The 57,671-nt window shown below is 58.8% G+C and carries 47 protein-coding genes (2 of these 47 only partly in view); 23 read left to right on the top strand and 24 right to left on the bottom strand.

All coding sequences use genetic code 11. The annotated features are described in order from the left end of the window. Positions 1-1,614 carry the 3' portion of a metallopeptidase TldD-related protein gene (locus tag IEW09_RS01075; protein ID WP_188552319.1) on the top strand. It extends 69 nt beyond the left edge of the window, so the window shows 1,614 of its 1,683 coding nt (coding positions 70-1,683); the start codon falls outside the window, past its left edge; its stop codon occupies positions 1,612-1,614. 111 nt (positions 1,615-1,725) lie between these two features. Here the strand turns inward: IEW09_RS01075 and IEW09_RS01070 are convergent, their stop codons facing one another. The 3 genes from IEW09_RS01070 to IEW09_RS01060 all read right to left on the bottom strand — a co-directional run bounded on the left by IEW09_RS01070 (position 1,726) and on the right by IEW09_RS01060 (position 3,928). Then, positions 1,726-2,847 carry a glycoside hydrolase family 76 protein gene (locus IEW09_RS01070; RefSeq protein ID WP_229738994.1) on the bottom strand — a complete coding sequence of 374 codons (1,122 nt, stop codon included), beginning with the start codon at positions 2,845-2,847 and terminating at the stop codon, positions 1,726-1,728. Between the two features lie 80 nt (positions 2,848-2,927). After that, positions 2,928-3,689 (bottom strand): septal ring lytic transglycosylase RlpA family protein, encoded by a 762-nt coding sequence (locus IEW09_RS01065; RefSeq protein ID WP_229738993.1) that lies wholly within the window; start codon positions 3,687-3,689, stop codon positions 2,928-2,930. Beyond that, complete coding sequence (locus IEW09_RS01060; protein ID WP_188552318.1) at positions 3,686-3,928, bottom strand: hypothetical protein; 243 nt, start codon at positions 3,926-3,928, stop codon at positions 3,686-3,688. The genes IEW09_RS01065 and IEW09_RS01060 overlap by 4 nt, the downstream gene beginning before the upstream one ends. 341 nt (positions 3,929-4,269) lie before the next feature. On the opposite strand from IEW09_RS01060, the gene IEW09_RS01055 reads away from it, so the two are divergent. Continuing rightward, positions 4,270-5,040 (top strand): hypothetical protein, encoded by a 771-nt coding sequence (locus tag IEW09_RS01055; protein ID WP_188552317.1) that lies wholly within the window; start codon positions 4,270-4,272, stop codon positions 5,038-5,040. A 45-nt stretch (positions 5,041-5,085) separates the two neighbouring features. After that, positions 5,086-5,967: a hypothetical protein gene (locus tag IEW09_RS01050; protein WP_188552316.1), complete on the top strand. Its 882-nt coding sequence runs from the start codon at positions 5,086-5,088 to the stop codon at positions 5,965-5,967. Positions 5,968-5,972: 5 nt separating this feature from the next. On the opposite strand, the gene IEW09_RS01045 is transcribed toward IEW09_RS01050, so the two are convergent. Further along, positions 5,973-7,298, bottom strand: a complete 1,326-nt coding sequence (locus tag IEW09_RS01045) for an MFS transporter (protein ID WP_188552315.1) — start codon at positions 7,296-7,298, stop codon at positions 5,973-5,975. A 318-nt stretch (positions 7,299-7,616) separates the two neighbouring features. Between IEW09_RS01045 and IEW09_RS01040 the strand changes: the two genes are divergently transcribed. Beyond that, positions 7,617-9,716, top strand: a complete 2,100-nt coding sequence (locus IEW09_RS01040) for a radical SAM protein (protein ID WP_188552314.1) — start codon at positions 7,617-7,619, stop codon at positions 9,714-9,716. Positions 9,717-9,925: 209 nt separating this feature from the next. Here IEW09_RS01040 and IEW09_RS01035 read toward each other — a convergent pair whose 3' ends face one another. Then, entirely contained in the window at positions 9,926-10,555 is a 630-nt protein-coding gene (locus IEW09_RS01035) for a YcbK family protein (RefSeq protein ID WP_188552313.1), read from the bottom strand. Positions 10,556-10,773: 218 nt separating this feature from the next. Between IEW09_RS01035 and IEW09_RS01030 the strand changes: the two genes are divergently transcribed. From IEW09_RS01030 to IEW09_RS01020, 3 genes are all read left to right on the top strand, one after another. Beyond that, positions 10,774-11,499, top strand: a complete 726-nt coding sequence (locus IEW09_RS01030) for a YceH family protein (RefSeq protein ID WP_188552312.1) — start codon at positions 10,774-10,776, stop codon at positions 11,497-11,499. 24 nt (positions 11,500-11,523) lie between these two features. Continuing rightward, positions 11,524-14,163, top strand: coding sequence for a PAS domain S-box protein (locus tag IEW09_RS01025; RefSeq protein ID WP_188552311.1), 2,640 nt, complete (start codon positions 11,524-11,526; stop codon positions 14,161-14,163). Positions 14,164-14,292: 129 nt separating this feature from the next. After that, the gene (locus tag IEW09_RS01020; RefSeq protein ID WP_188552310.1) at positions 14,293-16,155 is read left to right on the top strand and encodes a glycoside hydrolase family 2 protein; all 1,863 of its coding nucleotides are present in this window, start codon (positions 14,293-14,295) and stop codon (positions 16,153-16,155) included. A gap of 123 nt (positions 16,156-16,278) precedes the next feature. Here the strand turns inward: IEW09_RS01020 and IEW09_RS01015 are convergent, their stop codons facing one another. The 4 genes from IEW09_RS01015 to IEW09_RS01000 form a co-directional block, all read right to left on the bottom strand. Then, positions 16,279-17,544, bottom strand: coding sequence for a hypothetical protein (locus IEW09_RS01015; protein WP_188552309.1), 1,266 nt, complete (start codon positions 17,542-17,544; stop codon positions 16,279-16,281). An 81-nt stretch (positions 17,545-17,625) separates the two neighbouring features. Next, positions 17,626-18,306: a Fe2+-dependent dioxygenase gene (locus IEW09_RS01010; protein WP_188552308.1), complete on the bottom strand. Its 681-nt coding sequence runs from the start codon at positions 18,304-18,306 to the stop codon at positions 17,626-17,628. A gap of 96 nt (positions 18,307-18,402) precedes the next feature. Continuing rightward, positions 18,403-21,060, bottom strand: coding sequence for a TonB-dependent receptor (locus IEW09_RS01005; RefSeq protein ID WP_188552307.1), 2,658 nt, complete (start codon positions 21,058-21,060; stop codon positions 18,403-18,405). A 572-nt stretch (positions 21,061-21,632) separates the two neighbouring features. Then, positions 21,633-25,247 carry a TonB-dependent receptor gene (locus IEW09_RS01000; RefSeq protein WP_188552306.1) on the bottom strand — a complete coding sequence of 1,205 codons (3,615 nt, stop codon included), beginning with the start codon at positions 25,245-25,247 and terminating at the stop codon, positions 21,633-21,635. A 508-nt stretch (positions 25,248-25,755) separates the two neighbouring features. On the opposite strand from IEW09_RS01000, the gene gyrA reads away from it, so the two are divergent. Then, complete coding sequence (gyrA, locus tag IEW09_RS00995; RefSeq protein ID WP_188552305.1) at positions 25,756-28,473, top strand: DNA gyrase subunit A; 2,718 nt, start codon at positions 25,756-25,758, stop codon at positions 28,471-28,473. A gap of 196 nt (positions 28,474-28,669) precedes the next feature. On the opposite strand, the gene IEW09_RS00990 is transcribed toward gyrA, so the two are convergent. The 3 genes from IEW09_RS00990 to IEW09_RS00980 all read right to left on the bottom strand — a co-directional run bounded on the left by IEW09_RS00990 (position 28,670) and on the right by IEW09_RS00980 (position 29,882). Then, entirely contained in the window at positions 28,670-28,978 is a 309-nt protein-coding gene (locus tag IEW09_RS00990) for a BrnA antitoxin family protein (RefSeq protein ID WP_188552304.1), read from the bottom strand. After that, positions 28,956-29,249 carry a BrnT family toxin gene (locus IEW09_RS00985; RefSeq protein ID WP_188552303.1) on the bottom strand — a complete coding sequence of 98 codons (294 nt, stop codon included), beginning with the start codon at positions 29,247-29,249 and terminating at the stop codon, positions 28,956-28,958. Before IEW09_RS00985 ends, IEW09_RS00990 begins: the two co-directional genes overlap by 23 nt. Before the next feature lie 87 nt (positions 29,250-29,336). Next, positions 29,337-29,882: a hypothetical protein gene (locus IEW09_RS00980; protein WP_229738991.1), complete on the bottom strand. Its 546-nt coding sequence runs from the start codon at positions 29,880-29,882 to the stop codon at positions 29,337-29,339. 458 nt (positions 29,883-30,340) lie between these two features. Between IEW09_RS00980 and IEW09_RS00975 the strand changes: the two genes are divergently transcribed. Together IEW09_RS00975 and IEW09_RS00970 are read left to right on the top strand one after the other, a co-directional pair. Then, positions 30,341-30,676, top strand: coding sequence for a glycine zipper 2TM domain-containing protein (locus IEW09_RS00975; protein WP_188552302.1), 336 nt, complete (start codon positions 30,341-30,343; stop codon positions 30,674-30,676). 33 nt (positions 30,677-30,709) lie between these two features. Continuing rightward, on the top strand, positions 30,710-31,219 hold the full coding sequence (locus tag IEW09_RS00970; protein ID WP_188552301.1) for a hypothetical protein: 510 nt from the start codon (positions 30,710-30,712) through the stop codon (positions 31,217-31,219). 65 nt (positions 31,220-31,284) lie between these two features. Here IEW09_RS00970 and IEW09_RS00965 read toward each other — a convergent pair whose 3' ends face one another. Both IEW09_RS00965 and IEW09_RS00960 read right to left on the bottom strand, forming a co-directional pair. Further along, complete coding sequence (locus tag IEW09_RS00965) at positions 31,285-31,620, bottom strand: YegP family protein (protein WP_188552300.1); 336 nt, start codon at positions 31,618-31,620, stop codon at positions 31,285-31,287. 81 nt (positions 31,621-31,701) lie between these two features. After that, positions 31,702-33,033 (bottom strand): NRAMP family divalent metal transporter, encoded by a 1,332-nt coding sequence (locus IEW09_RS00960; protein WP_188552299.1) that lies wholly within the window; start codon positions 33,031-33,033, stop codon positions 31,702-31,704. A gap of 140 nt (positions 33,034-33,173) precedes the next feature. Between IEW09_RS00960 and IEW09_RS00955 the strand changes: the two genes are divergently transcribed. Continuing rightward, positions 33,174-33,965: a CHAD domain-containing protein gene (locus tag IEW09_RS00955; RefSeq protein ID WP_188552298.1), complete on the top strand. Its 792-nt coding sequence runs from the start codon at positions 33,174-33,176 to the stop codon at positions 33,963-33,965. A 28-nt stretch (positions 33,966-33,993) separates the two neighbouring features. On the opposite strand, the gene IEW09_RS00950 is transcribed toward IEW09_RS00955, so the two are convergent. After that, positions 33,994-34,410, bottom strand: coding sequence for a c-type cytochrome domain-containing protein (locus tag IEW09_RS00950; protein ID WP_188552297.1), 417 nt, complete (start codon positions 34,408-34,410; stop codon positions 33,994-33,996). A gap of 108 nt (positions 34,411-34,518) precedes the next feature. On the opposite strand from IEW09_RS00950, the gene IEW09_RS00945 reads away from it, so the two are divergent. Continuing rightward, on the top strand, positions 34,519-35,688 hold the full coding sequence (locus IEW09_RS00945) for a DUF5715 family protein (protein WP_188552296.1): 1,170 nt from the start codon (positions 34,519-34,521) through the stop codon (positions 35,686-35,688). A gap of 11 nt (positions 35,689-35,699) precedes the next feature. Here IEW09_RS00945 and IEW09_RS00940 read toward each other — a convergent pair whose 3' ends face one another. The 5 genes from IEW09_RS00940 to IEW09_RS00920 form a co-directional block, all read right to left on the bottom strand. Next, positions 35,700-36,701, bottom strand: coding sequence for a Gfo/Idh/MocA family protein (locus tag IEW09_RS00940; protein ID WP_188552295.1), 1,002 nt, complete (start codon positions 36,699-36,701; stop codon positions 35,700-35,702). A gap of 135 nt (positions 36,702-36,836) precedes the next feature. Continuing rightward, the gene (locus tag IEW09_RS00935) at positions 36,837-38,126 is read right to left on the bottom strand and encodes a glycoside hydrolase family 28 protein (protein ID WP_188552294.1); all 1,290 of its coding nucleotides are present in this window, start codon (positions 38,124-38,126) and stop codon (positions 36,837-36,839) included. 205 nt (positions 38,127-38,331) lie between these two features. Next, the gene (locus tag IEW09_RS00930; protein ID WP_229738990.1) at positions 38,332-39,429 is read right to left on the bottom strand and encodes a SurA N-terminal domain-containing protein; all 1,098 of its coding nucleotides are present in this window, start codon (positions 39,427-39,429) and stop codon (positions 38,332-38,334) included. 24 nt (positions 39,430-39,453) lie between these two features. Then, positions 39,454-40,422, bottom strand: coding sequence for a DsbA family protein (locus IEW09_RS00925; RefSeq protein ID WP_229738989.1), 969 nt, complete (start codon positions 40,420-40,422; stop codon positions 39,454-39,456). 117 nt (positions 40,423-40,539) lie between these two features. Then, on the bottom strand, positions 40,540-43,050 hold the full coding sequence (locus IEW09_RS00920) for an LPS-assembly protein LptD (protein WP_188552292.1): 2,511 nt from the start codon (positions 43,048-43,050) through the stop codon (positions 40,540-40,542). Between the two features lie 153 nt (positions 43,051-43,203). On the opposite strand from IEW09_RS00920, the gene IEW09_RS00915 reads away from it, so the two are divergent. The 5 genes from IEW09_RS00915 (at position 43,204) to IEW09_RS00895 (ending at position 46,487) form a co-directional block, all read left to right on the top strand. Beyond that, positions 43,204-44,604, top strand: a complete 1,401-nt coding sequence (locus IEW09_RS00915; RefSeq protein ID WP_188552291.1) for an RDD family protein — start codon at positions 43,204-43,206, stop codon at positions 44,602-44,604. Positions 44,605-44,962: 358 nt separating this feature from the next. Then, a complete protein-coding gene (gene rplU / locus IEW09_RS00910; RefSeq protein ID WP_188552290.1) occupies positions 44,963-45,283 on the top strand; it encodes a 50S ribosomal protein L21 in 321 nt (106 codons plus the stop codon). 81 nt (positions 45,284-45,364) lie between these two features. Next, positions 45,365-45,625 carry a 50S ribosomal protein L27 gene (gene rpmA / locus IEW09_RS00905; RefSeq protein ID WP_188552289.1) on the top strand — a complete coding sequence of 87 codons (261 nt, stop codon included), beginning with the start codon at positions 45,365-45,367 and terminating at the stop codon, positions 45,623-45,625. A 219-nt stretch (positions 45,626-45,844) separates the two neighbouring features. Beyond that, positions 45,845-46,153, top strand: coding sequence for a nucleotidyltransferase family protein (locus IEW09_RS00900; protein ID WP_188552288.1), 309 nt, complete (start codon positions 45,845-45,847; stop codon positions 46,151-46,153). After that, positions 46,119-46,487, top strand: coding sequence for a HepT-like ribonuclease domain-containing protein (locus IEW09_RS00895; RefSeq protein WP_188552287.1), 369 nt, complete (start codon positions 46,119-46,121; stop codon positions 46,485-46,487). Before IEW09_RS00900 ends, IEW09_RS00895 begins: the two co-directional genes overlap by 35 nt. Positions 46,488-46,500: 13 nt before the next feature. Here IEW09_RS00895 and IEW09_RS00890 read toward each other — a convergent pair whose 3' ends face one another. The 3 genes from IEW09_RS00890 to rpsU all read right to left on the bottom strand — a co-directional run bounded on the left by IEW09_RS00890 (position 46,501) and on the right by rpsU (position 48,290). Beyond that, positions 46,501-47,373, bottom strand: a complete 873-nt coding sequence (locus IEW09_RS00890) for an MBL fold metallo-hydrolase (protein WP_188552286.1) — start codon at positions 47,371-47,373, stop codon at positions 46,501-46,503. Between the two features lie 45 nt (positions 47,374-47,418). After that, on the bottom strand, positions 47,419-47,808 hold the full coding sequence (locus IEW09_RS00885; RefSeq protein ID WP_188552285.1) for a zinc-ribbon domain containing protein: 390 nt from the start codon (positions 47,806-47,808) through the stop codon (positions 47,419-47,421). 284 nt (positions 47,809-48,092) lie between these two features. Continuing rightward, positions 48,093-48,290: a 30S ribosomal protein S21 gene (gene rpsU, locus IEW09_RS00880; RefSeq protein ID WP_014267628.1), complete on the bottom strand. Its 198-nt coding sequence runs from the start codon at positions 48,288-48,290 to the stop codon at positions 48,093-48,095. 171 nt (positions 48,291-48,461) lie between these two features. Between rpsU and iscX the strand changes: the two genes are divergently transcribed. From iscX to IEW09_RS00855, 5 genes are all read left to right on the top strand, one after another. Then, on the top strand, positions 48,462-48,677 hold the full coding sequence (iscX, locus tag IEW09_RS00875; RefSeq protein WP_188552284.1) for a Fe-S cluster assembly protein IscX: 216 nt from the start codon (positions 48,462-48,464) through the stop codon (positions 48,675-48,677). 92 nt (positions 48,678-48,769) lie between these two features. After that, on the top strand, positions 48,770-49,690 hold the full coding sequence (gene lipA, locus IEW09_RS00870; protein WP_188553136.1) for a lipoyl synthase: 921 nt from the start codon (positions 48,770-48,772) through the stop codon (positions 49,688-49,690). A 153-nt stretch (positions 49,691-49,843) separates the two neighbouring features. After that, the gene (locus tag IEW09_RS00865) at positions 49,844-51,838 is read left to right on the top strand and encodes a DUF3857 domain-containing transglutaminase family protein (protein ID WP_188552283.1); all 1,995 of its coding nucleotides are present in this window, start codon (positions 49,844-49,846) and stop codon (positions 51,836-51,838) included. 51 nt (positions 51,839-51,889) lie between these two features. Further along, positions 51,890-53,929, top strand: coding sequence for a DUF3858 domain-containing protein (locus IEW09_RS00860; protein ID WP_188552282.1), 2,040 nt, complete (start codon positions 51,890-51,892; stop codon positions 53,927-53,929). 112 nt (positions 53,930-54,041) lie between these two features. Then, a complete protein-coding gene (locus IEW09_RS00855) occupies positions 54,042-54,656 on the top strand; it encodes a flavin reductase family protein (protein ID WP_188552281.1) in 615 nt (204 codons plus the stop codon). Positions 54,657-54,683: 27 nt separating this feature from the next. Here the strand turns inward: IEW09_RS00855 and IEW09_RS00850 are convergent, their stop codons facing one another. After that, positions 54,684-56,894: a glycosyl hydrolase gene (locus IEW09_RS00850; RefSeq protein ID WP_229738988.1), complete on the bottom strand. Its 2,211-nt coding sequence runs from the start codon at positions 56,892-56,894 to the stop codon at positions 54,684-54,686. A gap of 239 nt (positions 56,895-57,133) precedes the next feature. On the opposite strand from IEW09_RS00850, the gene IEW09_RS00845 reads away from it, so the two are divergent. Continuing rightward, positions 57,134-57,671: the 5' portion of a DUF4339 domain-containing protein gene (locus IEW09_RS00845; RefSeq protein WP_188552280.1), read on the top strand. It continues 164 nt past the right edge of the window; only the first 538 of its 702 coding nucleotides appear in the window; the start codon lies at positions 57,134-57,136; its stop codon lies beyond the right edge, outside the window.

Below are 57,671 nucleotides of genomic sequence, written 5' to 3'. Positions count from 1 at the left end.
TGCGTTGCCTCTGCAATGCCCAGCTTCGCGCAGCAGAGCAACGATCCCATGCTGAAGGCCATGCAGACAGAACTTGCCCGTGAAAAGGCGAATCTTGTATTGCCCGGAATGCAGCGCCCTTACTTCATCGAGTATCAGCTCGACGATCTGAACAGCTACGAGGCCGTTGCCAACTACGGCGCACTCACCCGCGAGGAGTCGAATCATCAGCGCGTGGTGCGTGTCACCGTTCGGGTTGGCGATTATGCTGCCGACAGCAGCACCAGCAGGGGAGACGGCGCCATCGCGCTTGCGCCCAGCGACAACAATCCCGAGGCGTTGCGCTACGCTCTTTGGACTGCGACCGACACAGCATACAAAAATGCTCTCCAGGCTTATGCCGCCAAGCAAGCCGCTTTGAAGCAGTTCCAGACACCGCAGATGGAGCACGACTTTGCAGAAGCGAAACCGGTGGTGCACATAGCTCCGCTGGTCGGCATCGATCTCGATCGCAAGGCATGGAAGCAGAGGATCATTGACGCCAGCGGGCTGTTCGAGACTGCGCCCGAGGTTCGCGCGTCGGCCGAGTATGTGCAGTACTCGACCGCGAACGTGCGCGCCGTCGCCGTCAACCGATACCTGGTCAACACCGAAGGCACAGCGGTCCGGCAGGGATACTCCGGATATTCCGCGGGCATCAGCGTCGGCGGTCAGGCGCCTGACGGAATGCGCCTGAGTCGCGATAACGGGCCCACCACAGCCGATGCGAAGGAGCTGGAGAGCTGGCCGATATTTCGCCAGCGTGTGATCGACGATCTCAAAAGCCTTGAAGCTCTGCGAGCGGCTCCAGTCGTTCCGGCCGAGGACTACCACGGCCCCATCCTCTTCAGCGGTGATGCCGCGTCCGACGTGATGACGCGCCTCTTCGTTCCCAACGTCGAGGCGGACCGTCCCGCGATGGGCACGACGGCCAGGACGACCGGCGTCTATGCCTCGAGCTACAAGTCGCGCGTGTTGCCGGCGATGTTGGATGTCACCGACGATCCGCTGATGACGAAGTTCGCAGGCAAGACCCTGCTGGGTGCCTACGCGGTCGACGACGAAGGTGTGCCCGCGCAGTCCGTCGATGTGGTGGCCAAAGGCATGTTGCAGAGCTACCTCATCGGGCGAGAGCCGGTAAGAGACTTTCCAGCTTCGAACGGTCATGGCCGGTCCGCACCGGGACAGGTGGCTCACTCGCGCTCCGGCGTCATGATCGTTAAATCGAGCGAGGCCGTCCCCGTCAGCGAGTTGAATAAGAAGCTGCTCGCCATGGCGAAGGAGCAGGGCCGCGACGTCTATGCTGTCGAGACGCTGGCCGGCGCGCTTGAGCCGCGCCTTCTCTACCGTGTCCACGCCGACGGCAGCAGAGAGCTGGTGCGCGGAGCAGTCTTTGACGAGCTGGACAACCGCAGCCTGCGCTCGGATATCGTGGCGGTGGGCAATGACGACTACGTCGACAATTCACTTGGTCCGGTGCCGCAGACCATGATCGCGCCGAGCATGTTGTTTGACGATGTGGGCGTCAAGCGTGCCGTTGAAGAACAGCAGAAGCTGCCCTACTATCCTCCTCCGCCCTTACCAGAGAAAAAGTAAAACCAAAAACCACGTCATCTCTACCGCGGCTATCGATCCCAACCACACGTCATCTCGACCGAAGCGAAGCGCAGTGGAGAGACCCCTGTATTTGTTCTTGCTTTTGTTGCATCAACGATGCTTCGCACGGCCCACAACAGCCGCAGCCGTCAGAGCATCGAGCGCAGAGCTCTGACGTGCCGCATCGGCCAGGTCGAACGGCCCTGCCCACCAGAAGCCCAGATGATTGGCCGCATCCCGATCTTTGGCCCAGATGCTCTCCGCGTTGGCTCGGGCAAATGCCTGGTAACGATCATCGGGAAACGCATTATTGAGCAGCATCAGATTGCGGCTGAAGATACCTTTGAACTGCGGCACGTCTCCGCCAGTATGCGCGCCGTTAGGCTCATGCAACACGCCCTGGCCGTCGACAAGATGCTCGATCGCCGCATGTGCGATGGCCGAGGCCGTCTCTGTCAGCGCCGGGTCTGGCGCGGCTTTATTCAGTTCTACCAGCGCACCAAGAATCACGCCCTGGTTATAGCTCCAGGTCGCCTTGCCATTGTTCGTACAGTGCGCCGGGTTCGAGATGTTGAGCCCATCGTTGACCAGGTGCTCCCCGTTGATCATGCCCGAGTCACGAAACCAGACCCACTCCTTCTGCGCCCAGCTTAGATATCTCTGGCGATCTTCAGGCATCTTTGCGCGGTTTGCCAGCGAAGCAGCAACTGCGAGAAACAGCTCATTCTCAATCGCATTTTTATCCTTGCTCTTTTTGCTCCACCACACGCCTCCGCCGCAGGTCTCGGTCTCCCATCCCTTTTGCATGTTGTCGAAGATGGAGCCTGCAGCCTGAAGATACTCAGTCTTTCCGGTCAGATCATAGACATCGATCCAGGCCAGCGCCCACCAGCCTTCGTCGTCATAGTAGTCGTTGATGAATCCCGGGAATCCATCATGTCCAGTCTGCGCGGCGTGCAGCGTGTTCGCAAAGATGGGCAGATATTTTTTCGTGTGGCTCATGCGGCTGTAGTTCGCAAGCGCGGTGATCGCGTTGGCGGAATTCCACCATCCTGTTGTGCGATACAGCCCGCTCTGCGGCGTGTACCACTGCTGCAATACGTTCACCGCCTCATGTGCGTGCTTCCGCGCGGCATTGTCTGCTGATGGTGCAGCAAATGCTTGCGCTGCCATGCAGGCTGAGAGGAAGGCGGGAAGGATACGGGCGATAGAGTTTGTTCTGAAGAGTGTCATCGAAAATAAACAGGCCCTTGGTTAAAGAATTCTCTACATAGTTCTCATGTAGAAATGGTCCGCAACAACTATAGAAGACATTAGTTGGTTCGGACGATGTAAGGCAGCGCATCGGGGTCAGCGGAGTGAATGCTCTCGGCGACCTCGTTGGCGTGAGTACGGTCGGGCTGCAATGGATTGATGCGAACCCAATGGCCAGTAGGCCCGGCAAACTCAATCACCTTGGCGGTGGTGTAGCGGCGGCTCAGTTGGTCCTTCAGCTTCACAGCATCCTTCTCGCGCGAGAAGGCACCGACCTGGACGCACCATCGTCCGGCGACCTGCGGCGTAGCAGAGGCAAACGCCTCGACCCGTACCCTGGCGACGCCGACGCGATAGACGCCGATCGCCTTGGCAGCCGCAAGCGAGAGGTCGATGATGCGGCCGCGAACAAAGGGCCCGCGGTCGGTAATGCGCACGACGGCAGATTGGTTGGTGGTCAGGTTCGTCACGCGCACCAGCGTTCCCAGCGGCAGCGTCAGGTGGGCCGCTGTCATCGCATTCTGGTCGTAGACAGTACCGTCTGCACCCTTGCGTCCGGCGTAGGGCGGCCCATACCAGCTCGCCAGTCCAACCTCGCTCGAAACCGGCCTGCCTTCCGTATAAGGCTGCGGCGGAGTCTCTTCCATGTCACGATCACGATTGCGGCTTGGGGCATTGCTCGCGCGGTTAGAGGTGTCCGCACTCGGCAGCGCCGGCGGCGGAGGCTGGCGATAGGCGCGAGGCGTCTCTCGGTGACACCCGCTCGCCAGCAGCATCAGCGCTGACAGGGTAACCGCGTAAGCGAGGCGCGAGCGGCTCAAAATTTTGGCTCATCCTGCGGCGGAGTCTTGCGCGCTGTGTCATCCATCCGCTGGGCCAGCCGGTTCAACTCTGCCGCCGCTGAACGAAGCGCTGCGGAACCGTTGCGGCGCACATCAGGCACAATCTCTTCGTTGAAGTAGGTCACAAAGCGGCGAAGGTCTTCCTCGACACGGGTTCCGGCCTCGTGCAGACGCTGTTCCCAGGGGCGCTTTGGGGCTGTGGAATCTTCAAAAGCCATGCGCTACCTCCCTAGCCTTGAATCATGCGTGCCTCGCTACTCTTTAATTATGAAGATGGATAAAATGCACGGTCAACCGCGATTGCCGCATATTCGCCGTGCAGTGCCGACGTGGTAACGGTGCCATATCGCAGGCCCATGCCGGCTTTGCGGGTACAACCTGAGGCCTCAAAATCGCGTCTTTTTAAAGGTATAGATACGCTGAATCTGCGCGTATATAGTCTGCTTGTTCTCTTTTTTCCCGAAAGACTTCGAGGTTATTTCTTTTGAATGGAAAGCGTATTTCAAAGTCTTTCACGGCACGACAATCCATACTGCTTCTCGCGCTCAGTGTGGCGGTAATGCCTGTTGCACTCGCGCAATCCGCATTGCAGCCGGAGGCTACGCCGCATGCCGAAGTGGCTGCGCTCCCCGACGCGCCCGGGGAAGCATTCAGGTCAATCGGCAACAACAGCGTTGAAGTAGTCGACAGCTCTTCCACCTCAGCCGAGGCTTCCTCCGATGCCATGCCGACAGCGCAACGTGCGCCGCAAAGGGCGACAGCTTCGCGCTGGTCCAAATTAGTTCTTCCCGGCCAGCAGGCCCCTGTTCTTACCGATAAAGACAAATTTTTGCTGGGTGCAAAAGATTCGGTCTCCTTGTACTCGATGACGGGCTGGGTTTTTTCTGCGGGATTTTCCCAGCTTTTAAATAAAACTCCGAACTATGGTACCGACAAAGGAGCCTACGGGCAGCGGCTGGGAGCAGCATCCATCCGCAATATCAGTGAAGATATCTTCGGCACCTCGGTCATGGCTCCTATCTTGCGAGAAGATCCTCGCTACTACAGGATGGGCCGGGGCCACAGCGTTACTCGGAGGGCCGTGTACGCAGCGACTCGCCTCTTCATCACAAGGACAGATAGCGGTCGTGCGACACCCAATCTGGCTCTGTTCACAGGAAATCTGGAAGCCGCGGCGCTGACCAATGCCTATTATCCTGCACGAAATCGCGGTGCCAGCCAGACCATGCTGACATTCGGCGCTTCCCTTGGAGGCTCTATGATCGGCTTCGGCGTCAGCGAATTTCTCGGTGACGCGCTCGAGCTTGCACATATTAAAAAGAGCGAGTGACTCATACCTCGCCGGGGTTATAGAACATAGCGGATGGGCTATACGGTGATTCGATCTCTCCTGGTTTTGACGGTTGCTTGGACTGCTGCAGCGACCTGCGCCCAAACCAGTACTCTGCAAGCCTCCTTGCCCGATGCTCCCAGCGCTCTTCTCTCGCAGCAGCAGGACGTTGTCACCGTTGCCGAGAACTCGCTCAGGACCGACGGCAGCGGTGTCGCACCCTGCACTCTGCGCCACGCCATGCTCCCCATCCCTTCGCACTCGCGAACCATCGTGCCGGTTCACGTTCCTTGCAACGAGCTCATCAATCCCTCCCAGCGCTTTCTCGATACCAACCTCATCATTCCGCTGACGGCGAAACAGAAGGGCTACCTCGCGATCCATAACCTTACCGACCCGGCCAATCTGCTCACCATCGTCGCCCTCTCCGGCTTTACCATCGCCGTCGACCCCGATAGCCCCTACGGCCCAGGCCTCAAAGGCTTCGGCAAAAATACCGGTGTCAGCCTTCTGCAGGATGCGACAGGTGAGTTCTTCGGCGCCTTTCTCATCCCTTCGATCGCGCATCAGGACCCGCGCTACTTCCGCATGCCCAAAGCAAGCATCCCACGGCGGCTCGGGCACGCCGTCTCTCATACCTTCGTTGCCAACCACGACGACGGCAGCCTGATGCCCAACTACGCCAACCTTCTCGGTTATCCCATCAACGCGGAGCTGAGCAACCTGTATGTCCCCGGCATCCATGCCGATCCAGCATCCACTATTCAGCGCATCGCCACCGGGCTTGCAACCGATCCTGCCAACAACCTCGTCACCGAATTTCTGCCCGACGTGGCCAAGCACATCAGCATCCGCATCATCTTCGTGCAGCGCATCCTCAACCAGGTCGCCAGCCAACAGCAGGCAGGGGTTAACCCAACGTTCTAGTGTCGCTAGCTGATTGCCGCATCGGCTGCCGCATCAGGTGCCACAGCATCTGTTACATCGTCAATAGACGGTCTACGCAGATAACGTCGCACCAGGAACAGCAACGGTATCGCCGCCGCAAGGCTCATCAGCCCATCGGTCAGCAGCAGCCCACGCACGCCAAAGTGCCGATACCCAAGCCCATCCATCGCCGTCATAAACACAATCGCTCCGTTGGTCGAGGCCGAGAACAGGCCAAGCTGCGTGCTCGCCACCGGACTGCTGTGCCCCACCAGTTGCAGGCAAAGCGAGGTAAACGCCGCATAGCTGCATCCCGCCACGCCGTTATAAGCCAGCGCCAGCCATACAAAGTTAGCCGGCACATGAGGCAAAAACGCGACGATCAATCCAAAACTCGCTCCAAGAATCCCCGACAAGAGATAGACATAGCCGCGGTTGAACCGGTGTGACGCCCATCCTCCCAACAGCGACCCTATCGAAGCGGTGATGGCGCATCCCGCACCCGTCACCAGAATCACTACATGATCGCTGGCATGGAAGTCTTTTCCAATGCCTGAGAACAGATTGATGGCGGCAAGCGAACTGGCCGGAGCAAGAAACAGGGCAAACCCCACCAGGCACTGCTTTTGTTTGGTGGCCTGCCACGTAGCCTTCATCGCGTCCACAAAGATCTGCTTCAGACCAAACTTCGACTGATGCGGCGACGGAAACCACAGCGCAGGCACCAGCCCCACAAGGATTGCACCCATCAGTCCAAGGCCAATCCAGCGAGCATCCACCCGCGAGGCCAACGACATGATGGCCAGCGACCCCAGCGCGCCTCCGCCAAGGTTAGCGACGTTCGTCCATCCGCCCACCATGCCGCGCATCCGTTCTGGCACAAACTCCGTCTGCCATCCAAAGAGCGCCGAGCTGAACAGCACGATGGACAGCTCTCCCAGCAGCAACAGGATCGTCGCCGCCCCCAGCCGCGCAGGTGAGAGCACCCACAGCCCCGAAGCCATGCAGGCAGCCGCCACCAGCGCCGTCAGCCAGCAGTACGCTCTGCGCGTCAGCCCAACATCGAGGATCGGGTTCAGCAGAAACGCCCAGAACGTCGGTGTCATCACCGTCGCGCTCATGGCAGCGGCGCGGTCCAGGCTGACGCCCATCCTCGTCACCAGAAACGGCAGCGCCGTAATGGTGAACCCCACCACAATGCCAAAGGGAAGCCACGCCAGCCCCGTCACCCATGCGGGTGGAACCCGCGGCAGCAATTCCTGAGGCTCGACAAGATTTGGCAGATTCAACCCCGATCCCGAATCAGACTCTCCTGGTGCGATAACCGGCACCCATCCGATCACATTTTTAGACGAAAGTGAAACCCAACGGCTTTGCCGGGCAGTCACTTTCGCTGCCGGAATTCGCCATTCAATGTAAATTCTCGCCAATCGGCGTTCAGTTGTTCAAAGTCTGGCGACAAAATCGTACTCTTGAAAGCGTCGTAAGCTGTTGTGCCTGCTAGGAAAAGGGACACAAAATGGGCACCTGGATGTGCACTTCCGCATCCAAGCAATAGCTAGGTAGGCTGGAAGATAAATAGTTAGATTGGCTGGAAGAAGCGACGTGTATATCTTCCGCTTCAGGCCACTGTCAGGAGACAGAAATCAATGTCACAAGCAAAGCCATCGAAGTTCTTCGAGAAATCTCTCACGCAGGTAGCCAAGGCCGGTTGGGTTGTCTTCAATAAGCTGAACTCGATCAGCCCCAACGAGAGCTTTACCCCCAAGTGGAGCGACAAACCTCTGCTCAAGAGCTACCAGAAGGAGAAGCCGCCCCTCGGCTGGCCGCGTACCACCGACTCCCTCTGCCCCAAGTGCATCCCTGAGATCCGCCAGCAGATCGTCGACGGCAAGCTGCCCCACGAGATCCTTCTCAACGAGAAGGTCGGTGAGATCAAGGCGCAGATCATCGAGCGCGATAACCAGATCCTGATGGTGAAGGACTGCCCCATCCACGGCCACTTCGAGGACGTCATGTCCATCGACCCGCCGATGATGAAGCACCTCGAAGACGTCTTCCCCGGCCGCGACATCCGTGCCCACAACGACGAGAAGCTGCACAACCACGGCACCTCGACCGTGACCCACGGCCGCGGATCGGTCCTGACCATCGACCTGACCAACCGTTGCAACATGATGTGCGACCCCTGCTTCATGGACGCCAACCAGGTCGGCTTCGTCCACGAGCTTACGTGGGACGAGATCAAGACCATGCTCGACAACGCCATCACCATCAAGCCGCGTCGTCAGATGAGCGTGCAGTTCTCGGGTGGCGAGCCCACGCTGTCGCCGTACTTCCTCGACGCTGTCGCCTACGCCCGCAAGGTTGGCTACAACTCGGTGCAGGCCGCAACCAACGGCATCGAGTTCGCCAAGTCCAAGGAGTTCGCCAAGGCTGCCGCCGATGCCGGTCTCCGCTACGCCTACCTCCAGTTCGACGGTATCGGCAACGCGGCCAACTCGCACCGCAAGGTCGGTAACGCATTCGACGTCAAGCTCCAGGCCATCCATAACCTGCACGAGGCCGGCGTGGACATCGTTCCCGTCACCACCATCGTCAACGGCATCAACAACGAGCAGGTTGGCCGCATCATCGAGTTCGCGCTCGACAACCCGAAGAAGATCAACTTCCTCAGCTTCCAGCCGGTCAGCTTCACTGGCCGCGACGAGGATATCTCCGATGAGCGCCGCGCCGCTCAGCGCTACACGCTGTCGCACCTGGCGCACGACATCCGCAACCAGACCGGCCTCGGCGAGAGCACCCGCGACTGGTTCCCCATCTCCTTTATGAGCACCTTCAGCGACTGGGCCGACCTCGTTCACGGGCCGAACCACGACTGGGGCCAGCTCTCCTGCGGTTGCCACCCGAACTGCGGTATCGGCATGGCGCTGATGATCGACAAGGAGACCAAGGAAGCTGTTCCGGTCACAGCATTCCTCAACGCCACCCAGCTCGCCCGCGACGTCGCTCGCGTCAACGATGCTGCTCGCGGCAAGTTCCTCTCCATCGTCGGCGTCTCGCTGGCGCTGCTGCGCAACTACGATCCCACCAAGGCTCCGACGCACTTCAAGATCGTGGACCTGCTGCAGAAGTTCGACAAGTGCTTCGGCGCCACTGGCCGCGACTACGGCAAAGTGACCGGCGACCGCACCATGGCCGACATCGAGAAGCGCCGCGCTGACCGCTGGAACTTCCTCTTCATCGCCGGCATGTGGTTCCAGGACCTCTTCAACTACGACTTCCGCCGCACCGAGCAGTGCATCATCCCCTATGCCACACAAGAGGGTGAGATCAGCTTCTGCGCGTACAACACCGGCGTAGGCTGGCGCAATATCATCGAGAAGATGCACATGACCTCCACCCTCACCAAGTGGTACGAGGAGCATGGCCGTCACGAGATCTTCGCCGGTGGTAAGAAGGTCGGTCTGGAGAAGGAGTCCAAGTACGACCTCGTGCTCAACGAAGCCCACGTCAACTCAGCGGCCAACGATACCTTCGACAAGTCCGGTATCGCCAAGAACGCCCGCGAAGAGAAGATCCGGGCCCGCGACGCGAAGATCAAGCAGGACGCCGAGAACGCCAAGATGGCCAAGCTCTACCGCAAGGAAGTGCTGGGCGAGAAGGAAGTTCCGGGCTTCATCTCCCTGGGCGAAATCAAGCCCGCCGCTCCCAAGGTCGAAACCGAAGAGACCGTAGCCGGCGACTAGCATTGCATGCAGCAGCCGCGCTTCGCGCAAAACCAACAACAAAGAAGGCCGCCAGCAATGGCGGCCTTTTATTTACCCGAAGCTCCTCACTCTAAACGTCATCTCGACCGAAGCGCAGCGCAGTGGAGAGATCCCTGTATTTTGCCTCTGCCTTTGCCTGTTCTTCCTGCCAACTCCACCACCGCAGCGGCAGTTAGTAAAAGCTAGCCTTACTCCCCAATCGCCCTTACCCGAGCCCGCGAGCGACGATGCCGCGTCCGCACCCCATACGACCACTCCCGCACCGGCCCCACATCCACGTGCACGAACTTCGATACCGGATAATACCCCACGCCGCCTTCATGCAGGCTCAGCGCCGCATTCCGCAGCCTGGCCGTCGAGACGCCCGGCACGCGAATATCAATCGCCTTCGCCTGCATATGCTGGCTATGTTCGGCGACGCCGGTGTTGGCCGAGCGCGTTCGCAAAAAGTTATTGGTCTCCGGAGTTCTGTAGCCGCAGACGATATCGATCACCCCATTGGGCCGTCGCAGCTTTGTCATCAGCGCGTGCAGCACATCGAACTCTTTCGGATCGTATGTCTTGACCGTGTCGGTACGGTAGTCGCGCAAAAAGTGGTTCAGCTTATCGAGTGCCTCCGGAATATACGTGTCACCCACCCGGTACACCACGTCAATGCTCTCGCGCGTATGCAATTGGTAGAGGTGCAGCGAATACTGTTTGCCCTGCGGGACTTGCAATGTCTCTGTCGGCTCCTCCGCGTTCGCCGATCCACTCAGCGCCAATACCATCGCCGCAACGGCAACCATCGCCGCCCACCTGTTAAAACGAAGCTTCATCCACACTACCCCAGGGTCTGATTTCATCAAATGGTCACACTTAAATGGCTTTCGCCAAATGCCATTCGCTAATCCGATTTTATCTTCCGCAAACACAGCTTAGGCTCCAAAATGCCCCCGCCAAATGTAACTTTTCGGTCACAGTTCCATCTCAGTTACTTCGGCGCTCTGACAAGAGTCATCAGTCTGCCTACGATCCATTGTGTAATCATTAAGTTATGACGCTCGACCCCATCCAGCTTCGCGTGCTCGGTTCATTGATCGAAAAAGAGATTGCCACGCCGGAAAATTATCCGCTCTCGCTCAACGCTCTGGTCAACGCCTGCAATCAGCGATCGAGCCGCGATCCCGTGCTCAATCTGACCGAGGATGAGGTGCGTCAGGCGATCCACTCGCTCGAAGACCTCAAGCTTACCTCGTCCGTCCACGATAGCCGGGTGCCCAAGTACGAGCACCGCATCCGCACCGTGCTGAACCTTCGCCGCGACGAGACCGCCGTTCTCTGCCTGCTGATGCTGCGCGGCCCGCAGACTCCCGGCGAGCTGCGCAGCCGCGCCGACCGCCTCTACACCTTCGACGACATCGGAGCCGTCACCAGCACGCTCGAGCGCCTCGCCTCCCGTCCCGAACCATCCGACGCCACGCAGACTCCCGACGCCACCGGCCCGCTCGTCGTCATGCTGTCGCGTCAACCCGGTGCACGCGAGTCCCGTTACATGCATCTGCTCGGCGGACCCATCGCAGTAACTGCACCCCGGGCCTCGTGGTCGCAGCCTCTTCCCGATACCAGCCACGGCGCAAGCTCTTCGCGGGAGCTGCTCGCCGCCCTCGAACAAGAGGTCGTGGCCCTGCGCGCCACGGTCGCCGCGCTCGAGTCGCGTATCGAGCAGCTCGAGTCCCGCCATCTCTCGCAGCCTCTTCCCAGTACCGAGGCCATAGAATAGTCTCAGTACACTGAGACATCCGCTATGCCACAAACGCCTTTCGTGAATACGGCGTCACCTGCATCTTCTCCGCAAGCGGGCTCTTCTGCGGCATCGGGTCTGGACTTCGCCGCGCTTCTCGACGCCGCGCCCGACGCCATCATCACCTACGACCGCGACTTCCGTATCCTCTACGCGAACCCTCAGGCCATTCGTATCAGCCAGTTGGACGCGGACGGTTCCATCGGAAAAACCTACTGGGACATACGTCCGGAATCGCGCGGCACCATCCTCGAAGAAAACTTTCTGGCTGCCATGCGCCATCGCGTCTCGCGCCAGTTCGAGTTTTATTGTGCTCCCATCGGCGTCTGGATGGATGTTCTTGTAATGCCCTTTGCGGACGGCGTCGCCGTCTTCTATAAGGACATCTCTGTCGCGAAACTGGCCAGAGACACTCGCGACATCGCAACCAAGCGTCTCCAGCAGATGTTCGATGCGATGCCGGATTCGATCGTCTGCCTCGATCGCGCCTGGAACTTCACCTTCGCCAACTGGCGCGCGGTCGATATGTTTGCCTCGGGCCCATTAACTGGTGAAAATTTTTGGTACTCCCTGCATCGCGGCGTATTGGAGCCCTTCCGCTCCAACTATCGCAAAGCCATGGAGCAGCGCGTCCCAACCGAGTTCGAGGCCTACTATCCCGAGCCGGTCAACCTCTGGCTCAACATCCAGTCGGTCCCCACCGACGACGGCATCATCGTCTTCTTCCGCAATATCACCGAGCGCCGCCGCGGAGAAGAAGCCCTTCGCGAAAGCGAGGCCCGCTATCGCCTGCTCACCGAGCTCAACCCCCAGATGATCTGGATGGCTTCGGACGGCACCGGCGTCAGCTACACCAACCAGCGTCTGCTCGACTACGCCGGCCTCTCTCCCAACGACAACTCCAACCGGGACTGGCTCGCCATCATTCATCCGGAGGACCAGCCGCTGCTGCTCGCCGCCTGGCAGCGCGTTCATGCCAGCGGCGAGATGCTGGACGTTCAGCTTCGCCTCCGGCAGAAGTCTACGGGAGAGTACCGCTGGTTTCTCTGCCGTGCGCTTCCCGTTCCCGACGACTTCACCACTGGCCGCCGCTGGCTGGGCGTCTGCATCGACATCCACGACTACCGGCTCACCGTCGAAGCGTTGGGCACCAGCGAGGCCCGCTACCGCGCATTGATCGAGCTCAACCCGCAGGCCCTTTGGATGAGCGACGCCCATGGCAAGATCACTTACGCCAACCGTGGGTTCAGCGACTATCTCGGCTTTACCACCGCAGACCTCGATCACTGGATCACCGCCTTCCATCGCGACGACCGCGCCCGCATCCTCGAAACATGGAGCCAATGTGTCGCTGCCGGCTCCGAGTACGACAACGAAGCCCGCCTCATCCGCGCCCGCGATGGCCAGTCGCGTTGGTGGTGGATCCGCGCACGGCCCATCCGCGATGCATCCGGCGCCGTCCTCCACTGGCTCGGCGTCGCCATCGACATCGACGACCGCAAGACCTTCGCCGAGATGCTGCTGCAAAAGCAGGCCGAGACCGAGCGCCAGCGCGCCGAGCTTGAGACCATCTACGACACCGCTCCCGTCGGCCTTGCGCTCTTCGATCCGGTCGAGTTCCGCTACCTGCGCGTCAACGACCATCAGGCCGCGGTCATTGGCCTGCCCAAAGATAAGATTCTCGGTCGCTCCATCCTCGAGATCGCGCCGCTGGAAGGGCTGAAGGAGCTGTTTCAACAGGTCGCCGCAGGCAATACCGTCAGAAATAACATCCTCGAAGGCGAACTGCCCACCCGTCCCGGCCAGCATCGCTTCTGGAGCGTTAACTACTCTCCCATTTACAGTGCCGATGGAAAGATCGAGGCCATCGCCGCCGTCGTCGTCGAGATCACTCATCAAAAGAAGGCGGAGAACGCCCTCATTCAAAGCGAGAAGCTCGCCGCTGTCGGTCGCCTCGCCAGCTCCATCTCGCACGAGATCAATAACCCGCTCGAAGCCATCACCAATCTGCTCTACCTGATCGCACTCACCGACGATCTATCGCCATCCGCGCGGGCCTACGTGCAGACGGCGCAGAGCGAGCTCTCCCGCGTCTGCCAGATCGCCACGCAGACACTCCGCTTCCATCGTCAGGCTGTCCGCGCCACCAATGTTACGGCAGCCGAGCTTGTCAACGCCGTGCTCAATCTCTATCAGGGCCGTCTCGCCAACTCGAGCATCAAGGTCGAAGCCTGCTACGCCACCACGACGCGCATCCTCTGCTTCGAAAACGACATCCGCCAGGTGCTCAACAACCTGATCGCTAACGCCATCGACGCCATGCGTCAGGGCGGCCGTCTCATCGTTCGCGCCCACGATGCCACCGACGAGTCACGCGGCAAGAGCCGTCATGGCATCCGCATCACCATCGCCGACACCGGTCACGGCATGTCGCCCGAGGTGCGTGCGCGCCTCTTCGAACCCTTCTACACCACCAAAGACCTCAACGGCACCGGCCTCGGCCTCTGGATCTCCGCCGGAATCGTGCGTCGCCACCAGGGCCGTCTCAGCTTTCGCAGCACGCAGCATCCGATCCATCACGGCACCATCTTCTCGCTCTTCCTGCCCTGGGCAGAAGAACCATCCCCGCCAGTCTCTCAGTAAGAATTTGCTTTAGCTAACCCCGAATGCACGTCATCTCGACCGAAGCGCAGCGTAGTGGAGAGACCCCTGTATTTTGCTTTGTTTCGTAGCAATAGCCACTCATTGGTACGACCTCGTATGATGATCGTCATGTTCACTGAAGCCTGCTGCCGCCTCCGCAAAATCCTCCTCCCCACTTTAAGCATCGCCCTCCTGTTCTCCTCCTTCGCCGTCGTCGCCCATGCACAAACTTCCGACACCACGCTACTCGTCGACATCGACCATCGTGCCGCCACCTCGCTCGACGGCGACTGGCACACCATCGTCGATCCCTACTCCACCGGCCTCTACAACTTTCACCACGAGATCAAGGCCGACGGCTACTTCATGAACGGCACCAAGGCCTACAACGGCGAGCCGCTCGAGTACAACTTCGCCCTCTCCCCCACGCTCAAGGTCCCCGGCGATTGGAACACCCAGCGCCGCGACCTCTTCTACTACGAAGGCGTGATGTGGTACGAGAAGGACTTCAAGTACAGCCCCAAACCCAACACCCACACCTTCATCCACTTCGGCGCAGCCAACTATCGCAGCCACGTCTGGGTCAACACCAAAGCCGTCTGCGAGCACGAGGGCGGCTTCACTCCCTTCGACTGCGACGTCACCGGCGTCGTCAAAGATGGCGATAACTTCGTCGTCGTCGCCGTCGACAACACCCGCTCCGCCGACGGCGTTCCCACTCTCCAGACCGACTGGTGGAACTACGGCGGCCTCACCCGCGACGTCTCACTCGTCGACGTGCCTCAGCAGTTCATCGATGACTACGACCTCCATCTCAGCCGCGCCAACCACGACCTCATCGAAGGCTACGTCCACGTAGAAGGTGCGAACCCCGGCACAGACGTCACTGTCTCCATCCCCGAGCTGCACGCCACCACGCACGCCACCGTCGGCACCGACGACCGCGCCGACATTAAGCTTCCAGTCAAATCCCTCAGCCTCTGGTCGCCCGACAATCCCAAACTCTACAAGGTCAACCTCGCCTCCGGCTCCGACCACCTCGAAGACGAGATGGGCTTCCGCACCATCGAAACTCGCGGCACAGAGATTCTGCTCAATGGCAAACCCATCTTTCTTCGCGGAGTCTCCGTCCACGCCGAAGCTCCCTACCGCACCGGCCGCGCCTACAGCGAAAAGGACGTCGATACACTCCTCGGATGGGCCAAAGAGATGGGTTGCAACTACGTCCGCCTCGCCCACTATCCACACGACCAGCGCATGACCCGCGCCAGCGACCGCCTTGGCATCCTCGTCTGGTCGGAGATTCCCGACTACTGGGCGCTCCAGTTCGACAACCCCGCCGTCCTCGCCAAGTCTAAGCAACAGCTCGGCGAGATGATCCGCCGCGACCGCGACAAGGCCTCCATCATCCTCTGGTCCGTCGCCAACGAAACCCCTGACACCGAGGCGCGCACCAAGTACCTCACCACTATGGCGAACCTTACCCGCCAGCTCGACCCCACCCGCCTCGTCACCGCCGCTCTGCTCGTCAAAACGCAGAAGACCGCGACCGGCTCCAACAAAATCGTCGATGACCCGCTCGGTCAGGCGCTCGACGTCATCGGCACCAACGAGTACATCGGCTGGTACGAGCAGAAGCCCGCCGGTGCCGATACGACGACATGGGACATCCACTACCAGAAGCCCGTCATTATGTCCGAGTTCGGAGCCGCTGCTCGCGCCGGTCACCACGGCCCCGCCACCGAGCGCTGGACCGAGGAGTATCAGGCCGACGTCTACAAGCACCAGATCCCCATGCTCAACCGCATCCCGCAGCTTCGCGGTACCAGCGCGTGGGTGCTCATGGACTTCCGCTCTCCCATGCGCACGCTGCCCGGCCTGCAGGACAACTTCAACCGCAAGGGCCTCATCTCCGACCAGGGCGAAAAGAAGCAAGCCTTCTTCGTCCTGCAAAAAGCCTACAAAGACAAGACTCTAGGCAAAGCCGAATGACCCGTCGTTTTGCTTAAGGGCACGGCTTCAGCCGTGCCGCAAGTTTAATAAAAATGAAAGGGGCTTTAGCCCCCGAGGTACGTCTTTGGAAGTGCCTCGGGGCGTCCCCACGATGACTTCGCTCTATTCCTCTTTCTTCTGCTTGCTCTCCTCCGGATGCCGTCGCTTCCACCACCATACGATCAGCCCCGCCGCAACCGTAAACCCTGCCCCTCCCGGCAACACATACTTGATCGCCGCAGACGGATTGTTCCAGAACTCTTCCCGCGCCGACTCCCAAAATCCCGGCACGCTTACATTGACGGTTGCGACATAACTTGGGAGCAACTCTTGAGGATTATCCCCATTCTCGGAGTAGACAAGGAAAGCTTCAATCGTCAGTGTCTGACTTTTAGCAGGCTGTTTCGGTACGACGTTCCACGTCCATTTCGCCGAACTGTCAATCGGCACAGGCAAGACGGCCCCGACCTTCGGATCAATCTCAAACTCATCTGGATTATCAGCCGTGAGTTGCATCCGCATATAAGGGGAGACCTTAAGGGTTCCTGTGGTAGCTCCGGGCAGGATGTTTTGGCTCGTATCCGCAAAGCCATGGATCACGACCGTGACGACAGACGTCTCATGCAGCTCCATCTGGCCAGGAATGTTGTATTCGATCTTTCCATTCTTAAGCGCCTTCACCCACTGCGCTCGCGCTTCAGCCGCTTGATATGGATCGCCGCCGCTTGCTGACGACGGCGGCGGCGCAGCCGCTGTAGAGGCCGCTGAAGGCGCCGTCACTCCCCCTGCCAATCCCCCCACCGATACAGAGCCCTCAATGGCCTCAGATTGAGCTTGCTCCGCTGTAGCCGGTGAGGTCTGAACAACGTGCTTATGCGAAGCATGAATTGCCGCTCCGCCCTGAGGCGAACCGCCGCTTCCCCCCAGACCGTTCTTAGCCGCAACTTCTGCAGATTCGGGCACAGACGCATGCTCTTCTGCGGTGACAGTCTGCATCGCCACAACATGCACAACAACGTTGCCCGCCCCCCGTCGCCCGGCTCCATTCGTCACCTGACAGGTGGCCGAGATCGTGCTTCCGACAGCCACGCCCTTTGTGTCCAGCCGCGCCACAGGGCCATCGGGATAAAGCCTTCCGCCGCTGCTCGAAAAGCTATATTGCAGCCCTGCCGAGACGCCCTGCACCCGGGCGGTTAGGGTCACGATCTGCCCGGCGGTTACGGTCGTCGAAGAAGCGACGCACTCCACCTTTGGCGGCAGCATGGCTTCAATTTTTTTCGCATAGGTTGCATCGGCAGCCGCCTGCGGCGCGCTCCAACACGCAGCAGGCATCAGAAGCAGCGCCAGAATGTTTACAAATAAAAGAGAGGGCCCAAATCTCCGGTTCATAGAAACCCTCCAGAAATCGAGTGGCGCCATTGTGAGCGTAAATCTCACCGGTGTCTACAACTTTCCAGCTCCCGTAGTCCGCTACATCTCAGCCCATCGCCGCAGCAGATTGTGATAAACCCCGGTCAATTGCACGCCTACCGGACTTCCCGGAACATCCTTCGCCAGCGTTTGAATCGCTGTATCGAGGTCATACAGCATCGACCGATCCGCATCGCTGCGAATCATGCTCTGAATCCAGAAGAAGCTCGACACCCGCGCGCCCCGCGTCACCGGCTCCACACGATGCAGACTCGTCGCGGGATACAGCACCATATGCCCCGCAGGCAGCTTCACCGAGTGCGATCCATACGTGTCCTCGACGATCAGCTCACCGCCGTCATAGTCCTCGGGCTTCGTCAAAAAAAGCGTCGCTGAAATATCCGTGCGAATCCTCTGCCCGGTCGTCACCAGTTGCCGAATCGCGGTATCGACATGCGTGCCAAACCGTCCGCCGCCGGTGTAGCGGTTGAACATCGGTGGAAACACGCGAAGCGGCAGCGCTGCCGACATAAACAGCGGAGAACGTGCCAGTCCACCCAACACCATCTCGCCCAACTCCACCGCTACCGGATGCCCCTCCGGCAACTGATGGTTCTCCTTTACCTTCTGCGCCTGATATCCCGCCGTCACCTTGCCGTCCACCCAATCGGCGGCATCGAGCTTTGCCCGCGCCTGCTGCACCTGCGCGGCGGTCAACACATCAGGAATCGTAATCAGCATCGTCGTCTCTCCCTATCGCAAAAACCTTATCACTCCCAAACAAAGTGCGGCGAAGTCCGAAAGACCTCGCCGCACTTTACAGCCCCACCACGCAAATCAGAACTTGAAGTTCACTCCGATCAGCGCACTCAGACCAGCTCCCGGAATCAGGTGGCTCGGATGCGGTTGATCGATATAGAACCGGTTCAGCAGGTTGTAGACGTTGGCCTGCAACTCCAGCCTGTCCGTCACTGGCCGCCGCATCATTGCGTTGAAGACCCAGTAGCCCGGCACCTGCTTCATCGCCACGCTGGTCACGACATATCCCGGTCCATTCGGATTCGGCGCATAGCCAGTCGGCACAAACGGCACCGTGGAGCTCGCCGTGCGGCTGGCAACATAGTTGCCGCCCAGCCCCGCGCTCAACCGCAGCGGAAGCCGCTGCGTGATGAACGCATTGAACGTCTGCTTCGGCACGTTCGCCAGTTGATACCCAACCGAAGTCGGATAGTACTTCGACGAGATCACCGCGCTATCGAGATACGCATAGCCCAGCACAACGTCGGTACCCTGCGGCAGCCTGCCCACCATGCTGAACTGCACGCCCTTCACCAACTGGTTGCCCGAGTTCACGATGTTGTTCGAGTTCGTCGGATCGGTCTCCTTGGCATTGTCCTTCTCCGTGCGGAACCACGCGCCATCCAGCAGCAGCCGCTCATGCAACAAGCTGTACTTCGCGCCCGCCTCATACGTCTCATTCTTTTCCGGAGCCAGCGAGCTGGCCGCCGTAGGCACGCTCAAACTCAGCGACTCAGCCGCCGGATCGAAGCTCGTTCCATAGTCGAAGTACACGCTGCCATGCTTCGTCGGCTTGTACACAAACGCCGCACGATAGCTCGGCTGCTTGTCCAGCCTGCTGATCGGCCCAATCGGCGCGCTCACCGTGCCGCCTGCCGGTGGAGCAACCGGCTGATAAGAATTAAAGACCGTATCGAAGTAGTCCCAACGAACGCCGCCGCTCAGCTCAAACAGATTTCCAAGATGAACCGTATCGACGAAGTAGATTCCCGCAGTCTGCGACTTCGTATGCACCACCGTTGTGATGTATCCAGTCCCGCCAAAAGAGTCGGCAGCATTCGGATGCAGCAGGTTCGTCGAAGGAACAGTGTTGACTCCCTTGATCGTGTAGCTGGTGCGAATCGGGTTCGATACCTCCTGCCCGCCTTCCACGCCGCCATCAAAATCGTTCCGCATCCCCAGAACCTTAAAGCGTGCCGTCAACTCCGTCTGGTCCCAAAGATCTCCTTCAACGCTCTTGATCTGCAGCTGATTCCGGTTCACCGCAATCGTCGCCGGATCAGTTGCCGGTGTATAGGTACAAGGCAGTGACGGATTGGCCGCATTCGTCGGCAGGGAAGCAACCACACCGCCCACAGGCACGCTCAACGCAGCGTTCGAACAGATCTGCGGCTCCGTAATCTGTGCCTGTCGCGGATAGTTCGCCCACCGCGCAATGCTGTGCAGGCTCACATTCTCGCCAAAGGCATGGCTCACCTTCGCAGTCAGAATATCGTCGTTCGTCCTCAGATAGTTCTGGTCAGGGAAGCCATAGTAGTTATGCCGAATCGGCCCCGGAGCCACGCCATTCAGCAGCCAAGGTAGACCGTAGTCGGGCGTGTCGCTCTCGGTGTAGTGGAAGTAGCTGATCGTAAACGGCGTCGTCGAGTTCAACCCGAACGAGACCGAAGGCGCGATTCCAAACCGGCGAATCTCGGCATGCGGACGGCCAGCCACGCCGCCCTCCTGCCCTACCGCATTCAACCGAAACGCCGATCCACCATGCCCCACATCCGTCAGCGGCTCGTTGATGTCGGCCGTAATTCTGCGCGTCGCGTCCGTGCCAAACTGCGTCTGCACATTCACAAACTTCTGCAGCTCAGGAACCTTGCTCTCCTGGTTGATGACGCCGCCCGTCGCTCCGCGCCCAAACTGCACGCCCGCAGGTCCTTCCAGCACCTCAACCTGGTCGAAGTTGAAGCTGTCGCGGTAGTAGCTGCCAAAGTCGCGAATGCCATCGAGAAAGATATCGTTGCGCGCCGTAAAGCCGCGAATCGTCAGGTTGTCGCCCTGCGCTCCGCTCTCACCCGCTGCCATGCTGATGCCCGGAACATTCCGCAGCGCATCGCGCAGCGTCGAGTTGCCCTCATCGTGCAGCACAAACTGCGGCACCACCTCTACCGTTTGTGGAGTATCAATCAGCGGCTGCGAAAACTTCGTCATCGACACCGCATCTGCCAGCCCCGAAGACGTCACATTCACCGAGTCCGAGTAGCGCAGCCCCACCACCATCGTCGATGCATCCTGCGCCGCATAGCTCAGCCCCGTGCCTTCCAGCAGCAGCCGCAGCCCTTCTTCCTCGGTGTGCAGCCCGTTCACGCCATGCGTCTGAAATCCCGACAGCGTGCCCGAAGGCAGCGTCACATTCACCTTCAGCCCGGTTACCTGCTCATAATCTTTGATGGCCTCATCCAAAGGCCCCGCGCCGATATGAAAGCGCTTCACCGGAAGGTTCGCCGCCGGTGCACCCGCACCCGCCGCGCCCGCTCCGGCATCGTTGGTCACCGCCGCCATAGCGGCTGCTGAGCGTCCGCTCGAACCCACCATCGCATACGCCGCCAGCGTCCCCATCGCCAACCACCCACGCCGACTCCCCACCTTCCAGCCGGCCTTCTTCTTGCTCTTCCCCACCGTCTTCAAACTTCGCTTCACGCGCATTCTCCTCAAATCAAACATCCAAAGGCCCTGGCAAAGACCGCACCCTAAAATCGAAACCACCATGCGTTCCCTGCAGTTCACATCCATGCAGCCAGCCCCCCAGTACCGAAAAAACGCATACTTCGGCGTTGACCGCTCATCCCTGAAGCCCCCGCCGCCGGTCAAAGCCAGCGAAAAACTTCAAAGCTCAAAACCCAAATTTTTATGGAAGGAGTGGAACCGATGCGGATTGCCGCAGTTGCCCGGGCCGAGAGCCGACCCTATAATCCAGACAACCTGCAGCCGTCCAAACGGCTTGCAGCCTCCAGGTCCCTGTGGTCTCCGCCAAGAGATAAACCCACGGGGATCTGGACCTTCTACTCGATCCCTGCTTCTCTTTCAAAAGCAAAAGCGTCTTGCAAACTCGATAAATCGAATATACGACAATATAAGTCCTAGTTCAATGAAAATATAAGACTAATTTTGTCCGTGTTCGAAAATCGGCCACATCTCCTCGAGAAAGCGCGTTTTAAAAGAAAAAAGGCGAAGAGCCGAAGCTCTCCGCCTCTCCATTGCCCTGTCTCCAGAGCGGGTTAGAAGTTCAACTTCAACTGGAACTCCGTGGCGCGTGGTGCGCCCTGGTCGAACGTTCCAGTCTTGCGTGAAATACGCAGCGAGTTGTATGCCTCATAATCGGATGGCCCATTGACGTTTCCGGCGCCACCGCTGGCAGCTAAGTCAGCAGGCGTCAGAATCGTTCCTCCCGAAATATTGGCACCGCCAACCGCGAGCGTATCGTAATTTGCAAAGTTGAATATGTTGTAGATCGACACCGATGGCTCAAGGCTCCATTGTTCCGGCAGCTTCTTCCAGCGAATGGGGTAGGAGAAGTTGGCATCGAAGGTCTTCAGCATGGAGTTTGCAAAAGCCCTGCTTGGACCAGGGGCCAACGTCGGCTCAACAGCGCCTGCCGCGGCCATTTCAGCAGGAGTAAACAGGCCTGCCGCAACCACAGCCTGTCCCGCCGGTGTCAGCGTTCCTGCATGGGTGGTGTTGTAGTTAGCGATCAGGTTGTTCAGAGTTCCCGGCTTGACCTTCCTCATATATGCTCCAGGATCTGTTCCCGGAACAAGATCTCCGATCTGTCCGTCACCATCGACGTCGCTGCGGAAGATCTCACCCGGGGCAGAACCTTGCTCATCGAGAGTAAGGTTTGTTGGCACCGCGGAATCAAAGTGCGCAATCAGGCCGATCCGAGGGCCATACTTCGGTTGAATCGCTCCACCCAGCGAGAAGATGTGGGTGCGATCAAGGCCGCCATAGCCCATGTTCTGCGTCGGGTTCCGGTTGTTATAAGACGGTGCCGAGAAGAACGGATCGGAAGTGCCGACGTTGTTATAAGCCGTTGTCGTAATCATCCGGGAGTAAGCGTACGAAACTTCAAGATTGGTCTGTGCCACTCCGCGGAAGGGATGGGCCTTCTGTTCGGTGAGATTTAGCTGGAGCCCGTCATAGGCCGCCTTACCCATCGGGTACGAGAAAATGCCGACTCCAACTGCCGGGTTGATTCCATCAAATGCGGCTGCTGCACCGCTGCCAAGGATCGAGTTCGGCGCGCCTCCATTGACTGCCAGGCCAGAATCGAGTCCGTTTTTGGCGAAATCGACCATGGTTGCATTGCCATTTGCTCCGGAACCGGTCGGGCAGCCTCCTGGGCTCAGTGCTACGTCAATGGAGCTTGCTCCGCATTGGGCAAGGGTATTCGCGATAGCTGTCTTTGCAAGACCCACGTCAAAGTATCTCGAATCGCCTACGTGGTTCGCATCGATCGTCTGCTGGATTCGAAGAGTTGCGGAGTGAACATAATCGGCCGAAAGAACAACTCCCGGCGCAAGCTCACGCTGAATGCCAAAGTTGATGTTGATGGAATAAGGAGACTGGTACTTGGGTGCGTATGCAATCGTGCCAGTCGGAGTGTTCAGTGCATAGCCCATAAACGAGGTATTGGGAATGTTCTGCGCTCCGCCGGCGCGCGCATCGGCCTGTAGCTGCAAGATCGCAGGCGCGGCCTGGGCGATTGATTCCGTGCAGATCGTCGAGATGGGAATGCCGGTACTCGTCTGGGTGACGTTTCCTTTACCCGGGATCGGATAACTGTAAGTTCCGTTTTCGCAGATCGTTGGATATGCTGCAAACTTTCCAACCGGCAATCTCGACGACCGATCGAACTGCACATTGTTGAAGACGTTGCTCTCAAAGTAGAGCCCGATGCCACCGCGAAGCACTGTCTTCGGCGAGGCAGCAGGATTATAGGTAAAGCCAAGCTGCGGTCCGACGTTCCGGTTCGGCTGGCTGACGCGCGCGCCAAGCCCAACACCCCACTGATCGAACAACGGCGTGCTTCCCGTGCACGGAGGAGCAGTCGTAAAGTTTGCCGTTACGATCTCGGAGCAGGGAACAGCAGCCAGATCGGAGTTCGTGCGGCCAGTGTCCCGGTCATAACGTGCTCCGATGGTCAATGTAAACGTGGGCCGGATCTTCCAGGAATCTACAAGATAAAATCCGGTGCGCCAGTCTTCCTGGAAACCGCCGGGAAGGCCGAAACCCGGCTTCTCTGAGGCGTATCCCTGATCGTTTGAAATTTGAATCACTGCCGCCGAATAACCATTGACTGGATCGTTCGGGCAGGCTGCAGCACCGGCAACGCCTCCGCAATTGGCCAGAGCCGTGCTGCTGGTCAGAGTAGCAATGGGGCCATAGCCAAAGAAGGCTGCCAGTCCACCACCGGTAATACGGTTCAGGCTCGCGCCATAACGAATATTGTGCGCACCCTTGGTCCAGCTCCCGTCATACCGGATCTGCTTGTCTACCTGGTAGGTTTGCTGTGGCGCATTAGCATTCGGACCACTGTTAAAGTTAGAGCCGTAGCTAAGGCCCAATCCCGGGATGGGGTTGTAGAGAGAGGTATTTCCTTCCGTTGTATCCACAATCAGGTTGTGGAACTTCTCATAGCTTCCTCGGAAGCTATGGGTGAACCGTCCACGAGCGTAGTCCACGCCACCCGCGATGCCCGGTGCATTGTCCCGGTTAGCATAGGTCGAGTACTCCTGACCTGTATCGAAAAAGTTCGCCTCGTAGTTAATGCGAGCGAACATGTGGGTGCCCCAGGGGCCGTTATAGTCCACGCGGCCAGCCGAATAGGTGTCCCGAGCAGGGCTCCCAACGCTTGGAAACGCGCTTTGAACGCCGGAGAAGATTGAGGGAAGATTAACCACCGCCGACTGGTCCTGCTTCAATCTCTCCGCGCTGGCAAAGAAGAAGAGCTTGTCTTTGAGAATCGGTCCGCCAAAGTTGCCGCCAAACTGATTGCGCTGGAAGGGACCGTCTACTCCCTGAAACGATGCTGCACCCACCCGCTGGTCCTGGAAATCATAAAAAAGCTGTCCATGGTAGCCGTTCGTGCCGGAGCGTGTCGACATCAGCACAGAACCGGAAGACGTAATGTCCGTCGAAGGGTCGGCTGTTGCGCGGTTTACTTGCAGCTCCCCAATCGAGCCTGCTGAGATATTGAAGATCGTCGTTCCAACTGTTTCGTCAGTGACATCCTGTCCGTCCAGAAGGATGCGTGTCGTGCGGCCCGAAACGCCGCTGAACGAGAGTGCCGAATATCCTGCCTTCGTCGGGTCAAATCCTCCGTCGCCGCTTCCGCCCGGTTGCAACTGAACACCAGGCTGGAGCTGCGCATAATCCAGAATGTTGCGTCCATTTACCGGCAGTGTCTCCAGCTGTGCTGTCGTAATGACGCCGGAGACTCCAGCCTGTTCGGTATTGATCTGGACAGCGCCCGCATTCACCTCAATGGTCTGGCTCGACTCACCCACCGTCAGCTTGAAGTTGCCGCTTGTCGCTGTGCCCGTCTGTATTCTTGTCGCTACAGAAAGCTTCTGAAAGCCGTTCATCGTAATCGTGACGTTATATCTGCCAGGATTCAGTGGCCCAAGGCTATAGAACCCCGCAGAGTCCGTCGTCAAAACCTTGACCGATCCGGTATCGATGCCCGTAATCGTGACATTGGCTCCCGGTACCACGGCTCCGGTTTGATCCGTAATCGTTCCCTGGATCGATCCGCCGTTTACCGAAATAGCCTGACCGTAACTCATTACCAAGGTTGTGAATAATATCGCAACCAACCCAAGAACTTTTTTCATATGGTCAACTCCCCCTAATCGTCATCGAATCCGCTTGGCCGATTCCTGTCTTTCAGCAGACAGTGCTCAAGCTCAGTGAACCAATTTCGTGACCATATGAAGTGCATTTCTTATGCCAGCCTGAAAAAGCTGATCGTTTATCGGCCTGACTCAAGTAATCAAACAACTTATTGAACAGCCATTCAGGCGATCATCTCGCAGTGCGATTGAATACCCACTCATTTTTGAGTGGTCATTCAATCCTGAATATTATTAACCATATATTTATCTAACCCGGGAAATAGTGTGATTTGGGGGTATAAAACCGACAATAGTTGCCTTATAAAAGTTTCTGATTGTGATGTCACTTCAATTTCCTTCGCCAAAATGACGCCCTCCATTGCCTTCCAGAACGCCTGTCCGAGGCTCTCCCGGCATAGTTTCTGCTTCAGGGGGCATCCTTCCGGAGTCGCGAGGCAAACACGCGAGAATTCGCCCGCTAAACGCTCTATAATGGATACATAAACTCATGGCAGATGATCAGAATCCCCAGCTCCCGCTAGGTCCTAACTCCGACTCCCCAAACTCCCCCCCCGACGGTCCGCTGAACACTGTCCAGGGTCGCGGTGCGGCCTACATGCTGTCCATCAATATCGAAGACGAGATGCGCCGTTCGTATCTCGACTACTCGATGTCGGTCATCATCGGCCGCGCTCTGCCCGATGTCCGCGACGGCCTCAAGCCCGTCCATCGTCGCATCCTCTATGGCATGGCCGAGATGGGCCTCCAGTTCAACAAGAAGTACACCAAGTCGGCCAAGGTCGTCGGCCACGTCATGGGTAACTATCACCCCCACGGCGACTCCGCGATCTACGACACCATGGTGCGCCTCGCCCAGCCCTTCTCACTCCGCTACACACTCGTAGACGGCCAGGGCAACTTCGGTTCCGTCGACGGCGACCCACCCGCCGCCATGCGTTACACCGAGTCGCGCATGACCCGCATCGCCGGTGAGATGCTCGCCGACATCGACTCCGACACCGTAGACTTCTCGCCCAACTACGACGAGTCCACGCTTGAGCCGACCGTCCTCCCCGCGCGCATCCCCAACCTCATCGTTAATGGATCGGGCGGAATCGCCGTCGGCATGGCGACCAACATCCCGCCGCACAACCTCACCGAAGTCGTCAACGCCTGCATCACCCTGCTCAACGATCCTCACGCCGGCATCGATGCTGTGCTCGAGCACGTCAAAGGCCCCGACTTCCCAACCGGCGGCTACCTCTACGGACGCAGCGGCATCGCCAATACCTATAAGACCGGACGTGGCCGCTTCATCATGCGCGCCAAGTGCAGCATCGAGAACATCTCCGGCGGCCGTCAGGCGATCATCGTCACCGAGATCCCCTACCAGGTCAACAAGTCGAAGCTCATCGAGCGCATCGCCGAGCTGGTCAACGAGGGCATCATCACCGACATCGCCCGCGACGAGTTCCGCGACGAGAGCGACCGCGACGGCATGCGCATTCACATCGGCCTCAAGCGCGGAGCCGAGTCGCAGATCGTCCTCAACCAGCTCTACAAGCACACCCAGATGCAGGAGAGCTTCTCCATGATCTTTCTCGCCGTCCACAACGGCCAGCCGAAGATCCTTCCGCTCGATCAGGCCATCCGTGCCTTCCTCGATCACCGCGTCGAAGTCGTTCGCCGCCGCACCGCATTCCTGCTCGGAAAGGCCCGCGACCGCGAGCACATCCTGCTCGGCTACCAGATCGCGCTCGACCACCTCGACAACGTCATCAAGATCATTCGCCAGTCGTCCAGCCGCGCCGACGCTCGCGAAAACCTCTTTAGCTACTTCTCGAACAAGCGCATCAACCTGCGCGGCACCGAGCTCGCAGGCGTCACGCTCGACCCCAAGAAGTACAACGTCGACATGACCTTCTCCAACACCGGCACGCTGGTCCTCAGCTACCGCCAGGTCGACGCCATCCTCGAGCTGCAACTCTATCGCCTCACCCAGCTCTCCATCGACGAGCTGCTCAAAGAACTCTCCGAAGTCCGCGACAACATCGCCGAGTTCGAATCCATCCTCGCCAGCGAGAAGAAGCTCCGCAAGGTCATCGTCAAGGAACTCGAAGAGGTACGCGACAAGTTCGGTGATCCCCGCCGTACCCAGATCGTCGACGAGACCACCGAGCTTCAGCTCGAAGACCTCATCACCGACGAGCAGGTCGCCGTCACCGTCTCCAACACCGGCTACCTCAAGCGCACGCCCATCTCGACCTACCGCCAGCAGCGTCGCGGTGGTACCGGTCGTCTCGGCATGAAGACCCGCGAAGAGGACTTCGTCGCCCAGCTCATCATCGACTCGACCCACGCCTACCTGCTCTGCTTCACCAACACCGGTCGCGTCTACTGGCTCAAGGTTTACGAGATCCCCGACGTCGGCGCCGCAGGCAAGGGCAAGGCCATGGCCTCGCTCATCGCGCTCCAGCCGGGCGAAAAGGTCGTCACCATCCTGCCCGTCCGCGACCTCAACGAAGAGGGCAAGTACATCCTCTTCGCCACGCGCAACGGCACCGTCAAAAAGACCGCGCTCAAGGACTTCTCTAACGTCATGGCGCGCGGCATCATCGCCATCAACATCGAGAAGGAAGACGAGCTGATCGTCGCCCGCATCACCGACGGCCAGCAGATCATCTTCCTCGCCACCCACGACGGCATGGCCATCCGCTTCAACGAGACCGACCTCCGCTCCATGGGCCGCCCCGCCACCGGCAACAAGGGCATCGACCTGCGCAGCGGCGACTACGTGGTCGGCGCCGCCGTCACTCCCAACGACGACTCGCGCAAGGCCCGCCAGAAGGAACTCCAGGCCGAAGGTAAGGACATCACCCCCTGCCTCATCCTGTCCGTCTCCGAAAACGGCTTCGGCAAGCGCACCGACGTCGACGAGTACCGCCTGCAAACCCGCGGCGGCAAGGGCGTCATCAACATGAAGGCGACCCCCAAGATCGGCAAGGTCTCCAACATTCTGCTGGTCGACGACACCAGCGAGCTGATGGTCATCAGCCAGTTCGGCAAGATCATCCGCATCGACACCAAGAGCGTCCGCTCCGCCGGCCGCAGCACCTCAGGCGTCAAGCTCCTCGACCTCGACAGCGACGACAAAGTAGCCGCCGCCGTAGTCATCCCCCCCGAAGAAGCCAAGATCCAACTCGAAGAGGGAACACTGTTGCAGTAGCCACCGTTGCTGTTCTTGTTGTCATCCCCTGAAAGGGAATCTGCGTTTGGATTGCTTAAGGGCACGGCTTCAGCCGTGCCGCAGCGATTCCCAAGTAAAAGAAGAGGGCGCGAGTTGAAACTCGCGCCCTCTTCCACTTGCTCGCGCTATACATAATCCCACACCTTTGGCGGAGATTCGTACACTAAGTGCAACACTAACTGGCCTTATCCCCCAGCATCCGCTCCCGCAAAATCCGGTTCGCCCGCGTCTGATACCCTTCCCCATCTTTCTTTAGCCACGCAATCACATCCGCATCCAACCGCAGGCTCACCGCCTTCTTCACCGGGCGATAGAACCTTCCTCGCACCGCATTCTTCCACGCGTCCGCAGGCATCTCTGGAATATCAGACAAATCAATCTCGCTGTCCTTCATCTGGCTCAGCGCCTTGATCTCCTTCTTCTGCTTCGCTGTCAGAGGCGTTTCCGGCTCTAGGGTGTAACTAACGATACGGCTCTTCTTCATATTCCCTCCTCTCGGTTGGGCTCGCTTTTCGCGCGGAAATAATTCGCACAATCTCTTCTTCCCGCTCCACTACCGTATGCGCGACGAACAGGATCAGCTGGCCACCTACCATCCCAATCGTTCGCCATCGTACTTCGCCACCAATCTCCCGATCTTGCTCCGTCAAAGAGTTTGGATCCTTGAATGCAAGCATCGCCGTCTCAAAGCTGATCCGATGCTTCCGCAGGTTGCTCTTGCTCTTTGCTTCATCCCATTCAAAGCGCACTTGCACCGCCTATACAAATATGTATATACAAAAATGTCTAGGCAAGCAACCAGATAAGAAGTGGCTCTCGATTTACCAAGAAGTAGGTACTCGCTACGAAACCGGCGGCAGCAAAATATCCTGCGCCACATACGCATGCAGCGGATCACCCACGTTGATCTCTACATTCTTGCCATGCTTGACCCGGCCAAACGGAGAAGACAGCGCCCCTTTGATTCCGCCCCCACTCTCTTTGCCCTTGGTCTCGCGCAGCTTGATCTTGTTGTCGCCCGCCTTCAAGTAGTCGAGCCGGATATCCAACTGGCCCGACTTGCCCATCATCCCCGACTTATGCGCCTTGGTCACCACGCCGTATGCGCTGCTGCCCGCCTTCGCCACCACAACATCCCCAACCTTTAGGTCCTTCACCAGCGTCAGCGCCACCGGATCGCCCTCGAACGAAGTCGACGAACTCAAATCCTGCGCGAACTGTAGCTCGACATCGGTCCCCTCCGCCAGCGTGTACTTCTCCGGGGCCTGTGCAACCGCCGCAGCAGGAGCCGCCGTCGTCGTAGCCGCCGCCGAAGAAGTCTCCTGACTCGAACCAACCTGAACAAACGCAAGGATTAAAACCAGCGAACCAGCAAGCATCGGCCTCATAACAACCTCCCCAAGGTCCAAATCAGAAACGCTCAACCGTACCCTAACCTCAGTACCGAAACAAGGAAATTTGCAGCCGACTTCCATCGGATGAACAAACCTTGTCAAGCCCCAACTGCGCTCATCTCACATCTCATCAATGACATAGCGATTGCAGTTCCGTTTCCCTCCATTCGCTACAATTAACGCAGGCCCAAATCCCAAGCCCCGGCACCAATCCGATGCCTTCTCCTTTGGAATCAAGACTTTGCCCAAAGGTTGCATTACGAGCCTAATAAAATCAATACTTTACAAGACGTATCCAGACCTAAGTCAAAAAGAATGAAGACTTTGAGACTAAAGTACCCCAGGGGAGGGGTACCCTGGACGGCCCGCGAAAAAATCCGGACGCAGCCGACCAAACCCGCATCTAACCCCGCATGATGAAGATACGAAAAGCTATACTCATCGCCCCTCTCATGCTGGCCACAAGTCTTCTTCCCATGAGCGCCAGCGCCCAGTATCGAAATCAGAATTCCAACTTCTATAACGGAGTGCGCCACGGTGGTCACGGCGGCAACTACTACGACAACAACCGCCACTACGACGACCATCACCGCGATCAGGGCGGCATCGGGCCCGGCAAAGGCGCACTGATCGGTGCCGGCGGAGGAGCCGTTCTCGGCGCGCTCTTCGGCGGCGGCCTCAAAGGAACCATCATCGGCGGCGCGGCTGGCGCAGGTATCGGCGCAGTCGTCGGCCAGGCAGCACAGAGCAAGCGCGACAACCGCTACGACCACTACCATCGCCGCTAGCCTCCACCTTCAGCAAGAAAGGGAACTCGACCCATGAAGACTGTGAACAAGATGACCGCGAACACAATGAAGACGATGATCTCGAAGCCGCTCCCCGCCTGCCTCATCCTTGCCGCCGCTCTTTTTCTCACCGTCGGCTGCAATCCCAAGACACCGACCCCGACGACGGAGACCTCGACAACTTCGCCAACCTCGACAACCACGCCAAGCGCCGCTCCCGGCCAGTCGCCGGTCACCATCAATCCCGACGCGGGCGGCGCATCGGAGTCTCATCCCTGGACGGATCAGCAGATCCTCACCTGCACCGTCTCGCAGTGCTGGCAGCTCTCTAACAAGAGCGAAGACACCTTCTTCGATATCGTCCAGCAGCTTGCCGCTATCTCCGCGCAGAACCGCAACCTCACCCTGCCGCAGAGCGAGTCCGCAGGTCAGCAGGTCGGCGAAGAGATCAAGACCAAGGCCAAGGCCGATCACGATCAGCTTCTCTACGCCATCGTCGACGACGCCGTTCGCAAGGTCGGTCAACCCGCCGCTGCGAAGTAAATACGCAAACAAAGATGGCCCCGCAAATTGCAGGGGCCATCTTTGTTTAATTTCCTTGACCGTTTTTATACTGTCAGGTCTTCCAGCGCAGCCTTCTCGGCATTCGCCTTCACCGACGCGATGCCTTCTTCCCGCGCCGCATGCGACGAATAACCCTGGCTGGTCCCGATCACCTGATGGTTCGCTGCCTTCAGGTTGAACATCGCTTGGCCGCCATGCTGCTCTTTCCGTTCATAGTTCGCATCGTTACCGGCGTTCTTTCGCACCGACGCAATCCCGTTCTCAGCCGAAGCCTTGGCGACGTACATCTCGCTGGTTAAAATCACCTGGCCGTTTCCAGCCTCCAGCACAAAGTAGAACTCTCCATCCTTCGCTGTCTTGAGCACAAACTTACCCGCCATCGTGTCTCCTTACCTCTGAGATTGACGTTCGCAGCCAGGCCTCCCGGCCGCGCGGCAATTGTACAGGTTTGGCGTTACGGCTCAGTGCGCCGTATGGTGGGCCACCAGCGTATACAGCAGCGCCACAGCGGACAGCCCCATCACCGCGAAGGTAATCCACACAAAGCTGCGCGACAGCCCGCCGCCGCGCTCCTCTCCCAGAATCTCCGCGCTGCCGTTAATCTTCGCAATCAGAAACAGCAAAGGCACTGCGGCGATTCCGTTGAAGACCGCAGTAAAGACCAACGCTTTGATCGGATCGATGCCGACGAAGTTCAGCAGCAGCCCGATCAGCATCGACAGGATGATGACTCCATAAAACCCGCGCGCCTTTTTGAACTTCTTCGACAGCCCCTCCTTCCACCCAAAGGCCTCGGCCAACGCATACGCAGCCGAACCCGCAAGTACAGGAATCCCCAGCAGTCCCAGCCCGATCACGCCGACGGCGAACAGGTCTTTGGCCACCTGTCCGGCGTTGGGAAACGACTGCACCAGCGGCTCCAACGCCTTAGCCGCATCGGCCGCGGTGTTGATCGTCGTAGTCCCATGCTTGAAGAGCACCGTCGCCGTTGTAATGATGATGAACCACTGCGCCAGCTCCGCCGCTGCCATGCCGATCAGCGTATCGATTCGCATGTCGCGAATGAATCTTCGCGGCAGCCGCGGTTTGCCATCCCGACCCGACCTCATTCCCACAGCACGTTCTTCCTCCACCTCCTCCGAGGCCTGCCAGAAGAACATGTACGGCGAGATGGATGTCCCAAAGACGCCGGTGATGATGAAGAAGAAGGCAAACGTCAGCTCGATGTGCGGCACCACCGTGGCATACAGAATCTCCCTCCACGGCTGCTTCACGATAAATGCCGTCGCCGGATACGAGAACAGCGCCAACGCCAGCCACTTCAGCACATTCGCATAGGTCTTGTAGGTAATGACTACCTCCGACACTACCAGCAGAGCAGTGGTTGCAATGGCCAGCAGCCAGAACGGCACGTTCACTACCAGTTGCGCCGCCGCTGCCACTGCGCCGATATCGGCTCCAATGTTGATGGTGTTGGCCACAGCCACCAGCACCACAACGCCGATCAGGATCTTTCGTGAATAGTGGTCCTTGATCACACCGGCGAGCCCTTTGCCGGTCACCGCGCCGATGCGCGCGCACGTCTCCTGCACGGCCAGCAGCAACGGTATCTGATAGAGCGCCGTCCATAGCTGGCCGAAGCCGAACTGTGCGCCCGTCTGCGAATAGGTGGCAATGCCCGACGGATCGTCATCGGCCGCGCCGGTAATAATGCCGGGGCCAAGAATACTGAAGAATCCAATGAGCTTCTGTCTCACCGAACGCTTCGGCTCCTGCTCAACAATCGCCGCCATTTCTTTCTCCTGTATCTGCCCGTCGAAGCGGCACAAGGCTATATCAGTCAGACTTCAATGTCGGTCGCCCTGTCTACACATCCGCCCGCACACTTCTTGGATGCCGATTCCCGTATCATCCTGCAAGCATCCAAATCCACATGGCAGCCGAAGCCCATCCCGTTCGGACCCTGCGCGAGCTGGTCACCTCGCTCGAGGCTGCCATCACCCTAACGGTTGCCGATCCCAAACCGCGCCCCGTCCACCATCTCCGCACCGGCACCCGCCGCATCGAAGCCCAGCTCGAGCTACTGACGCTGCTGCCCGATCTTCCCAAGCATGACCAACCTGCCGTGAAGGCGCGCAAGCGGCTGCGTAAGCTGCGACGAGCCGCCGGACGTGTCCGCGATCTCGACGTGCTGCGCGATCTCATTCCATCCAGGTCCGATGAGGCTGAGCAGCTCCAAAGCTTCTTCAAGCACCAGCGCGAGCGGGCCGCGCATCGGCTCATCGCCGCCATCGACAAGCACCAGGCCAAACTCATCCGCGCCCTCGAGAACATCCTCGAGACTCTTGCTCCTGTCGAATCTCTCAATCTCGCCACTGAAGAACTAGCCGCGCTGGCCCGCGACTGGTACGCTCGCAACGCTCCCGCCGCAGCGGCAGAGCAGAACCATCGCCAGCTCCACAGCACTCGCAAAGCCGCCAAACTTGCGCGCTATATCTCAGAATCGGCGACCGCAACCTCCACGCGCAGCCTCGCCCGCACCTTTGAATCGCTCCAGCAATCCGGAGGCACCTGGCACGACTGGCTCACCCTCTCCGACATCGCCCACCGCAGGCTCGGCGACTCATCGCGTCTCACTCAAACCATCACGCGCCACTGCGAACGCTCGCTGGCCGAGTACCAGCGCCACCTCAAGTCTCTTCCGCAAAAACTGATCAACGCTTAGACGCTCTTCTACCACGTCATCCCGCGCCTCAGCGTCTGGCATCATCGGGCATAATCGCACCCGCCTTCACCCACTGCGTCACCGTTGCGATATCCGCGTCAGAGATCTTCGGCAGCTTCGGCGGCATCGGCATAGGATCCTTCGCCGGTCCCTCGTGCCGGATCAGCCGCACCAGCAGACTCTTCGTCGGATCGCCTGGAATCACCGCCGGGCCATCATGCCCGCCCTTCATCATCCCCGCTTTGGTGGCGAGGTTCAGACCGCCGCGATGGTTAAATCCGCCGTGGCAGCGATAGCAATGCTCTTTGAAGATCGGCTGTACCCTGGTCGTATAGAACTGCGGCGACGCCGCCGGATCCTGCGCTGCCTGCACCGTCCCCACTCGCAATGTCCATCCCAGCAAGGCAACTCCAGCTACCCCAAAGCCCACCAGCAACTTCCGCATCCACACTCCTATTTACTGATGAGTATACGGAACCCACCTGATTACTTACACTATCTCTGAGGACTCTCTAAGGTAGGAATTGCTCTGGCGTTCCGCGCCTCTCACAACATGATGCGGTTGAACGCTACACTTCCGGCCTTCCTGGCGCTTGCAGTCCTATTTTTGATCCCTGCCACGCTGCTTGCCAAGCCTGCGCATCACCGCGCGCGCACGTCCGCCGTCCATCGCAAGGCCGCGGCAAAGCCCGAGCGCACCGCCGCGCGGCGCCACAAGGCAGAGCCCCGGATCACCCCGGTTCACGCAACCCGCAACCGCCGCCATCTCTCTAAGACCGTCAGCGCCGAAGCGCGACCCACCGACAACACGCCGCGCAAGGCCACCTCGGACGACTTTCTGAAGGCCGCCGCGGTGAAGCCCGATGCTCACGAGGCTGCTGCCTCAACTCCAGCCCGACACACTGCCGAGCACGCTGCGCGCACCGAGAGCACCGACCACACCGAGGTCGCCGTCTCTCACTCCCGCCGCTCTCGCCGGTCGCGTTCCGCGGCTCGCCCCGTCTCCGTCGTCAACGTGATCCGTCCCACCGCAGAGAAGCCCCAGCTCAAGAGCATCGCCGATGAGGCTGCTGCTCCTGCCATCCTTCCCGCGCTCTACAACAAGCGCGGACGCCTCATCATTCCCCCGCCGCTCAAGGGCTCGCACGAGATCCTGCTCCACCAGAACGAAGTTGCCGACCGCGAAGGCCTCGAGCGCATTCAGGACGACGCCGACCTCATCGACATGCGCAGCAAGCGGATGCTGGTGCCGCTGCCTACAAGCTATGCCCTCGATGTCGATGAGCGTCTGCCCGAGAACCGCCGTTACACCCGCCCCTGGACCGCGATCTTCCTCAGCAACATGGCGCGGGCACACTACGCCCACTTCCACACGCCGCTGCAGATCAACTCTGCCGTTCGCACCGTCGAGTTCCAGCAGCATCTTATTCACATCAACGGCAACGCCGCTCCCGCAGAAGGTGACACCGCGTCACCTCATCTCACCGGGCAGGCAATCGATATCGCCAAGCACGGGCTTTCGCGTACCGAGGTCGCGTGGATGCGAGGCTATCTGATGCCGCTGATTCAGGAAGGCAAGATCGACGTCGAAGAGGAGTTTCAGCAGTCCTGCTTCCACATCAGCGTCTACAAGCGCTACCTGCCGCCTGCCGACGCGCCTACACGCAACCTGGCCTCACATCGCGGCAGCGAAGCCAGCGCTCTGGCAACTGCCATCCGCTAGGGCTCGCTTTCTTAAACCTGCTCGCGCAATCGACTCTGCCAGCTCTTATAAGCTGCATCGAGCGCGCGCATATTCTTTACGCCGTCCTCGCCCGACGCGGCAAACGTCTCGCCGCCGCGAAGCGCCCGCGCAAAGCTGTCCAGCATCCGCGTGTACCCATCGCCGTTTTCGACCGTCACTGTCTCAATCAGCTCTCCGCCTCGTCGTAGCTGCAGTTGAACGGGACGGTCTACCGTCAAGCCGTTCTCTGCAACCAACACACCGTCGCTGCCGTTAATCTCGACCAGCGTGCGGTACGGCGCGCGCGCACTCGCCGTCACATTCGCATAGACTCCGCCGGTCATCTCCATCTGCAGCGAGGCGACCGCCTCCACCTTGCCTGATGTGTCGTCCTTGCGCGCCAACGTGCTCACGCTTACAACATCCTCGCCCAGCACATAGCGCAACGCGTCGATGCAGTGAACGCCGACATCGGCAATCGGGCCGCCGCAAGCCAGCGTCGGATCGGTAATCCACTTCCTCGGTGCGGTGGCCGCCGGATACGAATACTGCGCATGGGCCAGTTGCGGCTGCCCGATGCTGCCTGCAGCAACCTGCTCCCGCATCCAGTCAAGGCTATGGTTGAAACGAAAGTTCTGCCCTACGCCAAACAGCAGACCCGCCGCCTTCGCCGCCTCGGCCATCTCTTCTGCCTCGGCAGTGTTCATCGAGAGCGGCTTCTCGCACAGCACCGCTTTACCATGCTTCAGAGCCAGCAGCGTATCGTCCTTGTGCATCGCATCCGGCGACGTGATGAAGACCGCATCCACCTCCGGCGAAGCGCACAGCTCCTCGCGTGTCGCAAAGCAATGCGGAATCTTGTAGGCCGCACAGTTCTTCGCCGCGGCCGTCTGATCGCGCCGCCACATACCCACCAGCGTTGCGTCTTTACACTGAGCGAAAGCAGGCAGCAGCCGCCGCACGGCGTGATGCCCAAAGCCAAGGATTGCATATCGTACCGGAGACTGACTCATAATTTCGAGTGTAGAGCATTTCCATTGCTCTCATGTGACCCGCACAAATAGAGGCCACGATGCTCGCACGACCAAAGGCGCTGCAACCGCTATCAGGGAGCCGTGCCGCAGACGGCACGGCTCCCTGTGGTTGCGCTAAACGGTGTAAGGCTTCCCGTTGACGATGACGTCTTCCAGTTTGAGGTCGGTAACGCCGGACGTGTTGAGCTTGTCGTTCTTGGTAATGGTGACGTCAAAATCTTTCAACAGGACATCGCTGATCTCCGTCTGACCGGGGTTGGGCTTGATGGTGCCAAACGAGGTAAACGTGCCCTTGATGCCGGTGATCTTCAGGTTCTTGACGATGGACTTGGGCGGCGCCATGCCTTGCAGATCGAAGTACTGCGACCATGGCGCCATCTGAATGATGCCGCTTGCGGGGCCTTCGCTGGTGATGTTGCGGAAGGTGATGTCCTCGTAGTGCTGGGGCGTATCGGGGCGCAGCTTCAGGGTTGCGATGCGAACCTTGCCCGTGATCTTGCAGTCCTCAGCAATAACGTCTCGGATGATGGTGGCCTCGCTGCCGCAGGTGAGAACGCCGCCGCCGCGCTTGAAGGTGCAGTTGCGGACGCGGATGTGCTCGACGGCCGGGCTGTCCTTGTCCTCCATGGCGCGCGGCCCCTTGGAACCCTTGCAGGCGATGCAGTCGTCCGTGACGGAGAAGACGCAGCCATCGACGGTGACGTTGCGGGAGCTGTCGATGTCGATGCCATCGGTGCTGGGAGCCTGCCTGTAATCGTCCGGCACCTGAAAGTGAACGTTACGCACCAGAACGCCGTCGTTCTTGTAGAGATGGCAGTTCCAGAACTGGGAGTCCTTGAAGGTGATCCCTTCAATCCTGACGTTCTTCGAGCCTTCGATGAGCGCGAGACGGGCGCGCGGCAGTGCGGTGTTCGCAAAGTTTTTGTTCTCGGCTCGTCCCTTCCAGAACGCCTCCCAGATGGGCATACCCGCGCCGTCAAGAATTCCGTCGCCGGTGAGCTCGAATCCGTCGCAGTTGGTCGCATTGATGAAGGCGGGGGTGAAGTGCTCCAGGAAGTGGCCTTCGATGCGCGTGCGTTGCGCGGGGAAGTTCGAGAGATCGGTCGAACACTTGAGGACAGCGCCTTCCGTCAGGCGAAGGTTAACTTTCGGTTTGAAAAAGAGAGCGCCGGAGACAAAGACGCCCTTAGGCACAACGACTGTACCGCCGCCCCTGGAGGCAAGCTGATCGATGGCAGACTGAATGGCCTTGGTGTTGACGGTGGAATCGTCGGCGACCGCGCCGGATTTAGTAATGAGCAACTCGTGAGTGGACGCGGCGAAGGCTTTCGCGGCAAACGGCCAGATAGCAGCCGAGGCGAGGAGAGAGTTGAAGCGACGGCGAGAGTAGCGCTCGATAGACATCAGCAGATTCCTTAGGACAGGGGTCAGGACCGAGTGACCTCAAGTCCTGCTTCTGATCATCATCCGCTGTCCGGAGGTCGAATGTCCAATACGTAAACAAATTCTCAGTTCTCGTGGCGAGGATTCTTTGCCGCTCAAATGGAAAAGACCCCTGTATTTTGCCCTTATATGCAGGACAAACACAGGGGTCAGGTAAAGAGGATGTTTAGTGCGCGTCGTTCTTGAAGATCTCTTCGGCGTAGAAGTTCTCGACCTTCGCCTGATCGCGCAGCATCTCGAAGTAGGCGTTCTTGAGCAGCTGCGAACGGCCCTCGTGAAGCTGCTGCCGGATCGCCTGCTGCACGCTAGGATCTTTCAGCTCGCGCTGTCCCGCAGGCTCAATCGCAATCAACTTAAAGACCGCATAGGCTGCGGGCTTCTTGCTCTGAGGATCCACGAGCGGAACAATCGGGGTCACCTCTCCCGGCTTCAGCTTTAGTACGGCGTTCAGAACCGCGGGTTCTACCTTCATCTGGTCCACCGTAACAAAACCCTTATCGCCGCCATTGGGAGCCGTCTCCGGATCTTCGGAGAAATTCATCGCCATCGTGCCGAAGTCCTCGCCACTGTCCAGCCGGTTCTTCAGTGCCTGGATCTTCTTCCTGGCATCGGCATCGTTCGTCGCTTTGCTGTTTTGCAGATTTACCGGCTGTGGTGACGGCACATCCGTCACAAGAATCTCTGCCAGGTGATACTCCGTCTGAATCAGGTTGTACTCGGACTTGTGCTGGTTGTAGTAACTGGCAACATCCGCATCCGTCACCGTGATCTTCGAGTTGATCTCTTTATTCAGCAGCTTGTTCTGCGTCAGCGACCGGCGCAGGTCGTGCTTCACCTCGTCGAGCGTCGTATGGTTGGCCGCCAGTTGCTGATTGAACTGGTCCTCGGTGTAGCGGGCTTTCATCTCATTCAGCTTGGTGTCGACCTCTTCGCTGGTCGCCGTCAGGTTCATCTTGGCGGCGCGCTGCTGCACGATCTCTTCGTCGATCAGCGCGCGCAGAACATTCAGCCGCAGCGAGTTGGCCTGGTCCTCCGACTGAGGCTGCTGTTGCTGCTGGGCCAACTGCTGCTCATACTGCTTGTCCATCTCCGACTTCATGATGGCGTGGCCGTTTACCGTCGCCACGACGTCGGCCTTGTGCTCCTGCTTGCAACCCGCAACCGGGAGCAGGGCGGCAGCCATCAGCAGGACAACCGGAATCGAAACCTGGCGCTGCAAGCGCGCGGGCAAGGCTGTATTCATATCGCTCGACAATCTCTTCACGTAATCAATTCTCCTGCATCAAAGCTAGTTTCCGGGCTTGGTCGCCGGTGTGGTCTCGGTTGGTTGGACAGTTTCATCCGGCGGCGGTGGTGGCGGAGTCTGGCCTGAGGCGATCAGCGCATCATCAATAGCCTTATACACATATTTCATCGGGACCGCACCCACGATCCTTTCGCCGTTGACGAACAGCGCCGGTGTCGAATCGACTCCCAGCTCGTCACCCAGCTTCATCGAGACCTGTACGGCGGTGTCGTCCTGCTTGGCGATGCAGGCCGCAAGCGTGCCTTCATTCACCTTCTGCTTCGCTCCCTCGGCCTTGGTCAGCGAGTCGATCGTCTCGTTCGCCTTGGCGACGCTTCTCTCGGCTCCGCCCATCTCCGCCGCGTGCGCGTGGATGTAGTCCACCAGGTTCCAATATCCCGTCGCGCTCTGTGCCGCCATGCACTCCACGTCAACCGCCGCGTGCATCGCCCACGGGTGCTGGCTCAGCGGAAAATCCTTATACACAATGCGCACCTGGTTCTTGTAGCGCTCGGTCAGCGCCGGGAACAACTGCGCATGCATCTTCGCGCAGTACGGGCACTCCAGGTCGTCGAAGCCCACAATCAGCACCGGAGCGTTCTCCGGGCCGCCACGCGCAGGCCGTCCCTCGTCGCTCACCAACAGCTTCGGGTCCTTGCTGATATCGAACTTGCTGAACTGCGCCAGCGTCTTGCCGTCCTCAGACAGCAGAAACGTCACCGGCTTGCTCGTCTTGCCCTCCGACGAAAACGTCACGGCGATGGCATCGTATCCCGGAACATCGCTCTTCGTTCGAGGCCCGACGGCGATGTCGTAGTCCGGCGGAACACCCGACCGCGACCGGATCAGAACCTTCACCCGTCGCGCCAGATCAGGAGAAAGTTTCCCCCCGTTGGCCTCCGCTGGTACCTGAGCGTGGCAGCCGAGGGCCGCCAGGGTAAGGGCAAAGACAAGAATTCGGAAGGGTTTCACAGCAATCAGCACCCTCCGATTATCTCACGCAGCCGTCTTTTGGCCGTCTATTAGCCATCTCCTGAAGGTCGATTAGACCTCTGTCGAAGGTCTGTTAGCCAGTCGCCCAGCCCTCACTCAGAACAGCCGTTCCGCCCGCCGCAGATTTCCCGCCGACCCGATATTGGCCAACGTGAAGTTGAACCGGTACGCGTTCTCGTTTCGCACCGAGCCCAGCTCGTACTTCCTGTACTCCACGCTCAACCCGCAGCAGTCCCAGTTGTACGAGGTCTGGAGCGCCCCATACTGCACCGATCCGAGGTTCAGATCGAGCCCAACGTTTGCCGCTACTCCCAGCCCGACTTTTGTCGGCGAACCGTACCCCGCCAGCAGCCGCAGCTGACTGAAGTTCGAGACCAGCGACGACGTTCCCTGCGTGTACGACCGTCCCGGCGCGTTCAGCCGCGCATAGCTCAACCCGGCAAAGGTGTTGCCCTCGTGCAGATCCACCAGCATGTTGTTCGATGTGAACTTCTTGGCTCCCGTATCGAGATCGAAGTCCCACTCCACGTCCATCTTCGCCGACGTCCTCACCCGCAGCCGCGACACCAGCGGCGAGATCTCTCTCGCTTCCGTCAAAAACGCTACGCCCGAAAGGTTCAGCGTCGTGTCGAAGATGTTCCGCTTGCCATCGACCACCGCTCCGCCAAAGTTCTTGTCGAAGAAATACTTCTGCGTCAGCCGCCAGCTAATCCACTCGCGCGCGCCGCACTGCGATACCGGAACATCCGTGTCTGCATCGCCGCCGTCATTCTCCTGCGCCTGATCTGCGTCCTGACCGGCATCTTTATCGGTCTTCTCCGCAACCTTGCACGGCTTGGCCTCCTTGCCTTTCGCCGGTTTCAGGAACAGCCGCTGGGTCACGCCATACTGCATCTCGTTGGTATCGCTTACGACGTCCACATCGTCAAAGCGCAGTACCTTCAAAAAGTTATCCACGCCGCCGACATAGCGATACTTCAGCTCCGGCTCGATGGTGTGGCGCACCTCGCTGCCAAACAGCTTCTCCACAAACTTCGAATCGAAGGTCCTCTCGATCACCGGCGGCCTTATATCTACCTGCGCCTCAACGTCACTGCGGCTCAACCCGCCGCGATGCTCGACAGACGCCTCCCCCGCAGACTTTGGCGGCTCCAGACTGCGGCTATAGAGCGTCTCCCGCACTCCCAGCGAGGGCAAAAACTTCCACTCACCCAGCTTCAGCGGATAGGCAATCTCGGGATGCAGGTCGAACCGCTGGGTAACGCCGCTGCTCACAAAGTTCGGCTGCACGCGCTTCAGCCCACCGGTCGAAGCTTCAATGTTCCACAGCAGCCCGGTCGTGCCCAGCGCATGGTCGGTCGAATAGGTCTCAATCGCAGGCGCATGAAAGATGCGGACCTCCTGGGCCGGAATCGCCGGTGTCGTCGGCGTAGCCGGTACGGCGATACGCTTCAGCCCCTGGTAACGGTCGGCACGCACGTCCGAGGCAAAGCCGTTCGCCTCGTGCACGCCATACGCAAACGAGAGGATATCGGTCGAGACCGCCTGGTTGAAGTTCTCCGTGAACGCCTCGCGGTAAGGGTACGAGCTCAGATACTCCATATCGCTCGCGATTCGCGTCTGCGCCGAAAAATCATGCCGCCCGGAGAAGGTCACATCCTGGCCGCCCTGGTTGATGTACTGCCCGCCGCTCACGTAGCCGCGGTCGAGCAGGCCGCTGTAGCGTGCCGTCGCAAAGTCGTTGTCGAGCCCGCGATAGTGCAGCATCGCCGACTGCGACCAGCCGCGGCTCGAGAAGTACTCCGCGCCCACCGTCAGGTCGGTGCTGCGGTTAATGGCGAAGTAGATCTGCTCGCCCAGAATCAGGCCCTTGGTCGAAGACTCGCCGATCACCGGAATCATGAAGCCGCTCTGTCGCCCTTCCGTGCTTACCGGATGCGTGACATAAGGCATGTAGAGCAGAGGAAGGTTGAAGAGGTGGAAGACGCTGTTGTGCGCGCTGGCCATCTCACCGTTCACCTCAAACTTGCCCGCATACAGCAGCCAGTCGGGATGCTCGAGTTGGCACGAGGTCACCGTTCCGCCGTAGATCTCGTACTCCTCCGGCCCCCTGCGCACCACCACGCGGCCCGTAAACAGAAAAGGGTGTCCGTTCGCGTACACCATCTTGCTGTTGTGTCCCGATCTCTTCAGCCCCACCGAACCCGAGACATCGTAGAACCGTCCCGTCTGCTTGTTCAGGTTGATGGTTCCGTGGCTGGCGTTGATGATCTCGTCGTTTGCGCCGCCGGTCGCCTTCAGGTGTCCGGTCGCCTCCAGCTCGCCGGTCGCGCTGTCGTACTCGATGTGGTCGGCCTCCACCTTGCGATTGCCGTAGGTGATCACGACATTGCCGTCGAGCACGTAACGGTCGCCCGTCTTCGACTGCATATCAGACTCCATCACCACCGGCGCCGTCTTCTCGGTCGAAGGCACGACGATCGCCTCTGGATACTGCGAAGACTCCAAACTGCTCGATGGCGACGGCTCCTCCGGAAGCATCGTCGCGGGGGTTGCCTGATTCGTCACCTCTTGCGCGCGAAGCTGTGGATGACTTGCTGCAATCATCGTGATAGTTATCAAGAGGTAAACGGTTCTCAGGGCGCACCGGAGACGTCTCCGATCAGCCCTCAACTTCCGTTCGATGTTTTCAAAACTTGTCAGACGCACCACTCTCTGAGGCTAAACGATTTCACGGAAGCGGGTTTAGGTTTGAGCACAATGAGCTCTGCACAGCTTGACATACAGCCACTGGACGAAGCCGCCGCAGAATCGGAAGCAATGCTTGCTCCCTTTGCCCTCAAGCAACAGGTAGCAGAGCGTCTGGCCGCTCACCGCGCCCGTCACGCGCAACCTAACGCCGCTCCTGTGCCCGCTGCGGCCCGCCCTGCCTCTGCCAGGCCGCGCGCCGCGCGCATCGCTGCAGCCGTCGCCGAGCGCTACGCCCAGTCGCAAAGCTATCGCGCCTTTCTCGCCGCCGAGGCCGAGCGCGCCATTCAGGAGGCGCAGGCTGCTGCCGAGGTCGCCGCGCGCAGCGCTCAGGCCATCGCCGACGCGCAGAACGAGCTGCTCGCCGAGCTTGACCAGTGGCAGCTCACTCCGCCGCCCGTTCCTTCGGCGCCGGTCTCCGCCCCAGCTTTGTCATCTGTCGCCCCCGCGGCTCCCCAAAATCTGTCATCCTTCGCCGAAACCGAGCCGCAGACTCAGGTCTCGAGCGTTGGCCTCACCGTTCGGCTCTACGAAGACAGCAAGCACTCGATCCCCGAGCCCTTCAGCGGCCCCATCCGTCCCCGCTATCAGAACTCTTTCGAAGCGATCAATGAGATCGAAGAAGACGAACGGCTCGCGCTCGAGGACGAGATCGCCTTCCGCCAGTCTCCTACCTTCGAAGACCCGGTTGCGCCGGTCGAGATTCCCGCCAACCTCATCGAGTTTCCCCGTCAGCTCGTCGCTCCCCGCCGCGCCCGCCCGCGCATCGCCGAAGGTCCGCTGCGCGAAGAGGCCGAACACGCTCACGACGCTACCCAGCTCCGTATCTTCGAGGTCGAGCCCACGCAGATCTCGACCAAGCCCGTAATCGAGCCGGTCGAGTCAGCCGAATCGGTCGAGCCCGAGTGGTCTTCGATCCTGCTCAGCGCTCTGCCTGTCTCTTCTTACGTCGAGCCCGAGACCTCGCGGCTGCCCTTCGTCCCTACGCTTCCGCTGCATACCGCATCGCTCAGCCTTCGCCTGATGGCAGGGTTGGTCGACGGCTGCATCCTGCTCGCCGGCTTCCTCAGCTTCGCCACTGTCTTCGCGCTGACTCTCGATAAGCTCGCCGTGCCGCAGCTTCCCACCCAGATCGCAGCCATCGGCGCGGTCGGTGTGCTCGCCCTGATGGCGCTGCTCTATCAGGCGCTGTTCTTCACCTTCTCCGAGGCGACCCCGGGGATGCGCTACGCTCGCATCGGTCTCTGCACCTTCAACGACAATAATCCGACCCGCGCCGCCATGCGCCGCCGCATCCTGATCACGGCCCTCTCTCTTTCCCCCCTGGGCCTGGGCTTCCTCTGGGCCTTCCTCGACGATGACGGCCTCGGCTGGCATGACCGAGTCTCCCGTATGTATCAGCGCAGCTATTAGGCAGCAGTCTGTAACCACCTAAACGGCTTTTTACCGGTTACGAGTCACTCAATGTAACCGGAGAAACGGCATTTTACTGGTTACATGAGACCGTTTCGGGATTGAGCTTGCTCTGCCAAATGTTGGGTTGACCCTCCCCCGGAAACACGGTACACTTCTTAAGTTTGGCGCTGTAGCCCGTGTGTCTCGAATTGTGTTTCCGAGCTGAGGGTTGCAGGGACAACCGGCTTGAGTCTGCGAATCCTGCGACGATTCAGCCAGTTGGCTTGATGCAGTGCTCCTGTATTCGCCCCATGCAGCACAATCTATGTGAAGAAGCGATAGCGTTTTTTAGCAACGCACGCTTGAGGTTTTAGCTATGTACGCAGTGATCCGCACAGGCGGCAAACAGTACCGCGTTGCCCCAGGTGACAAGTTGAAGATCGAGACTACCGCCTCCGAAAACGGAGCGGTCGAGTTCTCCGACGTCCTGGCCGTCAGCGGCGAAGCAGGCAAGTTCGAGTCGGAGCTGAACGGAGCCAAGGTTCTGGCCTCTGTCGTCGGCGAAGGCCGTGGCGACAAGGTGTTGGTCTTCAAGCTGAAGCGCAAGAAGCAGTACAAGAAGATGCAGGGTCACCGCCAGAACTTCGTCGAAGTCAAGATCAACGAGATTCAGGTCAACGGCAAGAGCTTTAAGTAAGCTTCCCGGCAAAGAGAAAAGAGATTTGGTTTTTATTTTTATCCCGCGAACGCCTGAGGGCCGCGCGAAAGAGGCAATGCAATGGCACATAAAAAAGGCTTAGGTTCTTCCAAAAACGGTCGCGACTCAAATGCACAGCGGCTCGGCGTCAAGCGCTTCGGCGGCGAAACCGTCACCGGTGGCTCCATCCTCGTTCGTCAGCGCGGAACCCCACTCAAGCCCGGTGCGAACGTAGGCCGCGGCAAGGACGACACCCTGTTCGCGAAGGTCGACGGCGTAGTCCGCTTCCAGAATCGCGGCCAGATCGGCCGTTTCGTCTCGATCGATCCGATCAACGCGTAATGGATTCACAGCTTTTGAAAAGCCCTGCTTCGGCAGGGCTTTTCTGCATTAGAGCGGGTTTCCTCCAACGTATAGTCTTGGTAATTCGAATAAAACGCAGATTCCCTTCGGGAATGACAAACAAAGGGAGCTATACCAGAGAGGAAATAGCTATAGAGGATCAGAAGTGTGATGAAATCGTGCAGTAGATAGACTAAGACGGGGGGGGGGAATTCTGAGATGCTCGATGAACTTGCAACCAAGAAGCGACAGATTCAGGATCTTTGTCAGAAGTATCACGTTCGCCGGCTAGGAGTATTTGGCTCTGCTCTGCGTGACGACTTCAATCCTGCTCAGAGCGATATTGATTTCGTTGTAGAATTCGGCCCTCTCTCTATCAGCGAATATGCGGATAATTACTTCGCTTTCCACCATGCTCTGAGCGATCTTCTTGGGCGCGAGATCGATGTGATCAGTTCACAAAATATTCGCAATCCCTTCTTCCGTCGCGAACTTGAAACAACGCAAGAGACCCTCTATGCCGCGTAGTTTGCAAATTTATCTTTGGGAACTTGAGCAAAGCATCTCCGACGTGGAGCAATTTACCAGCGGGCAGACGTTGGCGACATACGAGCAAAATTCCATGTTGCGGGCTGCGGTCGAACGTAAGTTTACAGTCATAGGCGAGGCTCTCGCGCAGATGATGCGCCACTTTCCGGCAACAGAGCAAAAGATTGAACACAGCAGAAAGATCGTCGACTTCCGAAATCTTCTTACGCATGAATATGGCGAAGTCGATGACATGATTGTCTGGAGCATCGTCGAAAGACACCTGCAGCCTTTAAAGCGGGACGTTTTGCGCTGGAAGGAAGAGTTGGAATAGATAAGAGCTTCATCTATTCCGTCGCAATCACGACTGGCTTCTGCTTCTCGTTCAGGCCGATGCGCGCCATGGGGTTGCGATGGTCGTGCGTAAAGAGCACCAGCCAGTTTTCGGGGATTGCGCGTTGATAGAAGCGCTTGCGCTGCACGATCGTCTCCAGCGGGTCGAGGTCGTAGCCCATCACCCAGGTCGTATCAAGGTGGGCGCTGGTGGGGATCAGGTCGGAGATGTAGCAGGCGTGTTGCCCTGCCGATTCGATGTGGATGCCCATTAATTGAGCGGTGTGGCCGGGGAAGAGTTCCACATGGATGCCGGGGCAGATTTCGGCCTCGCGGCCTTCGATGAGCGTCATTTGACCGGATTCGATCAGGGGATCGTAGTTGGGGGAGAGGTAGCTGACGCGGTCGCGCTCCAGTTGGAGGTGGCCGTGCTCGACCTCGCCGCGATGGGCGAAGTAGTGCGCGTTGGGAAAGGTCGGGGTTACTGAATCGTCCGGGTGCAGGGTGGTGTTCCAGCCGCAGTGGTCGAAGTGGAGGTGGGTGTTGATGACGAAGTCCACCTCTTCGACGGCGATGCCGGCGGCTACGAGCGAGGCCGGCAGCAGCTCCTGGTTCTCGTGAATTGCACGTAGCTTTGCGGGCTGCTTGTTGCCGATGCCGGTCTCGATCAGAACGGTGTGTTTTCCGGTTCGAACTACGACTGTATTGAGCCCGAGCAGGATGCGGTTGTCGGCGTCGGGCTCGGCGCGTTTCTGCCAGAGCGTCTTGGGTACGACGCCAAACATAGCTCCGCCGTCGAGTTTGTAGGTTCCATCGGTACAGACCGTCAACTCGAAGTCGCCAACCTGCGTTCGCGCTCGCACCAGATCCGAATCAGCCGTGTGCATAAAAGCCCTCTCACTCCATCTTAGAGGGAGGGCCGGCTGTTGCAGTCAGGCGTGGGGAATCGCGGCGATTGGGTCGGCGTTGATGGCCGCTCCCTCTGAAGCAGCGACCAGGTCGGCGGCAACGGCAGCGTGAGGCTGCTTATGCTGGAAACACTGGCGACAAAGCACGGGCCGTCCTTGCGTGGGCTTGAAGGGAACGGTGGTCTCGATCCCGCACTCGGAACACCTGGTCCGTGTTTCGGTGCGCGAAAGTACGGGAGCAGATGAACTTGACCCGGCTCGCAAGGCTGCGCCTGCGCGTTTAAATTTGCAGGGTTTGCAGCGCTTGGGATCATTTTTGAATTGCTTGTCGAAGAAAAAGAGTTGTTCGCCAGCGGTGAAGATAAACTCGCCGCCACAGTCTGCGCAGGTTAATAGCCTATCCACAAATTCCATAGCCGCTTCTCCCGTCTTGCGGAAAAAGGGTGAAATACCCGTGGGCATTGATTATCGTGAGGCCGACGGGCGCTCAACCTTTTTCGTGATCTTTCGTTGCAGGATTTAAAGGGGCCCGTTGCTGCTTGTTGCTCAGATTCATCAATGCTCCGGTCACGGTGAGCTGCTGCGCATGCTCTCTCTGCCGGAGGAACCAGATCAGTGGCGGGAGTCCATCTGCTGGTTGTTTCAAGTGGCCGTCCGCGAGCGTGAAGCCGGGACGGCCTGACTTGGTTAGGGAGCGATTAGTCCTGCTCCTTACGGACCTTCTTGCGATTACGCTTACGCGCGAGCGCTTCTTTGACGCGCTTCTTTTCACCTGGTTTCAGATAAAAGGAGTGACGCTTGACTTCCTTGATAATGTCTTCGGTCTGAACCTTGCGCTTAAAGCGGCGCAGAGCATTTTCAAGGGGTTCGCCCTCTTGTACTCGAACCTCTGCCAAGAAAAATACACCTCCAAACGGTCCCGATAGGGAACATACATATCCTGAATGGGATACATATATACCAGAATACGCTATGTTGTGAAGAATTTTTATAGAGTTTTAGCACAATGGACAATGAATTTCGTCATCGATAACGCGCCGTAAAATAACGATTGAGGAGAACAGACCATGGCTCGCGAGATTGGATGGACAGATTCCGAAGAGATCGGAATTCAGCTGCAGGAGAAGTTTCCGGACCTTGATCCCTATACCGTCCGGTTTACCGACCTGCACCGCTATGTGACCGAGCTGCCCGGGTTTGCGGGAGATCCGGCGAAGTCGAACGAGGGCATTCTGGAGGCGATCCAGACGGCGTGGCATGAGGAGTACGAGGACGCGAAATAGATCGCATTCGGATGGGTTAAAGCGTGCGGATACCGGCGTTTCCGGTGAATGGGTAGGATCGTTTTTCTGACGACTCGATACAATCATTAATGATGACTCCGACTGCTGAGCTGGTGCAGATTGATTTGTCGCCGCGGAAGCCGGCTCCCAAGCCCGAGTGGCTGAAGGCCAAGGCTCCGATGGGCGAGACCTTCCATGCGTTGAAGAAGATGGCGCGCGAGCTGAACCTGCATACGGTCTGCGAGAGCGCGCATTGCCCGAACATCGGCGAGTGCTGGAACCAGAAGGCTGCGACCTTTATGATGCTGGGCAACTTGTGCACGCGGCGCTGTGGATTTTGCGCGGTGCCCAAGGGCAGGCCAGAGCCGATTGACTTTGACGAGCCGCGGCGGGTGGCTTATGCCGTGGCGCAGCTGGGGTTGGCCCATGCCGTGATTACCAGCGTGAACCGCGATGACGATAACGTGGGCGCGGCGCAGGCGTTTGTGAAGGTGATTGAAGAGATCCGGTTGCAGGCACCGGGCTGCAGGGTGGAGATTCTGACTCCGGACTTTCAGGGCGTGGAAGAGTCGCTGCGGATGGTGGTGGCGGCGAAGCCCGAGATTCTGAACCACAATATCGAGACGGTTCCGCGGCTTTATCGTGTGGCGAAGAGCGGCGGACGGTATGAGCGGTCACTGCGTTTTCTCGAACAGGCCAAGGAGATTGCGGCGGAGACAGGCGAGTCGATCGTGACGAAGACGGGCATCATCGTGGGTCTGGGTGAAGAGATGCACGAGCTCCTTGCGGTCTTCCGCGATCTGGCCGACCGCAAGGTGGATATTCTGACGATTGGGCAGTATCTGCGGCCGTCGCGCGACCACCTGGTGATGGCGCGGTACTACACGCCGGAGGAGTTCGCGTTTTTGAAGCACGAGGCGCTGGGGATGGGCTTCAGGCACGTGGAGAGCGGGCCGCTGGTGCGGTCGAGCTATCACGCGCACGAGCAGGCGCAGAGCACCGGGCTGGCTTAAATTCCCGAATCGGCTGTTCACTCGTTTGAGTGGCGCTCTCCGTGTAGTTTTGTCTTGATCCGAAGGCCCTGCCGTCGTATAACTTTCGCACGCATTCAATATTGGATTTGAATTCCACCCTTCCCTCGGGAAAGGTGGGATGTACGAGGCCTGATGACACACGATGTAGGACCGTCTTCCTGGGCCTGCCGCTACCGCTTTGCGACTGTTGTCCTGATTCTTCTCTCTGCCGCACCATTCTGCTTCGCCAAGCAGGATACCGTTCCGGACTGGGTCCGCGACGCTGCCGCGCAGAAGCTGCCGGACTACCCGGCTGAGACCAACGCAATTGTACTTCTCGATGACACCACCTACAGCGTTGCGGCCAATGGCCAGGCCACGGAGCACTATCGCCGCGTGGTGAAGATTCTGCGGCCACAAGGGCGGGACGACGCTACCGTTGCCGTTCCCTTCGATAAAGACACCAAGATTCTTTCGCTGCATGTCTGGAGCATCGGGCCTGACGGTCACCAATATGCCATGAAGGACAATGAGTTCGTCCAATATGGCTATCCGGGGCAGGGAGATTTCTTTGAGGACGATAAGGTCAAGGTCGCCGATGCGCCGGGCCGCGATCCTGGCGGCGTGGTTGCCTACGAGTATGAGCAGCGCATTCGTCCCTTCCTGACGGAAAAGACCTGGTTCTTCCAGGGCGATCTGCCGAGTGTGAGCCAGACATTTACTCTCGAGCTGCCGCTCGGCTATAGCTTTGGCACGGTGTGGGCCCATCATGAGCCGATGAAGGCTGCCGATCTTGAGAGCCAGCGCTGGCGATGGGAGATGAAGGACGTTCCCGCCATCAATCTCGAGCATGTTCTCTATCGTCCGTCGGAGCTCTCGCTGGCCGGACGGATGACGGTGCATTATTTCGGTGCGGACGTTCCGGTGAAGACGGATGGGACGTGGCAGAGTATCGGTGAGTGGTATGAGGGGCTGGCGAAGGACCGGCTTGTGGCCACGCCTGAGATTGCGGCGAAGGCCAGCGAGCTGACTGCGGGCAAGGCCGACTTCTACGACAAGGCGCAGGCCATCTCAGAGTTTGTACAGGACCAGGTGCGCTACTTTGTCATCGAGATGGGCATCGGCGGCTATCAGCCGCACTTTGCAGGCGACATCTTTCGCAATCGTTATGGCGACTGCAAGGACAAGGCCACGCTGCTCTCTGCGATGCTTTCGAGCGTAGGCATCCACTCGGCGTTAATGATGGTCGATACGAGCCGTGGTGTCATCGATCCGGATGCGCCGTCGATCGTCGGCAATCATATGATCGCGGCGATCGAGATACCGCAGGGCTACAGCTCGCCAAAGCTGCACAGCATCATCACGGCGAAGAACGGGCACCAGTATCTGATCTTCGATCCCACGTGGGACAAGACTCCCTTTGGCCAGCTTGAGCACGGGCTTCAGGGAAGCTATGGACTTCTGCTGGAGGGTGACCAGAGCCAGATTGTTGCACTGCCTGTTCTGGCGCCGACACTCAATACGATTCATCGGACGGCGCACTTTCAGCTTGAGCCGGACGGCTCTCTGAAGGGAACGGTGACTGAGAAGCGATTTGGCGATATCTCCGAGAGCCGACGCCGATTGTATGTCATGGAAGATGCGAAGCATCAGAGCGACTTTCTCGACAACAGCCTTGGAAGGGACTTCACCACGTTTTCCGTCTCCGGCTTTGCGGTGCAGAATGCGGCAACGCTGGGCAAGGAGCTGACCACTTCGTACTCATTGACTGCCGACCACTTTGCGAAGGCCATGGGACCGCTGCTGATGGTGCGCCCGCGGGTGCTTGGCAGCGATGGTCTCGAGACGGACCGCAAGGTACGCAAGGTTCCGATCAATCTGCGGCAGACGATGCAGGCGACGGATGACTTCAGCATCGAGCTGCCGCCGGGCTATACCGTCGATGAGACGCCTGACCCGGTCAAGCTTGATCTCGGCTTTGCCGCTTATGAAAGCTCTATCGAGGTTAAGGGCGACACGCTTCACTACACACGCACCTACACGGTTCGCAAGGTTACTATTCCATCCGACGAGTATGGCGATCTCCAGAAGCTGGCCGGAGTCATCGAGGCGGATGAGCAGGGCCGCGCTGTACTCAAGAAACGTTGAACGCAACGGTATTTTTGCCAGCATTTTTTAGAGAAGAAGGAAATAATCGAGATGAAACACCTGTCAGGTTGTCGTGCTCTCTGCCCTGTATTTTTTGCTGCTCTGTTGATCCTGTCCTCGCCGTTAGCGCGGGCGGAGCAATGGATAACGCCGACGCCGGAAGAACTTTCGATGACCTCGCAGCCTGAGGTTCCGGGTGCTGCGGCGGTCTATCTGTATCGCGAAGAGATTACCGAAGACAAGATGCATGCGATGCATGTCTACGAGCGGCTTAAGGTGCTGACTGAAAGCGGTAAGAAGTATGCCAACGTAGAGCTGGGATACTCGTCGAGTTTCGATAATGGAAGCATCTCAATCGATGAGATCCAAGGACGGACGATCCATCCCGATGGAACGATCATTCCTTTTACCGGCAAGCCTTATCAGAAGCTAGTCGAGAAGTCGCAGGGCACGAAGTATATGGCCAAGGTCTTTACGCTGCCCGATGTCGAAGTAGGCAGCATCATCGAGTACCGCTATGACCAGCGCCTGGATGACAACTTTTTTATGGCACCGCGCTGGTATATCCAGTCCGACCTATACACCCGCAAGGCGCACTATGTGTGGAGGCCGACCAGTAAAACGTTGATCAGCAACGATGGACATCACAACCTCACCAATGCGATTGCATGGACTCCGATTCTTCCGGCCGGCACCGAGCTGCAGCACACAACGATGCCGGCGGTTGACTTCAATCCGGGGCAACAGATCTTCGAGCTCAATGTGCACGATATCCCTCCCGTGCCTAACGAAGACTATATGCCGCCCATCTCCAGCCTCAGCTATCGCGTGCTCTTTTATTACACTCCGTACCGCAACAGCGATGACTTCTGGAAGAATGAGGGCAAATACTGGTCGAAGATGCATGACAAGTTCATTGGCCCCGGACCCGGGGTTGAAGCGGCCGTCAAGACTCTGACGCTGCCGACCGATACGCAGGAGCAGAAGCTTCGCAAGCTCTATGCAGCGGTCATGCAGCTTGAGAACACGGACTTCACACGGGAACACACCAACGCGGAAGAGAAGGCCGATAGCGGCAAGCCCATTCGCTCGACGGATGATGTGTGGGAGCGTAAGCGCGGCAGCAGCGATCAGCTCTCCGATCTTTTTGTTGCCATGGTTCGCGCTGCCGGAATGAAGGCTTATGTGGCCGCGGTTACAAATCGAGATAAGAATATATTTCTGCCGAGTTACTTCAGTCTTGGGCAGCTTGATGACGATCTTGCGATCGTCAACGTGGACGGGAAGGAACAATACTTCGATCCCGGATCGCGGTTCTGCCCTTACGGAAGCCTGGCCTGGAAGCACTCGTTTGCCGAGGGGCTTCGCCAGACCGACGATGGCACAACGGTTGCGAAGGTTCCTGGGCAGCCTTACACCGCATCGCGCATTCAGCGTGTCGGCGATCTGAATATGGATGTGCATGGTGTTGCCACCGGACAGATCACGATGGTCTACATCGGAGCGCCCGCTTTGTATTGGCGGCAGCGCTCGCTTAAGGGAGATGCTACGAGCCTCGAACACGATCTTCGCACCAGTGTCGAAGATCTTCTGCCGGCGGGGATGGACGTTAAGGTAGTCTCCATCGACAAGCTTGCAGACTACGAACAGCCTTTGCGTGTGAGCTTCATGGTTCATGGGGAGATCGGTTCTTCGACGGGCAAGCGCCTGATTGTTCCGGCGGACATCTTCGAGGTGAATGCGAAGCCGAGCTTTCCGCATGAGAAGCGAGAGATTCCGGTTTACTTCGACTATGCCTTTGTTGACCAGGATGCAGTTCGTGTCAGCTTTCCGGCTTCGCTGAAGGTGGAATCGATGCCCACGAAGGACCAGCTCCAGTTTCAGAATCTTGCGGCTTACGATATTTCGACGGCCTCCACGCCTACCAGCGTCACCTTTCGGCGGAACTACTCTCTGGGCACTATCATCTTCCTTCCCAATGAGTACACCGGACTGCGTAGCTTTTACTCCAAGATGGAGACGGATAACCAGGGAAGCATTGTGCTTATCTCTGCTCCGGCGTCAGGCGTTTCTGCTGGCGCAGCTAATTAGCCCCGCTAGCCTAAGTTGCAAAGAGCGCGAGCGTAGCCCATTCATGGAGCTGCGCTCGCGCTCTTTGTAATAAAGCGAATTCTTCGTTGCGCTGCGGCATCTTAACAGGCATATGGAATTTCGGACGATTGAACCCAAGATCCTTTACTTTGGAACGCCGGTTGCTTTGATCAGCTCGTTGAATGAGGACGGCAGTACCAACCTTGCTCCGATGTCTTCGTTCTGGGCACTGGGGTGGACGTTGATGCTGGGCCTGCTCGATGAGACGAAGACGGCGGAGAACTTCGAGCGGCATCCGGAGTGTGTGGTGAACCTGCCTTCGCCGGATATGTGGCGCGAGGTGGAGAAGCTGGCTCCGCTGACGGGCAAAGACCCAGTGCCTGAGATCAAGCAGAAGCAGTTTCGCTATGAGCCGCATAAGTTTGAAGTTGCCGGGCTGACGCCGCTGGCGAGTGAGGCAGTGCAGCCGATGCGGGCCGAGGAGTGCCCCGTCCATATGGAGGCGCGGGTTAGAAAGCTGCATCGCCTTGAAGGCGAGAAGCTGGCACAGCTTGGTGGAGCGGTGGCGGCGGAGGTCGAGGTTTTAAAGGTGCATGTTGCCAGCGACTTCGTCATCGACGATCACTATGTCGATCCTGGCAAGTGGTCTCCGCTGATCTACAACTTTCGCCACTACTTCAGACTGGGTGAAAACGAGCTGGGAAAGACGTTCCGCGCAGAGAAGTGATGCCGTGGCGCAATATCTTTCTCGGAGTTATCGCACCATCAGCACTCGTGTCTCGTAAGGCTTGAGCTTTAACTGCACCGACATCGTTCCCGGGGCGCGGGTGGAGGCGACGGATGAGACCGCGCCGGTAGCCGGGGCCCACTCTTCGACCAGTTGCCGGGAGTTCTCTCCCTCGTTGCGGAAGTTCACTGCGTCGGAGATAGGCGCGGCGCTCTCGTTGAAAAAGAGATAGACGGACGAGTCCTTGAGCCGCCGTGTCATGCAGCGCAGGGATGTATCCGGTGAAGTGAGCCATATGTCCTGATCTCCCACAGCATTTGTCACTGCTTGCAGAATTGCCGGAGCTGCTGCTTGCGGAGCCGGTGGTGCTGCTGGGGGATAAGCAGGCGGAGTGGGTGTCTCGGGCAACTGTGCTGAGGTTTCGGTTGTGGCCCATGCGAAGTCCGCAGCCGTAGCTGCTCGCGCATCGAGGATCGTTCGTCCTGCGATCAGCGATGGTGTGCCGCCGAGGAAGAGTACCTTGCCTCCGCCTGCGGCGAAGGTGTGCAGGCGATCCAGCACTTGCTGCGAGAGGACTGCCGCGCCAGGAACGATCACGGTGCGGTATTGATTGCCGCTCATCGTCTCGAATGTTCCGTGGCTGGCCTTGAGATCGGTTGCGAGGGCGTCTTCATTGACGATGTCGAAGTCGATTTGATGTTCGGAGAGCAGGCGCTCGGTGGAGACGAAGGTTGCGTCGGAGGCGGTATCGCCCAGCCACATCGAGCTCGAAGGAATGAGCAGTGCGACAGACGACGCGGGCTCGCCCATCGACAGCAGATAGCTCATGCGTCGCACATAGGTCAGCAGCGCAGGGTAGGCCGGATCTTTCATGTAGGCCGCCGGGCCACCGCGTGCGCCAGTCGTGGCAGGGTAGTACATCGTCTCGATTAGGTTGACGCCGCGCACGAACTGCTCGTTCAGGATGTAGCGGGCCATGGTGACGTCGGGGGCTGGCCGGTAGGCCGCGAAGCTCTCGGTGAAGGCGCGCGGATGGCCGTAGACGTGTGCCGCCGATGAGGCAAGCCGCGGATAATCGGAGATGGTATCGGTCCAGATCTGGTGCCAGATGGCATCGATGCCGGGTACTTCGACGTACTTCATGTCGCGCAGGAAGTCGCCTTCGCTGTGCGTTAATGCCATCTCCATCTCTTCATGGTTCAGGTGCACCTGATATTCGAGGTGGTTGGCCGCGCACCACTCTCCCTGCGGCTTGAAGAAGCCGTCGCGAAACATCTGCGAGAAGACGTCGTAGTAGTCGGCTTTGGCGCGGCGCTGGGTCTCGGTCATCGCTGTTCCTTTTGGCAAGAGGAACGTGGCGACGTAGGGACGAATGTCGTAGCCCTTGACCTGTTCGAATCGAGAGAAGAACTTCGGTGTCCACGGTAGACCGGAGATGGAGTAGTCGGGCTCGTCTCCGCGAAAGCCGAGGATGGTCTCGCCGAACTCGTCGCCGACGGCCTTTTTATACTGCTCGTGCGTGAACTGGAGATACTGCTCGGTCGCTGCGGGGTCCATGTAGTCTTCGAGCGATTGCGTGCCGTCTTTTTTGTGCGTAGGGTTAGTGTCCGACCGCGTCGGTGAGGTCCTGAACTGATGCTCGACCACTAGGACGGTCCAATCGCCTGCCGGGGCAGTCCATGTGATCGCATTATTTGTTACTGGAATGGTTACAGTCTTGCCGGCTGCATCAACCGCAGTTACGGCGACGGTGTTGGGGCCTACGGCTGCTTGGATTGTGTCGCTGCCCTTGGCGGGAATCCTCTGCGCGACCTCAAGCGCCTGCATTCGCAGCTCGGGCTTTAGCTGTGTAAATTTGCCTCCGGCGAATCCGCTGGGATATCCGGCGTCGTCTACGATCCACACACGCATGTCGCGTTTTTTCGCCTGCTCGACGAACATGCGGAAGAACTGGAAGTACTCCGGCGAGAGATATGCGAAGGGCATGCCGAACCCGGCCTGTACCGTGACCGCGCGATAGCCCAGCGACTTCATGGTGTCGAGATCGCGCTCGATGACCTGCTGGTTTACCGCGCCGTTCAACCCGTAGTAAGGCTCAGGACCGTACTCCGATGGGGGATTGAGCCATGACTGTTGCACGCTGGCCGCTGTCGGCATCTGTATCTTTTGCCAGGGCTGCTGGGCCAGAGCGCTGATCGAGATCAGCGAGGCCAGTGCGGTTACAAACATCTTCTTCATGAATCGTCCCGTCTTTCAGGTGTGGCGGCGGTATCCGCAGCCAAATACTGTTCAGCAGATTTATACAGGGTTGGGATAGGGTTTGGAAACTATTTCATTCAAGGAACTCGTCTTTCGCAATTTTTGAGAAGTTCAGCGAACCATCCTTGCGGGGAAATCGTATTGTGCAGAAGCGCGCTCCGTGTTTTCATCACTCTACGGATTTGTGCGTAGCATTCGTTATCGACAGGAGCGCCAGTATGCAATACCAGGTGTCACGCAACGGCCAGATGTATGGCCCCTACACTCTTGAAGATCTTCAGCGCTATGTCGCCTCCAATCACATTCTGTATACCGACCTGGCCAAGAGCGAGGAGATGACGGAGTGGGTGCCGGTCTCGCAGATTCTGGGAACATCGTCTTCAGGAGCGGCGCCGGGTTATTCCTCTTCAACCCCGTACGCGCAGCCATCTGCGGCTGCCTATGCGCAGCCTGCTGCCGGCACGTATCAGGATGCGCCGAACCTTAATTGGGGACTTGAGCTTCTGCTTGGTTTTCTTACCTGTGGCCTCTTCGTTGTTGTCTGGAACCTAGTCATTGCTTCCTGGGCTAAGCGGATACAGCCGACGAGCCAGGCGCTGATGTACTACATCATTGCCACTGTGCTCATCGTGCTTAACTTCGGCGGGTCTTACGGTAATGTGATTGCGACGGTGCATCATCAGCATCCGCACCAGAGCATCTTAGGCGGCCTGGTCGGGCTGGCGACGTGGATCGTGAGGCTGATCGCCCGCTTCA

The organism is Edaphobacter dinghuensis (genome assembly GCF_014640335.1).
Taxonomy (GTDB): Bacteria; Acidobacteriota; Terriglobia; order Terriglobales; family Acidobacteriaceae; genus Edaphobacter; species Edaphobacter dinghuensis.
The sequence above is the reverse complement of the archived record's forward strand: the minus strand, read 5'-3'. Positions and strand labels throughout refer to the sequence as shown.

Excerpts from the sequence above, each read along its gene's own strand:
- IEW09_RS01070 (WP_229738994.1), bottom strand. The coding sequence starts at position 2,847 with ATGACACTCTTCAGAACAAACTCTATCGCCCGTATCCTTCCCGCCTTC.
- IEW09_RS01060 (WP_188552318.1), bottom strand. The coding sequence starts at position 3,928 with ATGGCTTTTGAAGATTCCACAGCCCCAAAGCGCCCCTGGGAACAGCGT.
- IEW09_RS01055 (WP_188552317.1), top strand. The coding sequence starts at position 4,270 with ATGCCTGTTGCACTCGCGCAATCCGCATTGCAGCCGGAGGCTACGCCG.
- IEW09_RS01040 (WP_188552314.1), top strand. The coding sequence starts at position 7,617 with ATGTCACAAGCAAAGCCATCGAAGTTCTTCGAGAAATCTCTCACGCAG.
- IEW09_RS01035 (WP_188552313.1), bottom strand. The coding sequence starts at position 10,555 with ATGAAGCTTCGTTTTAACAGGTGGGCGGCGATGGTTGCCGTTGCGGCG.
- IEW09_RS01030 (WP_188552312.1), top strand. The coding sequence starts at position 10,774 with ATGACGCTCGACCCCATCCAGCTTCGCGTGCTCGGTTCATTGATCGAA.
- IEW09_RS01025 (WP_188552311.1), top strand. The coding sequence starts at position 11,524 with ATGCCACAAACGCCTTTCGTGAATACGGCGTCACCTGCATCTTCTCCG.
- IEW09_RS01020 (WP_188552310.1), top strand. The coding sequence starts at position 14,293 with ATGTTCACTGAAGCCTGCTGCCGCCTCCGCAAAATCCTCCTCCCCACT.
- IEW09_RS01015 (WP_188552309.1), bottom strand. The coding sequence starts at position 17,544 with ATGAACCGGAGATTTGGGCCCTCTCTTTTATTTGTAAACATTCTGGCG.
- IEW09_RS01010 (WP_188552308.1), bottom strand. The coding sequence starts at position 18,306 with ATGCTGATTACGATTCCTGATGTGTTGACCGCCGCGCAGGTGCAGCAG.
- IEW09_RS01005 (WP_188552307.1), bottom strand. The coding sequence starts at position 21,060 with ATGCGCGTGAAGCGAAGTTTGAAGACGGTGGGGAAGAGCAAGAAGAAG.
- IEW09_RS01000 (WP_188552306.1), bottom strand. The coding sequence starts at position 25,247 with ATGAAAAAAGTTCTTGGGTTGGTTGCGATATTATTCACAACCTTGGTA.
- gyrA (WP_188552305.1), top strand. The coding sequence starts at position 25,756 with ATGGCAGATGATCAGAATCCCCAGCTCCCGCTAGGTCCTAACTCCGAC.
- IEW09_RS00990 (WP_188552304.1), bottom strand. The coding sequence starts at position 28,978 with ATGAAGAAGAGCCGTATCGTTAGTTACACCCTAGAGCCGGAAACGCCT.
- IEW09_RS00980 (WP_229738991.1), bottom strand. The coding sequence starts at position 29,882 with ATGAGGCCGATGCTTGCTGGTTCGCTGGTTTTAATCCTTGCGTTTGTT.
- IEW09_RS00975 (WP_188552302.1), top strand. The coding sequence starts at position 30,341 with ATGCTGGCCACAAGTCTTCTTCCCATGAGCGCCAGCGCCCAGTATCGA.
- IEW09_RS00970 (WP_188552301.1), top strand. The coding sequence starts at position 30,710 with ATGAAGACTGTGAACAAGATGACCGCGAACACAATGAAGACGATGATC.
- IEW09_RS00965 (WP_188552300.1), bottom strand. The coding sequence starts at position 31,620 with ATGGCGGGTAAGTTTGTGCTCAAGACAGCGAAGGATGGAGAGTTCTAC.
- IEW09_RS00960 (WP_188552299.1), bottom strand. The coding sequence starts at position 33,033 with ATGGCGGCGATTGTTGAGCAGGAGCCGAAGCGTTCGGTGAGACAGAAG.
- IEW09_RS00955 (WP_188552298.1), top strand. The coding sequence starts at position 33,174 with ATGGCAGCCGAAGCCCATCCCGTTCGGACCCTGCGCGAGCTGGTCACC.
- IEW09_RS00950 (WP_188552297.1), bottom strand. The coding sequence starts at position 34,410 with ATGCGGAAGTTGCTGGTGGGCTTTGGGGTAGCTGGAGTTGCCTTGCTG.
- IEW09_RS00945 (WP_188552296.1), top strand. The coding sequence starts at position 34,519 with ATGATGCGGTTGAACGCTACACTTCCGGCCTTCCTGGCGCTTGCAGTC.
- IEW09_RS00940 (WP_188552295.1), bottom strand. The coding sequence starts at position 36,701 with ATGAGTCAGTCTCCGGTACGATATGCAATCCTTGGCTTTGGGCATCAC.
- IEW09_RS00935 (WP_188552294.1), bottom strand. The coding sequence starts at position 38,126 with ATGTCTATCGAGCGCTACTCTCGCCGTCGCTTCAACTCTCTCCTCGCC.
- IEW09_RS00920 (WP_188552292.1), bottom strand. The coding sequence starts at position 43,050 with ATGATTGCAGCAAGTCATCCACAGCTTCGCGCGCAAGAGGTGACGAAT.
- IEW09_RS00915 (WP_188552291.1), top strand. The coding sequence starts at position 43,204 with ATGAGCTCTGCACAGCTTGACATACAGCCACTGGACGAAGCCGCCGCA.
- rplU (WP_188552290.1), top strand. The coding sequence starts at position 44,963 with ATGTACGCAGTGATCCGCACAGGCGGCAAACAGTACCGCGTTGCCCCA.
- rpmA (WP_188552289.1), top strand. The coding sequence starts at position 45,365 with ATGGCACATAAAAAAGGCTTAGGTTCTTCCAAAAACGGTCGCGACTCA.
- IEW09_RS00900 (WP_188552288.1), top strand. The coding sequence starts at position 45,845 with ATGCTCGATGAACTTGCAACCAAGAAGCGACAGATTCAGGATCTTTGT.
- IEW09_RS00890 (WP_188552286.1), bottom strand. The coding sequence starts at position 47,373 with ATGCACACGGCTGATTCGGATCTGGTGCGAGCGCGAACGCAGGTTGGC.
- IEW09_RS00885 (WP_188552285.1), bottom strand. The coding sequence starts at position 47,808 with ATGGAATTTGTGGATAGGCTATTAACCTGCGCAGACTGTGGCGGCGAG.
- iscX (WP_188552284.1), top strand. The coding sequence starts at position 48,462 with ATGGCTCGCGAGATTGGATGGACAGATTCCGAAGAGATCGGAATTCAG.
- lipA (WP_188553136.1), top strand. The coding sequence starts at position 48,770 with ATGACTCCGACTGCTGAGCTGGTGCAGATTGATTTGTCGCCGCGGAAG.
- IEW09_RS00865 (WP_188552283.1), top strand. The coding sequence starts at position 49,844 with ATGACACACGATGTAGGACCGTCTTCCTGGGCCTGCCGCTACCGCTTT.
- IEW09_RS00860 (WP_188552282.1), top strand. The coding sequence starts at position 51,890 with ATGAAACACCTGTCAGGTTGTCGTGCTCTCTGCCCTGTATTTTTTGCT.
- IEW09_RS00855 (WP_188552281.1), top strand. The coding sequence starts at position 54,042 with ATGGAATTTCGGACGATTGAACCCAAGATCCTTTACTTTGGAACGCCG.
- IEW09_RS00850 (WP_229738988.1), bottom strand. The coding sequence starts at position 56,894 with ATGAAGAAGATGTTTGTAACCGCACTGGCCTCGCTGATCTCGATCAGC.